The organism is Pelomonas dachongensis (genome assembly GCF_043555865.1).
In the GTDB taxonomy this organism is placed as follows: Bacteria; Pseudomonadota; Gammaproteobacteria; order Burkholderiales; family Burkholderiaceae_C; genus Pelomonas; species Pelomonas dachongensis.
Window position 1 is genome coordinate 442,254 of sequence record NZ_JBIGHY010000001.1, and the last position, 54,370, is coordinate 496,623.

General features: G+C 67.0%; 58 protein-coding genes and 1 pseudogene (2 of these 59 only partly in view). 33 read left to right on the forward strand and 26 right to left on the reverse strand.

Translation table 11 applies throughout. The annotated features are described in order from the left end of the window. A protein-coding gene (locus ACG02S_RS02155; RefSeq protein WP_394468792.1) for a nucleotide kinase domain-containing protein crosses the window boundary here: on the reverse strand, positions 1-941 show its 5' portion. It extends 139 nt beyond the left edge of the window; only the first 941 of its 1,080 coding nucleotides appear in the window; the start codon lies at positions 939-941; its stop codon lies beyond the left edge, outside the window. A 748-nt stretch (positions 942-1,689) separates the two neighbouring features. Here ACG02S_RS02155 and ACG02S_RS02160 point away from each other — a divergent pair. Genes ACG02S_RS02160 through ACG02S_RS02190 form a run of 7 tightly spaced genes read left to right on the forward strand, consistent with a single transcriptional unit; the run spans position 1,690 to position 6,591 of the window. Next, positions 1,690-2,406, forward strand: a complete 717-nt coding sequence (locus ACG02S_RS02160) for a hypothetical protein (protein ID WP_394468793.1) — start codon at positions 1,690-1,692, stop codon at positions 2,404-2,406. Between the two features lie 59 nt (positions 2,407-2,465). Then, a complete protein-coding gene (locus ACG02S_RS02165) occupies positions 2,466-2,822 on the forward strand; it encodes a hypothetical protein (RefSeq protein ID WP_394468794.1) in 357 nt (118 codons plus the stop codon). Positions 2,823-2,837: 15 nt separating this feature from the next. Then, positions 2,838-3,179, forward strand: coding sequence for a helix-turn-helix domain-containing protein (locus ACG02S_RS02170; RefSeq protein ID WP_394468795.1), 342 nt, complete (start codon positions 2,838-2,840; stop codon positions 3,177-3,179). Positions 3,180-3,201: 22 nt separating this feature from the next. Further along, the gene (locus ACG02S_RS02175; RefSeq protein ID WP_394468796.1) at positions 3,202-4,170 is read left to right on the forward strand and encodes an ImmA/IrrE family metallo-endopeptidase; all 969 of its coding nucleotides are present in this window, start codon (positions 3,202-3,204) and stop codon (positions 4,168-4,170) included. Positions 4,171-4,187: 17 nt separating this feature from the next. Beyond that, positions 4,188-4,802: a C1 family peptidase gene (locus ACG02S_RS02180; RefSeq protein ID WP_394469297.1), complete on the forward strand. Its 615-nt coding sequence runs from the start codon at positions 4,188-4,190 to the stop codon at positions 4,800-4,802. Between the two features lie 15 nt (positions 4,803-4,817). Then, positions 4,818-5,666, forward strand: coding sequence for a hypothetical protein (locus ACG02S_RS02185; protein ID WP_394468797.1), 849 nt, complete (start codon positions 4,818-4,820; stop codon positions 5,664-5,666). 46 nt (positions 5,667-5,712) lie between these two features. Further along, a complete protein-coding gene (locus ACG02S_RS02190; protein WP_394468798.1) occupies positions 5,713-6,591 on the forward strand; it encodes a hypothetical protein in 879 nt (292 codons plus the stop codon). A gap of 729 nt (positions 6,592-7,320) precedes the next feature. On the opposite strand, the gene ACG02S_RS02195 is transcribed toward ACG02S_RS02190, so the two are convergent. The 8 genes from ACG02S_RS02195 to ACG02S_RS02230 all read right to left on the reverse strand — a co-directional run bounded on the left by ACG02S_RS02195 (position 7,321) and on the right by ACG02S_RS02230 (position 14,737). Beyond that, positions 7,321-7,908 (reverse strand): relaxase/mobilization nuclease domain-containing protein, encoded by a 588-nt coding sequence (locus ACG02S_RS02195; protein ID WP_394468799.1) that lies wholly within the window; start codon positions 7,906-7,908, stop codon positions 7,321-7,323. 112 nt (positions 7,909-8,020) lie between these two features. Continuing rightward, a complete protein-coding gene (istB, locus tag ACG02S_RS02200) occupies positions 8,021-8,797 on the reverse strand; it encodes an IS21-like element helper ATPase IstB (protein ID WP_394468800.1) in 777 nt (258 codons plus the stop codon). An 85-nt stretch (positions 8,798-8,882) separates the two neighbouring features. Next, entirely contained in the window at positions 8,883-10,403 is a 1,521-nt protein-coding gene (gene istA / locus ACG02S_RS02205; protein WP_394468801.1) for an IS21 family transposase, read from the reverse strand. Positions 10,404-10,597: 194 nt separating this feature from the next. Further along, positions 10,598-11,050 (reverse strand): hypothetical protein, encoded by a 453-nt coding sequence (locus tag ACG02S_RS02210; protein WP_394468802.1) that lies wholly within the window; start codon positions 11,048-11,050, stop codon positions 10,598-10,600. Then, positions 11,047-11,574 (reverse strand): hypothetical protein, encoded by a 528-nt coding sequence (locus tag ACG02S_RS02215; protein ID WP_394468803.1) that lies wholly within the window; start codon positions 11,572-11,574, stop codon positions 11,047-11,049. Before ACG02S_RS02215 ends, ACG02S_RS02210 begins: the two co-directional genes overlap by 4 nt. A gap of 617 nt (positions 11,575-12,191) precedes the next feature. Beyond that, a complete protein-coding gene (locus ACG02S_RS02220) occupies positions 12,192-13,229 on the reverse strand; it encodes a hypothetical protein (protein ID WP_394468804.1) in 1,038 nt (345 codons plus the stop codon). Positions 13,230-13,564: 335 nt separating this feature from the next. Beyond that, complete coding sequence (locus tag ACG02S_RS26445; protein ID WP_474103945.1) at positions 13,565-14,305, reverse strand: YdeI/OmpD-associated family protein; 741 nt, start codon at positions 14,303-14,305, stop codon at positions 13,565-13,567. A gap of 6 nt (positions 14,306-14,311) precedes the next feature. Then, positions 14,312-14,737 carry a VOC family protein gene (locus ACG02S_RS02230; RefSeq protein WP_394468806.1) on the reverse strand — a complete coding sequence of 142 codons (426 nt, stop codon included), beginning with the start codon at positions 14,735-14,737 and terminating at the stop codon, positions 14,312-14,314. Between the two features lie 120 nt (positions 14,738-14,857). On the opposite strand from ACG02S_RS02230, the gene ACG02S_RS02235 reads away from it, so the two are divergent. Continuing rightward, positions 14,858-15,541, forward strand: coding sequence for a helix-turn-helix transcriptional regulator (locus ACG02S_RS02235; RefSeq protein ID WP_394468807.1), 684 nt, complete (start codon positions 14,858-14,860; stop codon positions 15,539-15,541). Between the two features lie 511 nt (positions 15,542-16,052). Here the strand turns inward: ACG02S_RS02235 and ACG02S_RS02240 are convergent. Further along, a complete protein-coding gene (locus ACG02S_RS02240) occupies positions 16,053-16,436 on the reverse strand; it encodes a helix-turn-helix domain-containing protein (RefSeq protein ID WP_394468808.1) in 384 nt (127 codons plus the stop codon). A 61-nt stretch (positions 16,437-16,497) separates the two neighbouring features. Between ACG02S_RS02240 and ACG02S_RS02245 the strand changes: the two genes are divergently transcribed. Beyond that, positions 16,498-16,818 (forward strand): hypothetical protein, encoded by a 321-nt coding sequence (locus tag ACG02S_RS02245; RefSeq protein WP_394468809.1) that lies wholly within the window; start codon positions 16,498-16,500, stop codon positions 16,816-16,818. Positions 16,819-16,869: 51 nt separating this feature from the next. On the opposite strand, the gene ACG02S_RS02250 is transcribed toward ACG02S_RS02245, so the two are convergent. After that, positions 16,870-18,048 (reverse strand): tyrosine-type recombinase/integrase, encoded by a 1,179-nt coding sequence (locus ACG02S_RS02250; RefSeq protein ID WP_394468810.1) that lies wholly within the window; start codon positions 18,046-18,048, stop codon positions 16,870-16,872. A gap of 1,289 nt (positions 18,049-19,337) precedes the next feature. Continuing rightward, positions 19,338-19,598 (reverse strand): helix-turn-helix domain-containing protein, encoded by a 261-nt coding sequence (locus tag ACG02S_RS02255; RefSeq protein WP_394469298.1) that lies wholly within the window; start codon positions 19,596-19,598, stop codon positions 19,338-19,340. 118 nt (positions 19,599-19,716) lie between these two features. Between ACG02S_RS02255 and ACG02S_RS02260 the strand changes: the two genes are divergently transcribed. Further along, complete coding sequence (locus ACG02S_RS02260; protein ID WP_394468811.1) at positions 19,717-20,004, forward strand: hypothetical protein; 288 nt, start codon at positions 19,717-19,719, stop codon at positions 20,002-20,004. A 120-nt stretch (positions 20,005-20,124) separates the two neighbouring features. On the opposite strand, the gene ACG02S_RS02265 is transcribed toward ACG02S_RS02260, so the two are convergent. After that, positions 20,125-20,871 carry a type IV toxin-antitoxin system AbiEi family antitoxin domain-containing protein gene (locus ACG02S_RS02265; protein WP_394468812.1) on the reverse strand — a complete coding sequence of 249 codons (747 nt, stop codon included), beginning with the start codon at positions 20,869-20,871 and terminating at the stop codon, positions 20,125-20,127. A 615-nt stretch (positions 20,872-21,486) separates the two neighbouring features. On the opposite strand from ACG02S_RS02265, the pseudogene ACG02S_RS02270 reads away from it, so the two are divergent. Further along, positions 21,487-21,867: pseudogene (locus tag ACG02S_RS02270) on the forward strand (ATP-binding protein); the annotation flags it as partial. Positions 21,868-22,114: 247 nt separating this feature from the next. Here the strand turns inward: ACG02S_RS02270 and ACG02S_RS02275 are convergent. After that, entirely contained in the window at positions 22,115-22,321 is a 207-nt protein-coding gene (locus ACG02S_RS02275) for a transposase domain-containing protein (protein WP_394468813.1), read from the reverse strand. Then, positions 22,249-22,470 carry an IS66 family transposase gene (locus ACG02S_RS02280; protein WP_394468814.1) on the reverse strand — a complete coding sequence of 74 codons (222 nt, stop codon included), beginning with the start codon at positions 22,468-22,470 and terminating at the stop codon, positions 22,249-22,251. Before ACG02S_RS02280 ends, ACG02S_RS02275 begins: the two co-directional genes overlap by 73 nt. 173 nt (positions 22,471-22,643) lie before the next feature. On the opposite strand from ACG02S_RS02280, the gene ACG02S_RS02285 reads away from it, so the two are divergent. Then, on the forward strand, positions 22,644-24,377 hold the full coding sequence (locus tag ACG02S_RS02285; protein WP_394468815.1) for an IlvD/Edd family dehydratase: 1,734 nt from the start codon (positions 22,644-22,646) through the stop codon (positions 24,375-24,377). A 71-nt stretch (positions 24,378-24,448) separates the two neighbouring features. Here the strand turns inward: ACG02S_RS02285 and ACG02S_RS02290 are convergent, their stop codons facing one another. Continuing rightward, a complete protein-coding gene (locus tag ACG02S_RS02290) occupies positions 24,449-25,006 on the reverse strand; it encodes a pyridoxamine 5'-phosphate oxidase family protein (RefSeq protein ID WP_394468816.1) in 558 nt (185 codons plus the stop codon). Positions 25,007-25,139: 133 nt separating this feature from the next. Here ACG02S_RS02290 and ACG02S_RS02295 point away from each other — a divergent pair, with 133 nt between their 5' ends. Together ACG02S_RS02295 and ACG02S_RS02300 are read left to right on the forward strand one after the other, a co-directional pair. Then, positions 25,140-25,883 (forward strand): proteasome-type protease, encoded by a 744-nt coding sequence (locus ACG02S_RS02295; protein WP_394468817.1) that lies wholly within the window; start codon positions 25,140-25,142, stop codon positions 25,881-25,883. A 5-nt stretch (positions 25,884-25,888) separates the two neighbouring features. Next, positions 25,889-26,755 carry an alpha/beta fold hydrolase gene (locus ACG02S_RS02300; RefSeq protein WP_394468818.1) on the forward strand — a complete coding sequence of 289 codons (867 nt, stop codon included), beginning with the start codon at positions 25,889-25,891 and terminating at the stop codon, positions 26,753-26,755. Here the strand turns inward: ACG02S_RS02300 and nadC are convergent. Both nadC and ACG02S_RS02310 read right to left on the reverse strand, forming a co-directional pair. Beyond that, the gene (gene nadC / locus ACG02S_RS02305; RefSeq protein WP_394468819.1) at positions 26,744-27,613 is read right to left on the reverse strand and encodes a carboxylating nicotinate-nucleotide diphosphorylase; all 870 of its coding nucleotides are present in this window, start codon (positions 27,611-27,613) and stop codon (positions 26,744-26,746) included. The genes ACG02S_RS02300 and nadC overlap by 12 nt on opposite strands. Further along, entirely contained in the window at positions 27,613-28,311 is a 699-nt protein-coding gene (locus tag ACG02S_RS02310) for a fumarylacetoacetate hydrolase family protein (RefSeq protein ID WP_394468820.1), read from the reverse strand. Before ACG02S_RS02310 ends, nadC begins: the two co-directional genes overlap by 1 nt. A gap of 52 nt (positions 28,312-28,363) precedes the next feature. Here ACG02S_RS02310 and ACG02S_RS02315 point away from each other — a divergent pair, with 52 nt between their 5' ends. Beyond that, complete coding sequence (locus ACG02S_RS02315; RefSeq protein WP_394468821.1) at positions 28,364-29,209, forward strand: septal ring lytic transglycosylase RlpA family protein; 846 nt, start codon at positions 28,364-28,366, stop codon at positions 29,207-29,209. A gap of 22 nt (positions 29,210-29,231) precedes the next feature. Here the strand turns inward: ACG02S_RS02315 and ACG02S_RS02320 are convergent, their stop codons facing one another. Next, entirely contained in the window at positions 29,232-29,972 is a 741-nt protein-coding gene (locus ACG02S_RS02320; protein ID WP_394468822.1) for an SDR family oxidoreductase, read from the reverse strand. 45 nt (positions 29,973-30,017) lie between these two features. Between ACG02S_RS02320 and ACG02S_RS02325 the strand changes: the two genes are divergently transcribed. The 3 genes from ACG02S_RS02325 to ACG02S_RS02335 all read left to right on the forward strand — a co-directional run bounded on the left by ACG02S_RS02325 (position 30,018) and on the right by ACG02S_RS02335 (position 33,060). Beyond that, the gene (locus tag ACG02S_RS02325) at positions 30,018-31,214 is read left to right on the forward strand and encodes a GGDEF domain-containing protein (protein WP_394468823.1); all 1,197 of its coding nucleotides are present in this window, start codon (positions 30,018-30,020) and stop codon (positions 31,212-31,214) included. Next, positions 31,211-32,380: a GGDEF domain-containing protein gene (locus ACG02S_RS02330; RefSeq protein WP_394468824.1), complete on the forward strand. Its 1,170-nt coding sequence runs from the start codon at positions 31,211-31,213 to the stop codon at positions 32,378-32,380. Before ACG02S_RS02325 ends, ACG02S_RS02330 begins: the two co-directional genes overlap by 4 nt. Positions 32,381-32,460: 80 nt before the next feature. Further along, positions 32,461-33,060 (forward strand): DUF4337 domain-containing protein, encoded by a 600-nt coding sequence (locus ACG02S_RS02335; RefSeq protein ID WP_394468825.1) that lies wholly within the window; start codon positions 32,461-32,463, stop codon positions 33,058-33,060. A 16-nt stretch (positions 33,061-33,076) separates the two neighbouring features. Here ACG02S_RS02335 and ACG02S_RS02340 read toward each other — a convergent pair whose 3' ends face one another. From ACG02S_RS02340 to ACG02S_RS02350, 3 genes are all read right to left on the reverse strand, one after another. Continuing rightward, on the reverse strand, positions 33,077-33,559 hold the full coding sequence (locus ACG02S_RS02340; protein ID WP_394468826.1) for a GreA/GreB family elongation factor: 483 nt from the start codon (positions 33,557-33,559) through the stop codon (positions 33,077-33,079). A gap of 62 nt (positions 33,560-33,621) precedes the next feature. Then, complete coding sequence (locus tag ACG02S_RS02345; RefSeq protein ID WP_394468827.1) at positions 33,622-34,113, reverse strand: ASCH domain-containing protein; 492 nt, start codon at positions 34,111-34,113, stop codon at positions 33,622-33,624. 121 nt (positions 34,114-34,234) lie between these two features. Beyond that, positions 34,235-36,289 (reverse strand): M13 family metallopeptidase, encoded by a 2,055-nt coding sequence (locus tag ACG02S_RS02350; RefSeq protein ID WP_394468828.1) that lies wholly within the window; start codon positions 36,287-36,289, stop codon positions 34,235-34,237. Between the two features lie 107 nt (positions 36,290-36,396). Here ACG02S_RS02350 and ACG02S_RS02355 point away from each other — a divergent pair, with 107 nt between their 5' ends. Beyond that, positions 36,397-37,338, forward strand: a complete 942-nt coding sequence (locus ACG02S_RS02355) for an NAD(P)-dependent oxidoreductase (protein ID WP_394468829.1) — start codon at positions 36,397-36,399, stop codon at positions 37,336-37,338. Positions 37,339-37,344: 6 nt separating this feature from the next. On the opposite strand, the gene ACG02S_RS02360 is transcribed toward ACG02S_RS02355, so the two are convergent. Together ACG02S_RS02360 and ACG02S_RS02365 are read right to left on the reverse strand one after the other, a co-directional pair. Then, positions 37,345-37,584 (reverse strand): hypothetical protein, encoded by a 240-nt coding sequence (locus tag ACG02S_RS02360; protein WP_394468830.1) that lies wholly within the window; start codon positions 37,582-37,584, stop codon positions 37,345-37,347. Between the two features lie 126 nt (positions 37,585-37,710). Further along, a complete protein-coding gene (locus ACG02S_RS02365) occupies positions 37,711-40,137 on the reverse strand; it encodes an ATP-binding cassette domain-containing protein (protein WP_394468831.1) in 2,427 nt (808 codons plus the stop codon). A 190-nt stretch (positions 40,138-40,327) separates the two neighbouring features. Here ACG02S_RS02365 and ACG02S_RS02370 point away from each other — a divergent pair, with 190 nt between their 5' ends. Beyond that, entirely contained in the window at positions 40,328-40,519 is a 192-nt protein-coding gene (locus tag ACG02S_RS02370; protein ID WP_394468832.1) for a hypothetical protein, read from the forward strand. 10 nt (positions 40,520-40,529) lie between these two features. After that, positions 40,530-40,850, forward strand: a complete 321-nt coding sequence (locus ACG02S_RS02375) for a chemotaxis protein (RefSeq protein WP_394468833.1) — start codon at positions 40,530-40,532, stop codon at positions 40,848-40,850. A 16-nt stretch (positions 40,851-40,866) separates the two neighbouring features. Here the strand turns inward: ACG02S_RS02375 and ACG02S_RS02380 are convergent, their stop codons facing one another. Beyond that, positions 40,867-41,367, reverse strand: a complete 501-nt coding sequence (locus ACG02S_RS02380; protein WP_394468834.1) for a hypothetical protein — start codon at positions 41,365-41,367, stop codon at positions 40,867-40,869. Positions 41,368-41,543: 176 nt separating this feature from the next. Here ACG02S_RS02380 and ACG02S_RS02385 point away from each other — a divergent pair, with 176 nt between their 5' ends. The 5 genes from ACG02S_RS02385 to ACG02S_RS02405 all read left to right on the forward strand — a co-directional run bounded on the left by ACG02S_RS02385 (position 41,544) and on the right by ACG02S_RS02405 (position 47,007). Beyond that, a complete protein-coding gene (locus tag ACG02S_RS02385) occupies positions 41,544-42,530 on the forward strand; it encodes a KpsF/GutQ family sugar-phosphate isomerase (RefSeq protein ID WP_394468835.1) in 987 nt (328 codons plus the stop codon). Next, on the forward strand, positions 42,530-43,105 hold the full coding sequence (locus ACG02S_RS02390; protein WP_394468836.1) for a KdsC family phosphatase: 576 nt from the start codon (positions 42,530-42,532) through the stop codon (positions 43,103-43,105). Before ACG02S_RS02385 ends, ACG02S_RS02390 begins: the two co-directional genes overlap by 1 nt. Positions 43,106-43,113: 8 nt before the next feature. Beyond that, complete coding sequence (lptC, locus tag ACG02S_RS02395) at positions 43,114-43,761, forward strand: LPS export ABC transporter periplasmic protein LptC (RefSeq protein WP_394468837.1); 648 nt, start codon at positions 43,114-43,116, stop codon at positions 43,759-43,761. Then, on the forward strand, positions 43,758-44,531 hold the full coding sequence (locus ACG02S_RS02400; protein ID WP_394468838.1) for an SDR family oxidoreductase: 774 nt from the start codon (positions 43,758-43,760) through the stop codon (positions 44,529-44,531). The genes lptC and ACG02S_RS02400 overlap by 4 nt, the downstream gene beginning before the upstream one ends. Before the next feature lie 193 nt (positions 44,532-44,724). After that, positions 44,725-47,007: a DUF5916 domain-containing protein gene (locus tag ACG02S_RS02405; RefSeq protein WP_394468839.1), complete on the forward strand. Its 2,283-nt coding sequence runs from the start codon at positions 44,725-44,727 to the stop codon at positions 47,005-47,007. Positions 47,008-47,092: 85 nt separating this feature from the next. Here ACG02S_RS02405 and ACG02S_RS02410 read toward each other — a convergent pair whose 3' ends face one another. Then, positions 47,093-47,653, reverse strand: a complete 561-nt coding sequence (locus tag ACG02S_RS02410; protein WP_394468840.1) for an RNA recognition motif domain-containing protein — start codon at positions 47,651-47,653, stop codon at positions 47,093-47,095. Positions 47,654-47,877: 224 nt separating this feature from the next. On the opposite strand from ACG02S_RS02410, the gene ACG02S_RS02415 reads away from it, so the two are divergent. The 7 genes in view from ACG02S_RS02415 to ACG02S_RS02445 are tightly spaced (at most 60 nt apart) and all read left to right on the forward strand, a layout consistent with a single transcriptional unit that may run on beyond the window. Then, complete coding sequence (locus ACG02S_RS02415; protein ID WP_394468841.1) at positions 47,878-48,777, forward strand: hypothetical protein; 900 nt, start codon at positions 47,878-47,880, stop codon at positions 48,775-48,777. A gap of 57 nt (positions 48,778-48,834) precedes the next feature. Continuing rightward, a complete protein-coding gene (locus tag ACG02S_RS02420) occupies positions 48,835-49,470 on the forward strand; it encodes a MarC family protein (protein WP_394468842.1) in 636 nt (211 codons plus the stop codon). A gap of 9 nt (positions 49,471-49,479) precedes the next feature. Beyond that, on the forward strand, positions 49,480-50,505 hold the full coding sequence (locus ACG02S_RS02425; RefSeq protein WP_394468843.1) for an NAD(P)H-dependent flavin oxidoreductase: 1,026 nt from the start codon (positions 49,480-49,482) through the stop codon (positions 50,503-50,505). Further along, on the forward strand, positions 50,502-51,179 hold the full coding sequence (gene creB / locus ACG02S_RS02430) for a two-component system response regulator CreB (protein ID WP_394468844.1): 678 nt from the start codon (positions 50,502-50,504) through the stop codon (positions 51,177-51,179). Before ACG02S_RS02425 ends, creB begins: the two co-directional genes overlap by 4 nt. Next, the gene (creC, locus tag ACG02S_RS02435; protein WP_394468845.1) at positions 51,176-52,594 is read left to right on the forward strand and encodes a two-component system sensor histidine kinase CreC; all 1,419 of its coding nucleotides are present in this window, start codon (positions 51,176-51,178) and stop codon (positions 52,592-52,594) included. Before creB ends, creC begins: the two co-directional genes overlap by 4 nt. Positions 52,595-52,654: 60 nt before the next feature. Continuing rightward, positions 52,655-54,043 (forward strand): cell envelope integrity protein CreD, encoded by a 1,389-nt coding sequence (gene creD / locus ACG02S_RS02440; RefSeq protein ID WP_394468846.1) that lies wholly within the window; start codon positions 52,655-52,657, stop codon positions 54,041-54,043. Between the two features lie 14 nt (positions 54,044-54,057). Next, positions 54,058-54,370 carry the 5' portion of a GMC family oxidoreductase gene (locus ACG02S_RS02445; RefSeq protein ID WP_394468847.1) on the forward strand. It continues 1,349 nt past the right edge of the window, so only the first 313 of its 1,662 coding nucleotides appear in the window; the start codon lies at positions 54,058-54,060; its stop codon lies off the right edge, out of view.

Here is a 54,370-nt window from a genome sequence, read left to right on the forward strand (position 1 = left end):
TTGTCCACCTCGCAAAAGAGGTTTTGACAGTCGATGAGGTGCAGCTTTCGCCCCCACAGGCCGTTGAAACTGAGCCCACGCTCAGCGAACTCCGCGGCCTGCCGGTCAGCTACCCATCGGATGGCATCCGCCGGGGAATATTCGCCCAAATCGGAGAAGCACTTCTTAATTCCATTGAGCGCTCCCGGACCAGGCTGAACAAAATCATCCTCGCTAAAACAGAAATTCGTAGAATAATTCAAGTCTATCGCATACTGATAGGCCAAAAACGGGCCAACACTCGGGATGCCAAGGAGTAATTCATAACACTCCCGCATGGATTTTGAGTCCAAAATTTTATCCCCGATCCCACTCAAAAAAATCCACTTCAGCAAATCGAGATGGGTGCGATGCTTATAACTTCCTTCCAGCAGACGCGGAGCATTTGGCATTATGTACGCAGCAGAATAAATGCGCGCGCCGCTAGAGATTGCTCGAGAGAGGACGGCATCAAACTTAGGAACATCGAAACTGGCAAGCTTGAGTTCACCAAATTGAGATGACAGAAGCTCCCACGTCTCAATCTTGTTGAAGAGCTTAAACAGGATTGTTCGGAACAAGACATCCTTCGGAGACCAAGCTCCGTTGTAGATGATCTGGGAGATGAGGTACTGACTCACCCTATCAGCTGCCCGATAGGCATTCGTGAACTTGTAGACACGAAGGATAGGGTCCTCGGTCCAAGGCCCCAGTCCCCCGCTAAACCGCTTGAGATAGAGCGCCTGGCGGGCTGCAGCAAACTTCCAGTAGGTAGCGTAAGCCTTTGAAGGCGTAGGCGGCGTGCGCCTCACAAACACCGTCAACCTACCGGTCGACGGCGTCTCAGAGAGGGGCGAAAGCGACTCAGACAGAACGGCCAAAAATGGTCTCCGCAGCACAACGGTCCAGTCGAATTTTCGCACGCGGGCCGAGGTGGGACGCCCCCGCAATCCCGCTCTGGTTAATCGATCCAGTGACAGCTACCGTCCTGCCATCATGACCAGCTGTTGACACAGCGCAGCTTCACGCGACGCCAGGGATGTTCCACTGCCTAAAGCATCCCAGCAACCCCTGCTCCATCAACGTTCCTAAGAGGTATAGAGCCTTGGAGACCGCAGCAGTCCTTGAACGTCAGCCGCCTTCGGCGTCGAAAGCATCACTGACTGCGCCGGCCGTCCCTCCGACACTTCACGTCTCAGTGGCCTGGGGGCGCCTCGGTAGCGTCGACGAGCTCAATGCAGCGCTGGTTCTAGTGCCAAGCCCCCAACTGGGCGACTTCGCGCTGCTGCTCAGCAGCTCGAGCAAGACGCTAGTCGTCTACCTGGATCTGACAGCACCAGACGTCTGGGCAACGGTTCAACGCTGGAAGGAATCCGGCTCCATCGAACTTTGTGTCCACGATGGATCTGAGCAATCCCGCGGGGGAGTCCGGCTCCACGTCGACCGTGCTGCCGACATTGGACTCGAACGCTGGCACCGCCGCCCAACGCACACTCCTCGACCATGGCCTGAGCGCGCGCAGGAACTGGCGGAAACACTCTCCAACACAGCTTCGTTGGACTGGTGCAGGCTTACCGTGGCGAAGCACTGACGACCTCCACTTCATAGCTGATGGCCCCACCTCGGAATCAACTGCTAGCGTCGCAACACTGAAGCCTCCGTGTTTGTGCCATGTTGAACCTCCAGGTCAGTCAAAAGCCCATCCTCGAACACACCGACTCGGACGGCAGCGTCATCCTTGACTTGGCCCCGGGCTTCCTTGCTGTTGCACTAGTCCGGCGTGGCCAAGGCGTCCGGGTCGCGTCGGCTGCTGAAAACCAACTCCTGGGCAAATCCACCGAGCGCCAGCGCGACGGCTTCTTGGCAGGACGCCATGCAGCACACCTAGCATGCCTACGTCTAGGCATTGCCTGCGAGCTCATCGGCCGCGGCCGCCATGGTGAACCCCTCTTTCCCGCTGCGCTGCGCGGCAGCATCAGCCACTCCCGCACGGTTGCCGTGGCGGCGGTTGCCCAAGCGACGGCTACGCAAGCTGTGGGCGTGGATGTCGATGACGAGCGAAACCTCCCAGCCATTGCGATGGCCGACATCAGCTGGAAAAGCGAAGTCTCACGGCTGCAGACCTTCCTGAGCCTCTCGGACCTGCACGCGGCTGAACGATTTGCCTTCTCAGCCAAGGAAGCCGTTTTCAAGTGCCAGTTCCCGCTGACCCAGAACCGACGCCTTGGCTTCAAGCAAGTCAGCCTCTGGCCGCTGAAGTCCGGCGAAGGCTTGCAAGTTCGTCCTCACAGCACCGCTAAAGCGACAGCAGAGGTTCTCCGACGGATTTCGGTCGTCACGTTGAGCTGCCAGGGGCATCGGGTGGTCATTGCAACGGCAAACCAATGATGTTTGATTTTCCAACAAAAGATGCTAAATTTCGTTGGAAATCCGAACAGGAGAATATCTTGTCCAAGAAGATGAACCCCCAGGAGTTCGAACAACTGCGCCCGACGCTTCGGGCTCGCTTGAGCCAGGCGCTTGAGGAGGAGCAGTCGGATGACTTGGCCGTTCCCGACCTCAAAGACAATCCCATGTGGGAGACCCCAGAGGTGGACTCGAAGTCGGTCGCAAAGCTCTCTCCGCTCGTCAAGGAAATCACGGGAAGCTCGCTGCGTCCTGAGTGGATTCAGAAGGGCGGCTACGCCAGCATTTTCGAAGCGGTGACCGACATCATTGCCAAGATTCACCAGCATCGGGTTGGCATCGCGGATGCCCCAGCCTCTTCGCCAAGCGAAGTAAATGAGGAGGTCGCGGCCCACTGATTAGGAGCGCCCAACATGAACGAACAAGACGCAATCGCTGCGCGGCTGAAAGAAGCTCGCGAGTACCTGGGACTGTCTCAGCAAGATGTTTCAGACCAGACAGGAATCCCTCGCTCCGCTGTCTCGCTCATCGAGAGCGGCAAGCGCCGAGTGGCCTCGCAAGAGCTGGCAGCGCTGGCAAAACTGTACTCCCGTCCTGTGGGCCACTTCACCGGCGAGCAGGTTCAGGATTTCCCGGAAGACGTGAACATGCTGGCGCGCCAAGCCTCAACGCTTTCTGAGAAGGACCGTTCCGAGTTGATGCGCTTTACCGAGTTCCTCATCCAACGGTCTCAGCAAGGCGATGGCGACAAGTAAGCGCAACGCCATCCTTTCCGGAATGGCCAAAGCGGCCGAGCTGCACAAGCAGTTCGACTTGAAAGCCAGGCTTCGGGACGGAAGTGGCCCCATCGATGTGCTCTCGACCATTCGGGACGTCGGGATCATGGTGCTCTTCCGGCCGCTCGAGGGGCTACTTGGCGCCTACGTCCCAACTCCGTCCGCAGCAGGGATGCTGGTGACGACCCAGCGAGACCACCACGTGCAGCGATTCACTGCAGCACATGAGCTCGGCCACCACGTCTGCGGCCACTCAGCTCCCAGCCTTGATGTCAGTGTCGGCTTCGTCGCCCGCGGCGAGAAGGATGGCTATGACGCCCAGGAAGTCGAGGCTGATGCGTTCGCCGCAGAGTTCCTACTGCCCAAGTGGCTCATCACAGCACATGCTAGACGCCAGCATTGGAGTCTTCCTGACCTGTCTCGGCCGGATGTGGTTTACCAGCTGTCGTTGCGACTTGCTGCGAGCTATTCGGCGACATGCTGGGCACTCCTGGCAGCTGACTACGTGCCGCTGAAGGTGGCTCAGCAATTGGCCAAGTTACCTCCAAGGCTCTCGAAGCAGAGGGCTATGCCCGACTTCCAGCCAGACAACTGGTACGGGGATGTCTGGCTCATGTCTGAGCGCGATGCTGGGGTTCAAATCGTTGGTAGCCCCGATGACTACCTCGTTTTCAACCTGGAAGAGCATGCCGCCGGAGGGTATGAGTGGGGGTTTGACGCGCTTAATGAAGCGCCTCTTGAAGTCCGTCACGACCAGCGCAAACATGATGTCCCACTGGTCTACGGCGCTCCCGTCACCCGACGCGTAGTGCTCCAGGGCAACGCTATCTCGCAGACCGTTGTGCGCCTCGACGAGAGGCGTCCGTGGGAAGCGGACGAGAACGCCTTAAAGTCTCTTGAGCTCAGGCTAGCGCTCCTCGGCAAAGAGCCGGTCGGCATGGTGCGTCCGGAAAGATTTATCTCTGCATGAGCGAGGTAGGCGGCATCATGGTCGAGCACGACCTCCGTGGGGCGTGGGAAGGTATTAGGGACCAAGGCCCTCGCCCGACATGCCTCGCCTGTACTACGTCGGACGCGCACGCACATGCTCATGGCCTCTCGCACGCGCTGTCGGCGGAGTACCTGTTTGCACACGCTGTGCAGCTGATGAGTTCCAGCAACGGAGGCCTATCTTTCGACGCGGTGGACAAGGCTTTGCAACTGCATGGACAGCCGCACGAATCTCACTGGCCGTATGGAGTTCCGGCCGCTGCACTGTGTAGCCCCATCGGTCAAATCTGGTGCGGAAGCTGCCTCGATCCGATGTCAGTCGAATCCGAGTTGGTCAGCGGTGTGCCGGTCGTCTTGGGTTTGATGCTCTGCGCCGGCTTCTACCGAGTACAGGCGCCTCCGCACCTAGTTGCGGACGGTCCATCCAACCACTCCGGCCATGCGGTCGTCGCAGTCGGGCTGGGAAGGTCTTCGGCCTCAGCTTCGTACGACTTAGTGCTCATTCGGAACAGCTGGGGAGCACGCTGGGGAGACAAGGGCCACGCATGGCTCCCTTACTCATACATGAAGACCAAGTTGATGGAATTCCGGACGGTGAAACCGTGCCCGTAAGGAGGGGGGACGAGCATGCATCCTATTTCGAGGCAATCGCGCGCTGAAGCTTGGCTTGAGGCAGCCGCCTTGCTGCAGGGCGAGCCCGATGAAAAGGCATACAACCTAATCCTCGAGGTGAAAGACCCGTGCAGGGAAGCAACGCACGACAAAGCCATCGAGAAGTCGGTCGACCAGTTCCTGCGAGCGCACCAAGCTCAGCCCGTCATTACAGTAGCGGAAACCATCTTCCCCGCAGCAGAGTACAAGACCCACGGCTTCGACGGTGTCCTCAAGTATCCGGACTCCATCTACCCGCACATCCAACCTTTGCGGGCGAACAACTGGGGAACGTATGCCCTGCGCATGACGCGCCGCCTCGCCGTGGAGGGCCCACCGCTCAACCCGCTGGAGCTGCTGGTGAAAAAGCTCAAGCGTGAGTTGTCGAACCCTGCTCCCAAACGCGCCGTCTATGAGCTTGACCTCTCGCTGGAGCCGATGGAGCTCAGCCTCTACGACCCCGAACGGGACCACAAGATTCCGCGTGGCGGTCAATGCTTGAGCCACATCAGCATCAAGCTCGGCCCGAACCGGGAGCTGTACCTGACGGCGATGTACCGCTACCAGTTCTTCGTACAGAAGGCTCTCGGCAATCTTCTTGGCCTAGCAAGGCTTCAGTCTGCCATCGCTCGAGAGGTTGGGATTTCGGTAGGCCCGCTGGTGTGCCATGCAACGATGGCAACTCTTGAACAGGGCAAGGGAGAAGGCGGCACATTGGCCTGGGTCAAGAAAGACAACGCCAAGCTGTTGAATGAGTGCAAAGCCATCGTGGCCGCCGCGGCGGCTTCGCCGGCGACCACGAACTGCGACGCTCTCGCGGCCTAACCCTAGCCTGTTCTTGGCGACCACTGTTACCCGACCAACGAAGCGAATGTCGAATCTCTACCTTGAGTCCCAGTTCCAAAAAATCACTTGCGCCTATAGCCATATCTTCTCCAACCTCACGCCAGGCTTCGAAGGTTATCTGGACTTCGGACGCAGCCGTCCTTGGTCCTTTCTGACCACGGACTTTCGCCGCGTGAGTTACGCGCGCAGCTTGGAGCTCCACAAACGATCTGAGGCCATCCATTCCTCACGCGACAGCGCTGAAGCGAAAGCTTCCGCCTTGTCGAATGCATCACGTGAGCTCGAGACCGGTTTTAGCGTCGGCATCTGTCCTTGGACAGACAGCCTCCTGCTCGAAACGTTTGACTCAAAGAAAGATGAGTTGACGATAGTGGTTGGACATGACTGGTATCCCGTCGGCGCTGGCGTGCTGGCCGAGTCGGGTCTGCACGTGCAAGGGCTGCACTACACGCCCAAGTACCAGCACTGGTGCCCCGCCGGCTTCTTCGACCCAAAACACCCGTCCGTCACGCTGTTCCTGAATCTCTATCCTGACTACCGCGGCCCCTTGGCCGCCAAGACCGGAAAAATTCCTAAGGGAGGCGGCCTCACTTACGCCCAGTGCGTCGCGGGGTTCCAAGAGCTCCTAAGAAGCTTAAACAAGCAGTACAAACGCGTGCAGATTGTGTCGTGGGGTGCTTACGTGTGGAATGAGTTCGCGCCATATGTTGCAGACCTCGGCAGCATGAAAAATCTGAAGGCGCAGATGGCGGCGAGCATGGGTAGACCTTTGAAACTCTTTGAGCGTGACTACCTTCCGATGGCTCATCCGTCATTCGCGTCGAATCACAACCGGGCACATCTCTCTGAAGGCTTCCGGGCGCTCGGGCTGGGCACGCCCGGGTTCGCTGGCCGACGGCGCTAACGCTCGCGAGCACGGTTCACCCTTTGTATGCCGCCCTCCAAATGCTGGCGCCCAGCCTATCCTGCACTAGGGCAGATTCTTCCGCTGAAGACGTCCCACTGAGACCCGCCTAAACGCTCAGTTAGTCATCAGTGGAACAGGAGTGGGTCGCAAGCGGGTCAAAAGCGAATCGAAAGTGGGTCCTAACCGGGTCAAGACCGGGTCGAACCCGTACCGGACCGGATCAAAGCCGAACGAGTTCCGCTCGAGAAGCGACGCTTAGCCGCCTGGAGGCGCGCGAAATCCGCCGCAAAGTCGTCGCAAAGCCGTTGCCCTGACGCGCTATCAAGCCGTCTCTCCCAAAGCCTCCCCGACTGAGAAATTCGCGAGAAATTCGCGGGAAGAATGTGAGAAGAACGCGAGAATTTTCCGAGAAGGTTTCGAGAAAATCGCCCAAACACGAAATGCCCTTTGGGGGAAGTGGGATGAGAGTGCCTCAGCGCCGACGCTGGCGCAGCATCAGCACCAGAACAAAAGTTCGCTGGCAAGACGGTCGAGCTGACAGGCACGCAACTCAGACGCGGCCCGGCATCGGGCGTGGCGGGTGACTGGGTGGCGATCTGGCCGGGTCAGCGCGCAGCGCGGTCGATCAGGACCGGCTTGTTCGCCAAGCAGGCTCTTTCATGCGCAGCGTGAAGGAGGAAGCCAGCGGTCCCAGGCAGGGGAAGGGCCGCGGACTGTGAGAAGCCTCTATCGCGTTCGATCAGGGCCTGACGAGCGTTCAAGCCCCGGCAGCGACTGCTGCCGGCCAGGCTCGGCATTCGTTCTGACACGCCCCGCGAGCTCACGGACGAAAGGCGTTCCACGCACGAAATCGGCGACCCGTTCAGCGAGCGCTCGGTCGCTGGCCAGTTCAGAGCGTCCCAGCGCTTTCATGATGTGCGCCCAGTTGGCCATGGCCTCGGCGCGCGTTCTCACAGCGGGTCCCCCGATCTTGGTTGGGGCCCTGGCGACCTGCAAGCGCCCCTCCTGTCTGGCCTTCAAGCGCCACAGCGGTTCATAGTTGCGACTCACACCGCGCGACGGCTGACGACTGGCTTCTGCTTCGATGTCCCAGCCCCTCAGCTTCTCGGCGAACGTCTCGCGCCAACGGTGCAGATCGGTCTTGCGAGGGTTCAAGCGTGTGCCAGAGTCGGACTCGGCTCGCACGCTCAGATGCACGTGCGGGTTGGCCTGGTGATCGTGCAGGACCATCACGTAGCGATGCCCGGCCAGCTCGACCTGTGCGAACTCGCGGACGGCATTCTGCAGGAGGTTGGCGTCCGTGCCGGCCGGCATGTGTCATTGATCGGCGTAATCCGGCCACTTGCGATCGGCATTTACCGGCCACTTGGGCCTGTGCCGAGGGGCGTCTCGAACGACCCCGTTGGGGCCTTCATTCTGCTGCGTTTTAGGCGCTCTTCGGGCCTGCCTTTTTCGACGCCGGCGGCACCTTCGGATCACGGTAGCTGCGCCCGTCCAGCTCCAGGCAATAGGCGTTGTGGCGTAGTCGGTCGAGCGTGGCCGAGGCGAGCAGCCGGTTCGTGGCGAAGGCCTGGTCCCACTCGGTGAAGTCCAGGTTGCTCGTCACGATGGTGGCGGCCTGCTCGTAGCGCTCGGCGATGAGGTCGTGCAGGTCTTCGTCGGCTGGCGCCCGAAGCGGTTTGAGCCCGAAGTCGTCAATGATGAGCAGCGGCACCCGTGCCAGCGTGGCGAGCCGACGTTCGTAGGCACCGGTGGCCCGCGCCGCGTTCAGGCTCTGCGTGAGCGCCGTGCAGGTGGTGAAGACCACGTCCACGCCCTGGCGCACCGCGCAGTGCCCGAGCGCCTGTGCCAGATGCGACTTGCCGATGCCCGAAGGACCGACGATGAGGACGGGCGACTTCTCGCTGAGGTAACGCCCGGCGGCCAAGTCCGCCACGAGCGCGCGGTTCAGTCGCGGCAGACGCTCGAAGTCGAACTGCTCCAGCGTCTTGCTCGTGCGGAACTGCGCCCGGCGCAGCCGCATCGAGAGCTTCTTGTTCTCGCGCCGCGCGACCTCGTCGCCGATGAGCATGGCGAGGAACTCGGTGTAGGCGAGCTTGCCCTCGATGGCCTGGCGGTTTCGGGCTTCCAGAGAGTCGAGGATGCCCGACAGGCGCAGCATCTTCAGCTGCGGGGTGAGTTCGGGGATGGGGTTTTGGTTCATGAGGAGTCCTTGGTAGGGCCGTGGCATCGAACTGGCCTCGCGCGCGCGTCCACGGCCCCGCCGGCCGCGTCGTGCGAGGCGAGGTTCAGTGCAGCGCGCCTTCGCCGTCGAAGAGCTCGGCGGCGGCGCGCGTGAAGCGGGCATAGCCATAGGCCGCCGGCGTGTCGGGCGCAGCAGTGGGTTGCAGGTCGGCATCTGTAGCCAGGATGGTCTTGACGGTGCGGTAGTGCGCGCTGTCATGCGCCAGCGCCCGCTCGCAGGCCACCTCCAGCCGCTGGACTCCGTAGCGGGACCCCAGCGCCAGCACGCCCTGGGCCGCTCGCAGGCGTTCGCTGACGCGATCGGCCAGCAGGCGCTCGATGAGCTCCGTGCAGCGCGGCCCGACGTCGGCGGCGCGGGCGAGGCACCAGGCCTTGTCGCGGGCGAAGAAGGCGCGTGCCTGCGGTGGCAGGTGGTCGCGCTGGGTCATGCGCTGACCCGGGCGACGGGCGCGCAGGTGCGACGCCAGATGCCGGTAGTCCTCGTAGAGCACCACCACGTTGTCGGTGGCGCGCAGCCACAGCTCCTGGCCCACGTGGGTGAACGGCGCGGAGTAGAAGCAGCGATCGAACTGCACATGGCAGTCGCGGTGCACGCTCACGCGCTGCCAGGTGCCCAGGTCGGGCGCAATGGCGGGCAGTCGGCGCATGAGCGGGCGCTCCAGCGCGAACAGCACCAGCGGCTGCTGCAACGTCGTCCCGTGCCGGCGCTGCCCCGCTTCCTCCAGGACCCAGGTGCGGACCTGCGCGTTGAGGTCGGCCAGATCTCGGAACCGCCGCGTGGGCAGGAAGTTGCCTTTGACGTACTTCACGCCGGACTCGACGATGCCCTTCTTCTGCGGGTCGTGAGGCGGACAGGCCTCGATCCGGAAGCCATACCCCTCGGCGCACTCGGCATAGGCGCGCTGCACGAGCGGGTCGTGCCGGCAGGCCTTGACGATGGCGCACTTGGCGTTGTCGACGATGACGCGCCCGGGCACGCCGTCGAACCATTCGAAGGCGCGGCGGTGACAGCCCAGCCAGGTCGCCACCGTCTGGTCCCAGACGAACTCGACGTACTGATGACGGCTGTGGGCCAGCGTCATCACGAAGGCCCAGGTGCGCCGGGGCTTGCCATCCGGGCGGGTCAGAACCGGGCCGGCGCCGAAGTCGACCTGCGCGGCCTCGCCCGGGGCGAACGACAGCCGCACGGTCGCCTCGGGCGGCCGCGCGGCCTGCATGCCTTGCAGCATCCGCCGCACCGCCGAGTAGCTGCCGGTGAAGCCGTGCTCGCGCTTGAGCGCGGCGTGGATCGCGCTGCCCTGCACGCCGGCGTCGAACCAGCGCTGCACGACCTCGCGCAGCGGCTCCAGGCTGGAGACGGTGGAGGCGGCGCGCTTGGGCGGAGTCAGTGCCGTGACGATGGTCGCGTCGTCAGGCAACTCAGCGGCAGCATCGAGCCAGGCGCGGGCTTGAGCCACCTTCACCAGCGCGGTGATCTTGTCGCGGCCCAGCAGGCCGCTGCGCGCGATCTCGCGCGCCGTGTCGCCCGCGCGCAGCCGCACGAGCACTTGTCGGTACTGGAACATCTCGATCCTTCTGCGACCCACCTGCCAGCCCTCCAAGCAATGAAAGCTGGGACGGTAGCGGTGGGGTGATTGAAGACTCGAGACGCCCTTCAAGACTGGCAACTGGCCGGTAAACGCCGATCACGCAGTGGCCGGTATATGCCGATCCTGCACTGGCCGGTATATGCCGATCCTGCTCACCGTTGTCTACCGACTTACCTGGCCGGTATATGCCGATCCTCGGGTGGCCGGTTTATGCCGATCGCTGACAGCATGGACAGCATGATGTTGAACGCTTCGCGGCGGTAGCTGACGTCCTCGATGAGCGAGCCGCCGTAGCGCCACTGGTCCACGAGATCGCGCAGTGCGTCCTTGCCGTCTCGCGTCACACCGCGGTCGTCCTCGATCGGGATGCGGCCGTTCTTGCTGATGTAGCGGAAGTGGGCCGCGATGGCCGCCATGCCTCGACCGCCACCGGTGACCTTGACCATCACCTGAGGTGCGCGTCGCACCACGGCCTCGATGCGCTGCCGGATCACGCCAGCCTTGCGGCGATTCAGGACGCCGAGCCGTGGGGTTGGCTGCGTTTTGACCATACGGTTGCCCGGATAGAACAGGCGCTCGCCCCACTGCACGAGCACCCCATCGATGCTGCTGCCGGTCGTCATCGCCGCCCTCTTCGCGACGCCTTGAGTTCGGCGATCAACCTGGCTGCAGCTGCAAGATGCTCTCGAACGACCTTCGCCAGCGAACCCACGCCAGCGCGATACGGTTCGAGCTGGCCGGCGGGGACACGGCCCAACAAGCGCATGAACGCGTTGAGGTCCGCGGACGTCGCTGCAAGTTGATTTGTCGATGCCACCAGTGCCTCCACCGCCCTCGCGTGATCGGCGGGCAACGGAGCGGGCGCAATGCCGTCCATCAGCGCGGACACGTAGGCGCCCTGAGCCATGTCGGCCGCTCGCGCGCCCACCGCCAGTGAAGCGGCATGGGCGGCAGACAGTCTCAAGGTGACCTTGACGCAAGCGCCTGTACCGGTGGCCGTGCGCGCGACGTCGCTGGGCACACCCAAGTCGCGCCGGCCTTCAAACATCAGGCGAAGAGCCTTTCGGGTCAGCGTCGCCGTGGTTGTGCCCTGCTTGGCCGCCAGCGTGCGTAGCTGCGGCCCCAGGCCTCGTAGATCGATGGACACGCGGTCTCGCGCTGCAGTTCGTCCTTCTCGCTCGTCAGTGTGGGCAACGACATCTAAAGCCTGCGACGGCATGGCGACATCGAGCAAATCGAGCTGCCCTGCCAAGGAAGCGTTGCACGTCCGGCGCATGCACAACATGGTGCCTCGGCATGCATCGCGGCGATATAGATCACATCGCTGCGCTGCTTCTGTCTCCTGCTGGCTCGGAACGTCCTAGGAAGCGCCGAGATGTCCCAGGGCGCTCGATCCAGGTCACCATCCGTATCAACTGCATTGAGGATGGACGGCAGCTTCAGGCTGAACTGAGTCATTCGCGGCAAACGGCCTGAGAGGCCGCTTCCATCAGCACCGGCCATTCAACGGGCGGCGCCGCGTATGGCCGCTGCACACATGAGACCGGACATTCAACTGTTCGCGCCTTCGATCCGATCTTGAGCGACAGGTACTTCGCTGGTCGACTGGGTGAAGTCGACCCCAAGCTGCCGGTCACTTCGCTGGCTAGATCGCCGGCAAGCAGACACTCAACGTCAACCCGCTCGTCGAGTAGCCATTGCAGACGCCCCACGCCATTGGGCTGACGCCTGCGCAATACCCGTCAGTCCCCCCAATAGGCGCTTTCACGACCAGAACTTCCACCAGGGCCGCTCGACCACTCGGTGCCCATTCGGCATGAGCTGGTGCACTTGCTGCGTCTTCGCAGCCGCCGCTGATGCATGAAGCCCCAAATGCTCCATCCATTCCTTGCACTGCTCAGGCGGCAGCTGTCCTTCGAGCACTACTTGCGATGGCATTTGTTGGAGGTGCGGCGTGAAAAAACCGGCATCCCAACTTCGGCCGTGAAGGATAGGGGGCCACAGCAATATCACTTGCTCGCCGCGCGCGCTCGGGATTTCTGCAGCGAGCGCCTCACCCCAAATCGACGTTCCCAGCTCGGGTGTAGCGCCAAACGCGTGGCCGTAGTGCCACCAAGACTGATCGTGCAGCCCTTCGGCAGGGCCAAGGCCGGTCGCTGCAGCGGTCAAAGCCGCGTTGGGGTTGCGTCCACCAGGAACACGATCACCCAACGCGCATTGCAGCAGAGTAAAGAGGTGAAAGCAGTCCGCCACGTTTTCGTAGCGGAGGCGCCAGCCGTTAGCGCTCGTGGGGTGCAGAGCGACTAGCGACCCGCTGCTCATTCGCAGTGCTTGAAACACCCAACAAACCCCTGCGATCTCGTCAGCAAGGTCACCAAGCAACCCCATGACTGTCGAGTCTGCACGCAAGGCGCTACGGCGATCAGGCAATTGAGCCAGATGCGAAACCAATGCCGGCCCGACGCCCGTCAAAGCCTCTACCAACATCGGCCGTCGGGATTCATCCACAGGTTCCGATGCATTGCATTCGCTACACCAAGCAAAAAACAGCGCCCATAGCTGATCGAAACTGCGTTCAGCGCCTCGATGCACCTCCGCAACGTTGCCCAGCAAAGTAGCCACGAAACTTGCACCGACTGGCGAAAGATGCTGGAGCGCATTGGCGGTGTCCGGCACAAGCACAGCCTCAGTCTGAGCTGCATTGAGCCAAGACCTGGCGGCGTCAATCAGCTTTTCTGATGGTTGGCCGCCTTCGTAATCGTCACTGGTCCGCAGCAAGGTTTCGAGGACGGCAAGGCTCATGATGGTGCTGTGCTTGGCTTGCAGCCATTGTGGCGTAGCTGTCCCGAATGCTGACACTCGCGACCGACCGCTCCTGGCCGGGTGGAGACCCAGCGCATCAGTCTGGATAGCGGTCATCAATATTGACGATGAAACCGCCAAGGGCGCACAGCCATGTTGATCCCCTGCTGTGGAAGGGCCAGGCGAACAGACATTCACGGCCAGGTCCAGTCATGCGGGCGATCGGCAAATCACGGCGCCGATGACTGGTTTCAAGGTACAGCCGCCATGGCCTGTGGCCGTTCGACCGCTGTCGTTCTCCAACGCAGTCGCTCACGGCTTGTTGGCCATGATCATTACTGGAACGGGTTCGGCGTCGACACGGTGGACGACGGCGTCATCCTGGGTGCGGCCTTGTCAAACCGTGTGCACTCAGCGCTGTTGAACGACGACCGACACGCCGAGATGGCACTGTCGGCATCGCCCAGTCTGGAAGTAGCACGCGCTCCTCTCATCGAAGACGCACGCCGTCCGTGCAAGCAAGTACCAGTCTGGCAAACCTGGATGCTCTCGTTTCGTCCTTCTTGGCACTGGTGACCCAATGCAGAACGAGCTTCCTGTAGCCAGGCGGGTGTGGCCTCGAAGAACTGCCAGGCCCCCCAATTGCGCTTGAGGGTTTCAAGCTCGCCGCGCGACAGATCAGCCGGCGACGGCTGTTCGTGGGCATAGATGGCTGATCGCGCCGACGTTCGCAGCGCAAACGCCTTCTCTCCTGCGTGTGTCAATCGGCCGGCAGCGTGCAGCTGATGAACTTTCGCGATGTTGACGGCGCTCCAGTTCGAAGATGCCCGCCGAGGCGTGAATCGAATCGAGTAGGTGTGCTCGTCGACGCGCTTGCGCACGCCGTCGATCCAACCAAAGCACAGTGCCTCGTCCACCGACTCGGAGTACGTCATGCACGGCCGGCCCACGCCCACCTTGCGAAAGTGCATCAGCAGTTCGGAACAATGAGCAGCGTTCGATTGCAGCCACTGCCTGAACGCTGGCGCGTTGTCGAAACAAAGCAAGATCGGCGGACTTTTCATCAGCGCCGCCACGACCGCTCAGCCCGCGTCGTACGCAACTGCAACGTCCAAGACCCAGATCACGCCGAAGCGGTCCTTCAGCATGCCGTACAGCGGGCTCCACAGCGCCTTCTCCAGCGGGCTCAGGATGGTCGCGCCGTCGGCCAGCTTCTTCCACAGCAACGCGACCTCTTCGGCTGCATCGCCCCGCACAGAAACGAAATAGGCGTTCTCGCCGGGTGCCCAAGGCGTGGCTGCTGGCACGTCGTACGCCATGACACGAAAGCCGTTGGGCGCATCGACCTGCCCCCACATGACGTGATCGGCATCGGACGGGTCCTGGACGTTGCCGGCGTCCGTGTACGTGACGATGGCGATCTGGCCGCCGAATACGGACTGGTAGAAGGCAAGCGCCTGGCGTGCGGTGCCGCGCAGGTTGATGTGGGTAACGGCAGTGACGGACATGGGAACTCCTTGAAACGGGTTGGACTGCTTTCGTTCTCCACAGCGCCCATCGCGGTGGTCTTCGCTCAGCAGCTGGTGCTAATCTAGCCAGCCATACTGTCAATTTCCGTCAGTTGCCCGATGGCCCGGTCCGATCGCCTCTTCCGACTGCTTCAAGCCCTTCGAACGCTGCCTGCGCCAGTGACTGCCGAGCGCCTGGCGCAGGAGACAGGGGTGTCGGTACGGTCGATCTACCGCGACGTGGAAAGCTTGCGCGAAGCCGGGGCGGAGATCGGTGGGGAGCGTGGCTTCGGCTACTGCCTCATCGAGGACGGCAGGCTCCGGCCGCAGGCGTTCAGCCGGATCGAAATCGAGGCGCTGGTGCTGGGCCTGGCAGAGGTGCGCCAGATGGGCGATCCCGCACTGGCCGAGGCCGCCGCAGCGGTGCTCGGCAAAGTCGCAGCGACCTTGCCGTCTGCAAGGCAGCAGCAACTGCTTCACGCCGTTTCGCAGGTTCATCGCTTCGAGGATCGGTATGCGGCTTTACCCGACATGGGGCTCATCCGAGAAGGGTGCTGGCGCGAGGAAGCACTGGCGATCAGCTACACCGACAAGGCTGGCGAAGCTACCGAGCGGACCATCTGGCCGCTGGCGATCGTCTACTTCGACCACATGCTCGTGGTACTGGCCTGGTGTTGCCTGCGCGAGGGGTTCCGCATCTTTCGCGCGGAAAGGATCACCGCAGTCGAAAGCACCGGCGCCAGTTTCCGGCCCAAGCGCGTCGCGTTGCTTCGGACGTACCTTGCAGAGTTGAGAAAGCGATGAGCGCAGACCGAGGGGGCATCACGCCGCCTTCGTTGGCAAGCCATTGTCGAAGCGGGCTGTGATGGTGCATTTGATGCCGCGCTGAGCGCTGCTGCAGCGCACCTGAACGCCGTCCGAAAGGCTACCTGCGAACGCCCACTGTCGTTGTCACTCAAAAGCTCAGCAGCGCGAGCGAAGGTCAGGTTCCGCGGTAGACCTGTCACTCGCCAAGAAAACTGCCATCGGCGGCATTGGGTCGGTAGCGCCATTCCAACGCTTCAGGCAACAGACGTTCGACGACGACAGCCGCGGATAGCCAGGCTGGACGACCGCAGCACCCTCAACATCCGTCGTTGAACCCGTCAGCCGGCCAGGTGCGCCGGCGTCTGCTTCATGCCAGAGAGCGTGAACTCGGCGGCAGATCGCCGATGACGACAACCGCTGCCAAGCTGACTTCCGAGCCGTTCGCACATCCCGTCAACCGCCGGTGCTCATGACCTCTGCTCGACTGCGATGCGGTCCACTGTGGCTCTCAGCCTTCGGCGTAATGCTGTTCGAACTCTTGCATCAGTTCCGACAAGCTGCAGCTCAAGGCGGCGGCAATCCTGACGACTCCGACGAAATTAGGGGTCGTCCGGCCGGTCTCAATCATCGAAATGTTGGAGCGTCCGACGTTGGCCGCCAGGGCCAGCGCCTCCTGCGACATCCCGGCGGCGACCCTCAGCGACGCGATGGCCTTCCCAAGAGCCGCGGCGACTTTTGGATCGGTCGACTGCGAGCCTGATGGTCGGCCTCGCCGAACTACCTTTTTGCTAACTGCCATGCCGGTAGCGTCGGTCGATGATATTTTTAAAACAACATTTAAATAAATACAAAAGTCGCTACGATCGACTTGTGAAGCCCGGCGTTCCCTCATCCTGCCGCCGATGCGGTGGGTGCGTATGCCGACGGACCTCATCGGCCCGCAGGAGCAAGACATGGCAGACATTTTTTCTACGTCGCGACCCGACGCGCCCGCCCCAACCTCTGGCTTGGCCGATGAGGGCGATCACGAGGTCGCGGCTGCCCATCCACACGACGCTTGGGTGTTGTTGGACGAGGCCTCACAAGATTTGGTGCGCGCTGGAGCCATCGTCGATCTTCTCGGGCTGGAGATGCAGGCGTCTCAGCATCAGCTCTACGCGGCTGACATTGCCGGGGAGTTTCTACGCGCGGCAAGTGCGCGGGTGTCGGACGCTCGCGATCTGATCCGCGACATCGACTTGGCGAGCAGGAGTCAGCAAACGCCCAACACGTGAAGCGGCTGCAGGCGCTTCGCGCGGATTCTGGGCGGGTGATGCTCGCGCAGCCTAAAGAACGAGCTTGGCAAGCGCCTCCGCCGCATGGTCCTCTCGGAGATGCCCATAGTGCTTCTCGATCATCTCGACGCTCGTCCCACTCAGCAGGGCAACGGTTAGCAGGTCGAGTCCATCGATGACCAGATCGGTGATCGTTGAATGCCGCAAGGTGTAGAGGACGGTCCCCGGTGGTAGACCCGCAGCAACAGCCGCTGCCTTCATCGGCTTCTTCCAGGCGTCCTTGTTCCAGGGCTTGCCGCTGCCCTGCGCAAAGAGTGGTGCAGCCGGCAGCTTGTCGGTCGTCAGCTTCGCGAGGATGCCCGAGGTGAACTTGGGGAGCTTGATACGACGATCTTGCCCGGCCTTGTCCTTGCCGATGCTCAAGACACCGTGCCTCTTGTCGAACTGCCCAACCGTCAGCGCAGCAAGTGCACCAGGCCGCAATGGCAGATGGGTCATGCCTTTGACGAACTCGACGAAATCCGCATCGACGCAGCTGACTAGCTTTCGCCGTTGCTCGCGATCGAGGTACACGGTCCGACGGCCGTCGGCTCCCTTCGTCGGGCGCAGCGCAACGCGCCAAGCCATGTCCGTCGTCACGTCACCCACATCGTGCGCGTAGTTGAGCGCCGCACGAAGCGCCGCACAGTCACGGTTGACCGATGACGCGGCTCGCAGGCGAGTCCGAGGGCTCTTGGCGTGCGGATCGATCACGACCGGCGTCGCCGCCAGACCGGCCCGCCAGGCATCGACCTGGCGCCTGGTGAGTTTGGCAATCGCGACGCGGCCGATGGGCGTGTCATCGACCCATCGAGCGAACCGCGCTTGCAGATCGTCCGCGGTGTCATCTCCCTTGGTCGTCCGCACGTGCTTGACGTAGTTCTCGCACGCAATCCGAACCGTCGCGGACACGACCGCACCGCCCCGCCCCAGGTGCGTGAACCATTGCTCCGCCTCCTTCTTCGCGGCGTCGTAGCGCTGGGCCGGTGGCAACTTCGAAAAGTCGCCCAAGCTGGTCTTGGACCGATGACCATTTTCCGGGTCCCTGTACCTCGCGTACCAGGACCCGATGGATGCCGCCGTCAATTTGCGGTAGCCGAGCATGCAGCCGCCGGCCAACTTCACCCAGTAGGGCTCCGACCGGGGCTTGGCCCTTGTCCGCGAATCCACCGTGTCGATCTTTGCACCCATGTCTTCCTCCACGTTCGAGGAGATTCCATTGTGGGCCAAAGTGGGCCAAAAGTGGGCCAAACGTCTATGGATTTCCTGGGACGTCTAGGGACCTTTTCATAGGAGAAATGGCAAATCAGAAAAGCTCAGTTCTCCCCAGTACCCTGCCCTCCGAAGGCAGGGGTTGTTGGTTCGATCCCAACCGGGCGCACCAGATGCAGGTCATGCAAGTCTTTGACGTGCATGGCCTTTTCTCTTTCGGGGGGCCTGCGCGGATATTGGCAGGGCATGCAAAGTCGGCCCCAACCGATTTCAAGAACTGCCCAGCTGCAGGCGGCATCCGACGCCATCCCGGCGAGCGCTTTCACGGGCTCACCCGGCCCGTAGGCAGGAATGACCGACTCGGAGCGGCAGCTAGGCCCGCCTCGACGACCCTTGTGCCGTGAAGGGGGTCTAGCGGAGCACCTCGTGCTCGGACTGGCGCCACCACCGCCGAAGCAGCAAGCCAGATGATTCACGACCACCTGGGGTTGTTCTGGCCGCGCCTGACGCGCAGCACCCGCCACTAAGACCGCGGTTTCATGCCTCGCCGGACATTGATCAACGTCGTGGACAACCCAGTAATTGCGCGCTGCGTACTGCGTCGCGATTCACTCGATCCACCTCGTCCAAGATCGGCGCACTGTCGACAGCTCCCGCTGCAAGGCAGATGCTGGGCGCGACGGGTGCGGGCAAATCCGTGGCCGACGAGGGCGTTTGGAACCAAGAACTCGAGCAAGTTTGAGCTGAAGACACCGCAGCGTTCGCGTGAGCACTACCTACCTGTGCACACGCCGGCGGCTGCGGCTGTCTCTGGACGACCTGCTGGCCGTGGTGCGCGAGTCGCGTTTGATCTGGTGAAAACCTGCTCAGGTGCTAACGGTGAGACGGACCATGATGCGGACATGGGCGGACGATCTTGATCGTTTTGCGGCAGATCCGTTTAGCGTCGAGGCACGCGGCGTGGGCGCAACGACGATGCGGGGGACCGCCGCTATCCTCGCTTGCTAGACGCAAGCGCAAAGCGGGATAGGCGCGCCGAAAAATTGCTCTGGGAGGCGGCAAAGCAGAAATTGCCGTCTTAGTCGCTGTCCGCAAACACTTATTCCTTCACGCAAGCAGGCGGTCTCAACAATGCAGGCGAGAAGTCTCCGTCGTGGCCTGCGCTGGAGCTTCTGCCGATGGCGCGGCGTTGATCAGTCTCAAGGGCCGGCTGGAAGTCGACGGTGAGCTGCCTGTTTACGTGGTGCCTGGCTAGCCAGATGAAGCGTTTACTGCAATGAGCTGAAGTTCTGGTGGAAACGCTCAATGCGCCCTGCGAACTCTGACGGCGTAAGGTCAAGCGCTACGGCCAAGCGCCAAAGGACACTGATCGTTGGCTGCTTGCGTGCAGACTCAATCAAAGTAACGTAAGGGCGGTCAATCCCGGCAGCTCCGGCGACATCCTCTTGAGTCAGCCCGAGCTCGTTCCGGCGCTCCTTTAAAGCTGCGCCAAGCGCTTTCAAAAGAACCGGGTTAGTGCTGCGGCGCATCCTCGCCACTGTCTGAAAAAAGTTAACAAAAGACACGTGTCTTCAGATAACATTATTTGGCCGTGAATTTGTGTCCCGGTACCTGTGGACACGCGATGGCGGCGCAGAAAGGTGGACCATGCCCAAAGACATTCGCAGCAAGGCGCAACGCCTGGAGATCCTTCGCGAGCTGCTCACTGAAATTGCATCGGGCATCAGAGACGCGCAGCAAGGACTCCTGGAAACCGCAGCGACCGGCAACAGTGGCAGCTTGATCGCCAACTCCCTTGCGCGACTGGGGTGGATGGCAGATCAAGGCTGCGTTGTCGCTGGCGACGACTCGCCTCCAGTCGTGGGCGATGCATTTGCTTGGCTCATGTGTCCCCAGCTAGCAGCGACTACTGGAAAGCACGGGACTGAAATATGAGTGGCGCACGATGGCGTGAATATTCGTGCGCCAAGTTCACTTGGAAGTCCGCTTCCAATGCGTTAGCCGCCCCTCCTCCCTGGCCTTCAACCGCCAAAGCGGCTCAAAGTTAGGAGTCATTCATGTCGGCCGCTTCAGGTTGAGCCGCTCGCCGGACTTGGTGGTGGACACCCAACGACTGCCGCCACCAAGGCGCTCACTGTGTTTGCGCGCGAGGCCAGCCCAGGACAGTCCCAGCTCCTCAGCCAGCGCGTGAGCCAGCCTTGCGACCTTGATCCGCTTGAGATGGGCAAGAAGTTCTTCCAGCACGGGCTGGCGCAGCGATCGTGCGCTCTCGATCAGATGGCGAGCCTCCTCAAGTTCCTGGCCCTTGCCCACGTCACTCAGCAGTTCGAGCAGCGCTCGTTCCGGGGTGGAGACGAGCACGTCAGACCGCCCCCCTGGCAATGGGGCCAAGCCAACATCTGCCCGCAGTCCTGGATCGAAGAGATGGGTCGCCTGATAGTCCGCCGGGAATACCGCTGTGAACCAGGTCGGCAGCGATGCCGACTTGTCACCCCAGAGGTTCAGTCGATCTCTGACGGCGAGGTTGTGCCGCACACCTCGCCAGGCAAGCGCAGTCTTCCCACCCACATGCAGGCCCGGTATCAACTCCGCCAATCGGGCCAAGCTGGCATCGCGGCCCAACTGGTCCCCCGGGAGGATGTAGACACCATGTCCGAGGCGCTCAAGCCAGCCATCCTGCGCAAGCCTTGATACCTGCTTGGCGGTCAAGCCACGCGCCTGCAGCCAGGTGGTCAACATGGGCGAACCTCGCGGCACCTCCGGCAGCAGTCCGCGGAATAGAAAGGATGGAGAAATTCCCATTCTTCGGGGATTTTATGGATTTTTCTATTCCCATGTCGCCCCAGATCGGTCGGCAAACCGGATCTTGAATTCGCGTCAACGCCGGACCGGACGCTCACGCGGCGCCTGTAAGCCGTCGAACCTGCTCTCGACGACAGACAGACGGCCTTGGAGTTTCGACTTCAGGAGTTCGTGGCAGTTGCCTGGCGGCCGGGAAAGACGGGGGGCGGATCCCAACCATCGCAGTTGCCGTGCGCCCCCTATGGACACACGTATTGGCTCCGGGGCCGGTCGAGGAGACCTTTTGTGTTCTGCCGGCGCCATGTCCAGGCTGCCGGTGGGGGAAGCTGTCTTTTCTGGCGCACGACAGCGGTTCTTGCCCCGTTCGCCGTGGCCGTAGCGCGACGGTCGAGCGATCTTCAGTGCAGCGTTCTCGCCCTGCCGGCTGCGGCCGGCCACTTTTAACCATCTGGTTAAAACCGGATCAAGTCCGGAAATCGCCGGATTCCGCCGTAAGCCGTTGATTTAGCACGTGCGAAAAAAAGGGAGGCCAGCTAAACCGTCGCAAGAATCAAAACCGGATCAAGAAATCCGGAACGGGAGATACGCAGGGGAAAAATCTCAAGCCCAGTGGGGACGGCCCAGCAGGCCGCACGCCAGGGCTTGACCGTGCTCTACACCCGCTCGACCCGGCTGCTGCAGGAGTTGCAGGTGGCGCACGGCGATGGCAGCTTCGGTCGTCGCCTTGCCGCATTGGCCCGACTTGACCTCCTCGTCCTGGACGATCTGGCGATTGCTCCCATCACCGGGCAGGAACGCCAGCATCTGCTCGAGCTGCTGGACGACCGGGTGGGCAGCCGCAGCACGCTCATCACGAGCCAGATGCCCAGCAGCGCCTGGCATCAATGGCTGGGTGCGCCCACCATCGCCGACGCCATCATGGATCGGCTGATGTACGGCTCACACACGATTGCGCTCAAGGGTGAATCGCTGCGCCGGGGCTCGCCCCAGGCCTGACCTGCAGGGCCGTTCCACGCTGATCGCGGACACCATTCCAAATTGATGGCGGACAGTCGACCTACCATCCGGCCCGTCACTCAGGCACCCCACTCAGGTTGTCCGCGATCGCATGGAACACTGTCAGAGATCAGTGGAATACGCACCTTCGGGTGCGTCACTCACTTGGATCGTGCGATGACCTCTGCGTGGAGTCCAACTTTCTGGGTGAGCGTCTGGCCGTTCCACCTTGACGGCGATTGGCAGCTCAGGCCTGAGCGGGCTTCCAGCGATGCGGCAGCAGATCGAGTTGGGAGTTGCGCAGCGTCGGCAGACGCTGCAGCACGTCACGCAGATAGGCCCAGGGCTCATGCCCGTTCAGACGTGCCGACTGCACAAGGCTCATGATGATGGCGGCGCGCTGGCCAGCGAGCTCGCTACCCATGAACTGCCAGCGCGGCGTCCCATGGCCCACGGCTTGATCTGGCGTTCCAGGTGGTTGTTGTCCAGCGCCACGGCGCCGTCCTCGAGGTGATGAGTGAGCGCGCCCCAGTGGCTCAGCGTGTGATGGTCTTGGCGGTCGCGCTGCCGTCTGCAACCATGCGTCGCTCGAGGTCGAACCACTGGCGCAGCTCATCCCATCACAGCTTGGCCAGGCGGTGCCGCTGAGCTCGACGCTCGTCGTCGCTGAAGTCTTTGAGCTCTCCCTCGACTTGGTAGATGCGAGCAAACCTGCGCTCGATGTTGAGTGGCATGGATAGCGCTACCATTTCACTCCTGACGAGGAGACGACAGTGGTGGACGATGCCAATGACGGCAAGAAGAAGTTGCGCAGCCAGGGCTGGTTCGGCGGGCGCGACAAGATGGGTTTCGTGCACCGCGCCTGGCTGCGCAACCAGGGCTACCCGGACGACTACTTTGGCGGCCGCGCGGTCATCGGCATCTGCAACACCTGGAGCGAATTGACGCCCTGCAACGGCCACCTGCGCGAGCTGGCCGAGAACGTGAAGCGCGGCATCCTGGAGGCCGGTGGCGTGCCGATGGAGTTCCCGGTCATGTCGCTTGGTGAAACCATCATGAAGCCCACCACCATGCTGTTCCGCAACCTGGCGAGCATGGACGTGGAGGAGTCGCTGCGCGCCAACCCGCTGGATGGCGTCGTGCTGATGACCGGCTGCGACAAGACCACGCCGTCGCTGCTGATGGGCGCCTGCAGCGTGGGCCTGCCGGCGCTGGTCGTGTCGGGCGGGCCAATGCTGAACGGCAAGTTCCGAGGCGGTGAGATCGGCTCGGGCACCTTCAACTGGCAGGTCAAGGCCAGAATCGACAGCGGCGAGCTCAGTGCGGCCGACCTCACCGAGGCCGAGGTCTGCGGCGCTCGCAGCGCGGGTCACTGCAACACGATGGGTACGGCGTCGACCATGGCCGTCATGGCCGAGGCGCTGGGCATGACGCTGCCCGGCATGGCCTCCATCCCGGCCGCCGACTCGCGCAAGAAGCTGATGGCGCAGCTGAGCGGCCGGCGCATCGTCGAGATGGTCCATGAAGACCTGACCCCGGCGAAGGTGCTGACGCGCGCCGCCTTCGAGAACGCCATCGTCGTCAACGCCGCTGTGGGCGGCTCTACCAACCTCATCCTGCACCTGCTGGCCATCGCGGGCCGCATCGGTGTGCCGCTTTCGCTGGAGGACTTCGACCGCCACGGCAGCCAGGTGCCGCTGCTGGTCAACCTGAAGCCTTCGGGCGAGCGGCTGATGGAGGACTTCTTCTACGCCGGCGGCCTGGGTGTGGTGATGAAGGAGCTCGGCGGCCTGCTGCACCGCGAGGTGCTGACGGTGAACGGCCGCACGCTGGACGACAACTACCGCACCGCGGTTTGCTACGACACCGCCGTCATCCGGCCGCTGTCGGAGCCGCTGCAGCCCGCCGCCGGCATCGCCGTGCTGCACGGCAATCTGTGCGAGCAGGGCGCCGTCATCAAACCCTCGGCGGCCACGCCGGCACTGCTGCGCCACCGCGGGCCGGCCGTTGTGTTCAGCAGCATGGAGGACTACCACGCCCGCATCGACGAACCGGCCCTGGCCATCACCGCAGACAGCGTGATCGTGCTGCAGGGCGTCGGCCCGCGGGGCTACCCCGGCATGCCCGAGGTGGGCAACGTCGACCTGCCGCGCAAGCTCGTCGAGCAGGGCGTGCAAGACATGGTGCGCATCTCCGACGGCCGCATGAGCGGCACGGCCTACGGCACCGTGGTGCTGCACGTGGCGCCGGAATCGGCTGCAGGCGGTACGCTGGCGCTGGTGCGGGACGGCGACCTCATCGAGCTGGACGTGCCCGCGCGCCGGCTGCAGCTGCTGGTGGACGACGCCGAGCTGGCGCTCCGCCGCGCCGCCTGGGCGCCGCCAGCGCCACTGGCCACGCGCGGCTACGTGAAGCTGTACGTGGACCATGTGCAGCAGGCCCACCTGGGGGCGGACCTGGACCTGCTGGTGGGCAGTTCCGGCTCGGTGGTGGAGCGTGATTCACATTGAAGCGCCCGGGCGCAGTCGCGCCCCCCTGAATGCGGGCCGGCTCGGGAGCGGCCCGACGCTCGAACCCGGTGTCAGAGCTTGAGTTGCCCGTGCACGCCTTCGTCCACGCGCTGGCCGACGACGGCGCCGAACAGCATCTTGATGCCGGCGATCAACGTGCCGTGGCGGTTGTCCCAATACTCGCCGCTGACCGGGTCCACCCGCAGCAGGCAGATGCGCGGGTCGCTCTCGCCTTCGGTGAACCAGGCGCGCAGCTTGGGGCTCCACAAGCGGTGGATGGTGGCCGGGTCGGTGACCTGGGTGGCCTCGCCGTCCAGCTTCAGGTGGCCGGCGTTGTCGCCCTCCTTGAAGAACAGCGTGACGCGGGGATCGCGGTCCAGCTCCACGTTCTTCATGCTGTCGATCTCGGTGAAGAACCACAGTGCGCCGCTGCCTTCCTCGACCTCGGTGACGGTCATCGGCCGCGCGTGCAGCTGGGAGTTCAGCCCCAGCGTGCAGAAGAAGCAGCTGTTGCCGGCGTTCACCATGTCGGCGATCTTCTGGGCGGCGGCGGGGCCGCTGAGGTTCTCTTCGGTGCCAACGGTGCCAACGGTGTCGTCGGTGCGAGCGTTGCTGCGGTAGTCGTCCATGAGGGGCTCCTGTGTTCAGACCTCGCCAGCCTAGGCAGCATGGGGCGGCGCAGGTGTCGGCCCGCAGGACGGACGGCTGTCGGACTCGGCCCGCCGTAACATGGCACCCAGCCCATTCGCCTGAGTCCTGCCCATGACCTACTGTGTCGCGATGCGCCTGCGCGCCGGCCTGCTGTTCGCCTCCGACACCCGCACCAACGCCGGCGTCGATCACATTGCCAGCTTCCGCAAGATGTATCAGTTCCAGATCCCGCACCAGCGCGAGATCGTCATCCTGGCCGCCGGCAACCTGGCGACGACGCAGTCGGTCATCTCGCTGCTGAACCAGCGCCTCAAGGGCGATGGCGAGCACCTGCTCAACGTGCCCAGCCTGTACGACGCGGCCGTGCTGCTGGGGCGCATGCTGAAGGAGGTGGTGTCGCGCGACAGCGATGACGGCCAGCACAGCCAGGGCGTGGACTTCGGCGCCAACTTCCTGCTCGGCGGCCAAATCAAGGGCGAGGGCCCCCGGCTGTTCCACGTCTACCCGCAAGGCAACTTCATCGAGGCCACAGAAGACACGCCCTATTTCCAGATCGGCGAGAGCAAGTACGGCAAGCCCATCATCGACCGCGTCATCCGCTATGACAGCACGGGCCTGGACGAGGCCGCCAAGTGCACGCTGGTCAGCTTCGACTCCACCATCCAGTCCAACCTGTCCGTGGGCCTGCCCATCGACATGCTGATGCTGCGCGCCAACCAGTTCGAGCTGGCCATGCAGCCGCCGCACCGCATTGAGCGCGATGACCCGTACTTCCTGGCCCTGCGCACCGGCTGGAGCGCGGGTCTGCGCAAGGTGTTCGACGACCTGCCCAACGAGCCCTGGTTCGACGCTTGAATTCGATGGTGCTGGAACCCTGGGCGCATGCGTCACCCGTGACGGGCACGACGCTGCGCGGGTGGTGCTCGCCGCCCACGGGCCGGCCGCTGCTGCACGTGCTGCACGGCAATGGCTTCTGCGGCCGCGTGTATGAACCCATGCTGCAGGCCCTGGCCGCCGATTTCGACCTGTGGCTGTGCGACTTGCCTGGCCATGGCGACAGCGAGGCGATGCCGCGCTTCCCCGGCTGGAACCTGTTCGCGCAGGCCGCGCTGGAATGCGCGCGCACGGCCACCGCGCGCTACGGGGCTGTGCCCCGCCTGGCGCTGGGCCACAGCCTGGGCGGCGTGCTGTCGATGCTGATGTTGGCCGAGCCGGAGCAGCCCTTTCGCCGTGCGGTGCTGCTGGACCCGGTGCTGTTCCCGCCGTTCATGCTGCTGGCGATGCGGCTGGGCCTGGCGCGCTTCAACCCGCTGGCGCGGGCGTCGGCGCGGCGCCGCCGGCAGTGGCCCGACCGGCCCGCGGCAGCGAAGGCGCTGCACGGCCGCGGCACCTACAAGGGCTGGGCAGACGAGGCGCTGCAGGCCTTCGTCACGCACGCGCTGCGCGACGAGGCGGATGGCAGCGTCACGCTGAAATGCACGCCCGAACTGGAGGCCGCCATCTTCGCGTCGAGCCCGCAGGGGCTGTGGCCGGCCGTCCAGCGTGTGGTCGTGCCCACGCTGATCCTCCACGGCCGCGACACCATGCCCTTCGTGCAACGCGGCGCGCGCCACGCGCAGGCACTGAACCCGGCCATCACCGAACGCACCGTGGACGGCGGCCATTGCTTCATGCAGCAGCACCCGGCCGACGCCGCAGCCCGGGCGTCGCAACACCTACGCGGCTAGCGGCCCCAGCACGCGCATGGAGTAGTCCACCGCGCGCACGTCCTTGGTGAGCCGGCCGATGGAGATGCGGTCCACGCCGGTGGCCGCGATCCAGCGCAGCTGGTCCAGCGCCACGCCGCCCGATACCTCCAGCAACGCCCGGCCCGCGTTGACGGCCACCGCTTCACGCATCTGCGTCTCGGTGAAGTTGTCCAGCAGCACGCTGACGGCGCCGGCGTCCAGCGCCTCGTGTAGCTGGGCGAGGGTCTCGACCTCGATCTGGATGTCCACGCCTGCGTTCAGCGTCTGCGCTGCGCGCAGCGCCGCCTCCACGCCGCCGGCTGCGGCGATGTGGTTTTCCTTGATGAGGATGCCGGCATACAGCGCCAGCCGCTGGTTCTGGCCGCCGCCCACGCGCACCGCGTACTTCTGCGCCAGGCGCAGGCCGGGAATCGTCTTGCGCGTATCCAGGATGGCGCAGCCGGTCGAGTTGGGGCTCGCACCGGCCACCGCGTCCACGTGGGCCCGCGTGATCGTCGCCGTGCCGGACAGCAGTTGCAGGAAGTTCAGTGCCGGCCGCTCGGCCGACAGCAGCAGGCGGCCGTCTGCCTCGATGCGGCAGGCCAGCGTGTCGGCCGTCATCACGGCGCCTTCGTCGTACAGCCATTCGATGCGGGCCGTCGGGTCCAGTGCGGCGAACACGCCGTCGAACCAGTCGCGGCCACAGAGCACGGCCGCCTCGCGCACGCGCACCTGTGCGGCCACGCGCCGGCCGGCGGGCACCAGTTGGGCCGTCCAGTCGCAGCGGCCGATGTCCTCGGCCAGCGCCTCGCGGATGTTGCGCGCGCGGGCCTGCTCCAGCGTCTCTTCGGTGAACATCACTCAGGCTGGCCCACGGTCAGCTGAATGTCGCCCAGTCCCTCGATGTGGCCGGTGATGACGTCGCCCGCCACCACGGCGCCCACGCCGGCGGGCGTGCCGGTGTAGATCAGGTCGCCGGGGTGCAGGTGGTACAGGTGCGACAGGTTGGACACGATCTCGGCCTGGCTCCAGATCATGTCGGCCAGGTCGCCGCGCTGCTTCTCGGCGCCGTTGACGGCCAGCGTGATCGCGCCCTTCTCCAGCAGGCCGACCTCGCTCACGCGAACGATGTCGCCCAGGACGGCGGACTGGTCGAAGCCCTTGGCCGTGTCCCAGGGCTTGCCGCCGGCCTTGGCCACGGCCTGCAGGTCGCGGCGCGTCATGTCCAGGCCGGTGGCGTAGCCCCAGATCGCGGCCCGCGCAGCCTCGGGCGTGACCTTGAACACCGGCGCGCCGATGGCGATGACCAACTCCATCTCGTAGTGGTAGTTCTTCGTCGCGGGCGGGTAGGGCACGGTCGAACCCGACGGCGTCAGCGCGCTGGCGGGCTTCGTGAAGTAGAACGGCGGCTCGCGCGTCGGGTCGGCGCCCATCTCGCGGGCATGATCGGCATAGTTGCGGCCCACGCAGAAGATGCGGGCGACCGCGTAACGCGCGTCCGTGCCACGCACGGCAGCGCTGGGAATATCGGCCGGAGGAAAGACGAAGTTGCTCATGGCATGTCGACGACGAAGGAATGCGAGCGCGCAGCATACTGGGACCGCCCTGGTGGCGCTGGTGCTGGCGCTGTTGACCGGCTGCGCCACGCAGGGCGGCGGGGGCCGTGACGGCCCCGAGGCCAACCCGCCGCGCAACCTGGGCCAGGTGCCCGACGCGGTGCCGCGCCTGGAGGCCATCCGCATCGGCGGCCCCAACAAGCCCTACGAGATCCTGGGCGAGCGCTATCGGCCCATGACGGCCGACGACGCCTATGCCGAGCGCGGTCTGGCGTCCTGGTACGGCAAGAAGTTCCACGGCCGGCCCACGGCCAGCGGCGAGATCTACAACATGTACGCGATGACGGCAGCCCATCCCACGCTGCCCATCCCCAGCTATGCACGCGTGCGCAACCCGGCCAACGGCCGCGAGATCATCGTGCGCGTGAACGACCGCGGCCCCTTCCACAAGGGCCGCGTCATCGACCTGAGCTACACCGCCGCGCTGAAGCTGGACGTGCTGCGCGGTGTGGCACCGGTGGAGGTGCGGCGCATCACCTATGCCGAGATTCGCGCCGGCAACTGGCAGCCTGCCGCGGAGCCGCCGCCGCTGTTCGCGCCCGACACGCCGCCCGGCGCGCCGCAGCGCGACACCACGGCCACGGCGTCCAGCGTCGCAAGTGCCGCCAGTGGCGTGTGGCTGCAGTTCGGCGCCTTCGCCCGGCTGGATGCCGCCGAGACGCTGCGCCAGCGCGTGGCCGAGGCCGACCTCAGCCTGCTGCCGCTGCTGACCGTGGTGCGCGAGGCCGGCCTGCACCGGCTGCGCGCCGGGCCGTTCCCCAACGTCGACGAGGCGCGTTCCGCTGCCGAGCGCCTGCGCGGCGAAGGGGTGGAATCCAGCCTGGTCGAGAAGCGCTGAGACTGACCTGCGCGCCGCGCGTTCAGCGTCCGCCTGCCACGTCCAGCATCGCACCCACCGTGTAGCTGGCTGCGTCGCTGAGCAGCCAGGCGATGGCCTCGGCGATCTCCTCAGGCCGCCCCAGGCGCTGGATGGGGAGGGTCGTGGCGGCGCTGTGCGGATCCAGGCCGCTGTCGGCATGGATGTCGGTCTCGATCACGCCGGGCCGCACGCCGTTGACGCGGATGCCCTCGGCGATCAGCTCGCGGCCCAGGCCGCGGGTCAGCGTGTCGATGGCGCCCTTGGTGGCGGCGTAGTCCACGTAGATGCCGGCCGAGCCGTACTCGGCCGCGCGGGAGCTGACATTGACGATGGCGCCGCCTGCGCCGCCGCGCGCCGTGCTCATCCGCCGCGCAGCCTGCTGGCAGCAGAGCAGCGTGCCGACCACGTTGACGTTCAACAGTCGCCGCCAGCGGTCGGGGGTCATGTCTTGCAGCCGCATGGCCGGCGCGACGATGCCGGCGTTGTTGACCAGCCCGGCCAGCCGGCCGCCCGCGGCGTCCAGCCGCTCGAACATCGCGGCCACCTGCGCCTCGTCGGCGACATCGGCCTGCAGCGTCTGCGCGCGCCGGCCCATGCCGTGCAAACTGGCCGCCAGCGCCTCGGCCGCGACGCTATCCTGCGTGTAGTTGATGGCGATGTCCCAGCCTGCTGCGGCGCAGCGCCGTGCCGTCGCGGCACCGATGCCACGAGATCCCCCGGTGATCAAAACCCAAGCCGACATGCGCGGTATTGTGATTTCTGTTGGCGACCCGCTCGCCGCCGCTGAATGGACTTCTTAGACATCCCGACAGTCCTGAAGGCCAGCGCCCTCTTCAACGGGATGGCGGCGCTGGCCTGGCTGACGCTGGCGCAACTGCTGCGCATCGCGCCGCGCGCGGGCCGCCTGATGGCCGCCGCCCACCTGGCGCGCGTCGTGTCGCAGGGTTGCGGCGACTGCATGGCCGGCTGGCCGCTGCCGCTGCGCCAGGCCCTCTCGGAGTTCGCGCTGCTGGCCTGCGTACTGCTGTTGTTGCTGGCGGTGCGCCGCATGCTGCGCAGCCGCCAGCGCCCGCGCGACATCGCATGGATAGGCGGCGTCGGCGGCGTGGCCCTCGGGGCCGGGCTGATCAGCGGCGTCGCGCTGGCGCCGCCGCTCGTCAGCGCGGCGGCCGTGGCGGCGCTGGGCTCGATGGCCGTGCGCGAGATGTGGCGCGGCATCGGCGACCGGCTGTCGCGCCCGGTGGCCATCGGCATCACGCTGCCGTTCGCGGCGCTGGCGCTGATGGCGCTGGTGCACGGCGCCGAGCTGCTGCTGGTGCCGGGCTGGGAGGCGCGCATCCGCGAGGACCAGCTGCCGTCGGCCGCCCGCGCGGTGCTGTGGTTCGTCGTGACCGCCGCCATCACGCTGAGCCTCATCGCGCTGATGATCTGGCGGCTCATCATGCGCATCCAGCATCTGATGCACCGCGATCCGCTGACCCTCGCGCTGAACCGCCGCGCCTTCGCGCAGGCACTGGCCGACGCCCAGGCCCAGCTGCAGCGGGGCCGCGGCTTCGCGCTGGTGATGATGGACATCGACCATTTCAAGCAGGTCAACGACCAGCACGGCCACCCGGCCGGCGACGCGGCGCTGCAGCACTGCGTGCGGGTCTGGCAGGCCGGCCTGCGCGACGTGGACCGGCTCGGTCGCCTGGGTGGCGAGGAGTTCTGCGCGCTGCTGCCGCTGGCCGTTCCCGACGACCTGGCCGCCCCAGCTGCGGTGGCCGAGCGGCTGCGCGCGTCGCTGGCGGCGCAGCCGCTGGACTGGCAGGGCACCGCGCTGCGACTGACCGCCAGCTTCGGCGTGGCACTGCCGGCGGTGGGCGACGGGCAAGGCGAAGTCGGCATGGCGCGTGCCGATGCCGAGCTGTACCGTGCCAAAGCCGATGGCCGAAACCGCGTCTGCGTGGCCACGCACCTCGATGGTCGGACGGCGCCTCCATGACCACCGCCGCACACACGATGACGCTGCTCGCGTCGCTCATCCTGTTTGCGGGCCTTGGGGCCTTCGTGTGGCTGGCGCTGGCGTGGGTGGCGCGCCTGGCGCCGCGCGCGTCGCTGACGATGGCGGGCGCCAACGCCGCCCTGGTCGCGTCGGTGGCGCTGCACATGTCGCGCGGCGTGCTGCCCGATGCGCTGACCTTCTGGCCCGGCGATGTGCTGGCGGTGGCCTCGTTCGCGCTGCTGGGTGCCGCCGTGTCGGCGATCACCGCGCGCCACCTGGCCTGGAAGCCCGGCGCTCTCGTCGTGGCGGTGGCAGCGGTGCTGCTGGCGGCGGTGCCCTACGGCGACGATCTGCGCTGGCAGGCGCGCGTCGTCAGCCTTGCCAGCGCGGGCCTGACACTGGGTGCAGGCGTCGGGGCGTGGCGCGCGCTCGGCAGCTCCGGTAGCTGGGGCAGCGGCCGGCGCACGCCTGCGCCGCTGGCGCTGCCGCTGTTCCTGATCGGCACGCTGCTGCTCGTGCGTGCGGCCGAGACCGTGCTGCCCTCCGGCGGTACGCCCGACCTGCGCGTGCCCGGCGAGTTCAACCGGCTGTTCCTGTGGACCGCGCTGGTGCTGACGCTGCTGCAGAACGCGACGCTGGCCTTCCTGCTGCTGATGCGGCTGATCCTGCGGATCGAGCGGCTGCTGGAACGCGACCCGCTGACCGACACGCTGAACCGCCGCGCCTTCGACCAGGCGCTGGCGCACGCCCATGCATGGCTGGCGCGGGGCCGACGCTATGCACTGGTGATGATCGACATGGACCACTTCAAGCAGCTCAACGACACGCTGGGCCATGCGGCGGGCGACGCCGCGCTGCGCCAACTGGTGGCGGTGCTGCAGCCGTGCATGCGCGAGGTGGACCGCTTCGGAAGGCTGGGCGGAGAGGAGTTCTGCCTGCTGCTGCCCGACACCGACATCGCCGGCGCCGCGCTGGTGGCCGAGCGCATGCGCGCCTTGGTCGAGCACACACCGCTGCGCTGGCTGGAGCAGGACTGGCCGGTCAGCGCCAGCTTCGGGCTCGCCGAGGCCGAGCACGGCGATGCCGACGCCAGCGCCGTGCTGGCCCGTGCCGACGCCGCGCTGTACCGCGCCAAGCGCCAGGGCCGCAACGTCGTGCAGCCCTGAACCGGTCGCCGCGGGAACTCGCAGCGCCGGTTTGTCACAGACAGCATCGCCGCGGCTGTCGCGGCCTGCCCGATACCGCCATGCTCGAACCCACCGACGTCATCGACCGTGCCACCGAGGCCGCCGAGGATGCCAGCGCCAAGCGCCTGAATGCCGCCGTCGCCATCACCGTGGCCGCGCTGGCCACCTTCCTGGGCATCTGCAAGGTCAAGGACGACAACATCGTCCAGGCCATGCAGCAGGCCCAGGTCGACAAGCTCGACTACTGGGCCTACTACCAGGCACGCACCATCCGCGCCGACGTGGCCGAGCAGGCCGCCACCTCGCTGGAGCTGGCCAAGGCCGGCGCCCCGGCGGCCCAGGTGGCCGCGTACGACCAGGCCATCGCAAGCTACCGCGCCAAGCAGGCAGACCAGCTCAAGAAGCGCGACGAGCTGCGCGAACTGGCCGAGAAGGCTCAGGCCGACTACAACGCGTACGGCAAGCGCGACGACCAGTTCGACTTGTCCGACGCGCTGCTGGCCATCGCCATCGCCTTGCTGGCGGTGACCGCGCTGACGCACATGTGGTCGCTGTTCATCGTGGCCCTGGTGCCGACGGTGTTCGGCGTGCTGATGGGGCTGGCTGGGCTGATGAACCTGGGCATCCACCCAAACCTGCTGTTCAAGCTGCTGTCATAGCGGGGCCGCTTGCGGCTCAACGAACCCACAGCACCTCGAACGGCCGCCGGGTGGGTGCGACCGGCATCGGCACCTCGTCGCCCTCGAACTTGCCCAGCAGGGCCCGGGCCAGCGGGGCTTCGGTGCTGATGACCTGGACCTCCTCGGCGCCGCTGCCCAGCTTCATGCTGCCCCCAGGCGGGCCGAGGAAGACCTGCTGTTGCCTGTCGTCGGCATCGACCAGGCAGACCAGCGCGCCGAGTTGTATGCCCTGGCTGGCGTCGTAGGGACGCGGGCGGAACTGGCGCCAGCTGGCCATCGCCTGGCGGATGGCCTCGGCGCGACGCGCCTGGCCGGTGGCCAGGTAGGCGGCTTCGAGTCCGAGGGTGTCGTACTTGTTCTCGGCGACGTTCTCTTCGTGGGTCGCCGTTTCGTGAGCCGTTCGCGCGGCCTGCTCGGCCTGCCGCAGGTCTTCGGCGAGCCGTGCCAGCACCTGCTGCTGCAGCAAGGATTTGTCCATGATTGAAGGTGGGCGTGTCGATGCCGCCGAGGGGCCGATCTTGATGCCCTGCTGGCTGCGTGTCAGTTCTCTGGGGCCGCACGCGGCGGGGATGGATAGACGACGGCGAACCGCTCACAAGCAAGGAGCATGTGCTCGTGGAACTGCCTGCCCGCCTTGGCACATTCTCGTTGGAAGTACTGCCGGTGCGCCTCGCGCCAGAAGGCCAGGGAGCCGTCGCCTTCACCCTCGGCAGCGGCGAACTCGGCGGTGACTTCGTCGTAGGGCACCGTGGCTACCGATCGGGTCTCAATGACGCACAGCGGGTGGCCGGACCCGTCGGTGACGATGCTGAGGTCTCCCGGCTTCGGCACGCGCATGCCCTGGTCTTCGTAGGACCACAGAGAGCCCGCCGTCGCTCGCTTCACGCCGCGAAGCACCAACAGTGCCAGTTCGTCCGCAAGCGCTTCGCTGTCGCCGAAAACACAGATGTCGTAGTAGCGGCTCTCGTCTGTTTCGCCGCAGGCCTGCGCAAACTCGTTCCAGAACGACTTCAGATGTGGGGGGACGGGCATGACGTTTGGTGTGGCATAACTTCTAAAACGAGCTGCGTCAGAAGGCGGGTGAAGTTTGCTGGGTGTCGCCTGCCCGCCGGGCTGCAGAGTGCCCCTTTGCGAGGGGCCCTTCTCCTGCCCCTCACCACACCTTGCAATGCTTCCCCGCCGGCTTCACCAGCTTGGCACCTGGCTTGCAAGCAAAGGCCTTCTCGAACTCCGGCATATTGACGACCACGCCGTTGATGCGCCACCTGGCCGGCGAATGCGGGTCTACCTTGGCCTGCACGCGCAGGGCCTCGGGACGGGCATCGGCGCAGTCCCATTGGGCGAAGCCGACGAAGAAGCGTTGCTCGGGCGTCAGGCCGTCGCGGCTTTCGGCCGGCTGGCCCTGCATGTGCGCCTTCCACGCCTCCCAGGCCAGCACCAGGCCGCCCAGGTCGGCCAGGTCTTCGCCCAGCGTCAGCTGCGAGTTGATCTTGATGTCGTCGACGACCGGGTACTGCGCGTACTGGTCGGCCACGCACGCGGCGCGCTTTTCGAATTCACGGCCGTCTTTCTTGGTCCACCAGTTTTTCAGGTTGCCCTGCGCGTCGAACTGCCGGCCTTCGTCGTCGAAGCCGTGCGTCAGCTCGTGGCCGATGGTGCCGCCGGTGTTGCCCCAGTTGGGCGCCTCGTCCATCTTCGGGTCGTACAGCGGCGGCTGCAGCACGCCGGCGGGGAAGTTGATGTCGTTCATCTGCGCGTCGTAGTACGCGTTGACGGTCTGCGGTGTCATGCTCCATTCGCCGCGGTCCACCGGCTGGCCGATCTTGGCCAGGCGCCGCTTCGCCTCGAATGCATTGCCGCGCGCGACGTTGCCGAGAAAGTCGCCGCGCTGCACTGCCAGCGCCGTGTAGTCGCGCCAGCGGTCCGGGTAGCCCACCTTGTTGACGATGGCCTTCAGCTTCTCGTGCGCGCGGGTCTTGGTCGTGGCGCTCATCCACGTCAGGCTGTCGATGCTGCGCGCCATGGCCTGCTCGATGTCGTGCGTCATCTGCACTGTGGCGGCCTTCAGTTCGGGCGTGAAGTTGCGCGCCACGTACTCCTGTCCCAGCGCTTCGCCCAGCTGCACGTCCACCAGCTGCACACACTGCTTCCAGCGCGCCTTCAGCTGCGGCGTGCCGTGCAGCGTCTGGCCGTAGAAGTCAAAGTTGGCCTGCACGAAACTGCGGTCCAGCGCAGGTGCCAGGCTGCTGGCCAGCTGCCAGCGCAGGTAGGTCTTCAGGTCGGCCAGCGTCATGGTCTTCAGCCGCGTGTCAAAGGCCTTGAAGAAGGCCGGCTCGGTGACGTTGTAGCGCGCATGCCGCGGCGCGGTGCCCAGCGCGGCCTGGTAGACGACCCAGTCGAAGCCGGGCGTCAGCGCCTGCAGCGCCTTGGCGTTGACGACGTGGAAGGTCTTGTACGGGTCGCGCTTGTCGACCTTGGACAGCGACGCGCGCGCCAGCGCGGTTTCGGTGGACAGCACGCTGCGCGCGCCGGCCCGGGCGGCCTCGGGCGAGTCGCCAAGCAGCTCGAACAGGCGGGCCACGTGGGCCTCGTAGGCCTGGCGGATCTTCAGCGTCTTGTCGTCGCGCTTCAGGTAGTAGTCGCGGTCGGGCAGGCCCAGGCCGCCGGCCGAGGCGAAGGCGATCTGGCGCGTGGCGTCGGCGAAGTCCTGGCCGGCACCGAAGCCGAAGAACAGCCGGTCGTTTCCGGCGGCCAGCTGCAGCTCGGCCAGCAGCGCGGGCAACGATGACTTGTCCTTCAGCGCGGCAATGCGATCCAGCCACGGCTGCAGCGGCGCCAGGCCGGCGGCCTGCACGGCGGCTTCGTCCATGCAAGCGGAGAAGTAGTCGCCCAGCTTGGCCTGGTTGGCGCTGCGACGCTCGCCGGGCGCGGCCAGCTTGTCCAGCACCCCCCACAGATAGCGCTGGTTCTCGTTGGCCGCTTTGGCGTACACCGACCAGCGCGACTGGTCCGACGGGATGGGATTGGCCTGGCTCCAGGCGCCGCAGGCAAAGCGATACAGGTCGTCGCAGGGGTCGGCGCTGCGGTCCATCGCGGTCACGTCCAGACTGGGCGTGTAGGGCAGGGCGTCCAGCGGCGTTTCGGGTGCGGCGTGGGCCAGCGCAGTCGCAAGCAGCGCGATCAGCGCGGTTGGCAGCAGAAGTTTCATGGCGAGCGGCTTGAGTGGTCTGCGTGGATTGTGGTGCGCGCCGGGCGGCCGGCCATTCGTCAGCGTGGCTCGGTCATGATGCGGCCCTTGCGTTCCCTGCTTTCGCCATGCTCACGCTGCTGCTGCTGATCCCCATCGCCGCCGAACACAAGGCCTTGCTGCTGGAGCGCTACCGCATCATCGAGGCGCCGGATGCCGCATCTCGCGCCGCAGCCCTCGCCGCGCAGGCCGCCGCAATCGACCTGGTGCTCACCAACGGCGCCGTGGGCTTCAGCGCCGCCGAGATCGCCGCCTGCCCGCGGCTGAAGCTGCTGGCGGCGATCGGCGCCGGCTACGAGAACCTGGCGCTGGACGCGGCCCGCGAGCGCGGTGTGGTGGTGTGCAACGGCGCCGGCACCAACGACGACTGCGTGGCCGACCACGCACTGGCGCTGCTTCTGGCCAGCGTGCGTGCGCTGCCGCAGCTGGGCGCCGCACTGCGCCAGGGCGTGTGGCGTGACGACCTGCCGCTGTTCCCCAGCTTCGCCGGTCGGCGCCTGGGCGTGCTGGGCTTCGGCGCCATCGGCCGCAAAATCGCGCACCGCGCGGCGGCGTTCGGCATGGTCATCGGCTATCACAGCCGTCGCCCGCGCGCCGATGCTGCCGATTCCGGTGACACGCGCTACTTCGACAGCGCCGTGGCGCTGGCCGCGTGGGCCGACGACCTGGTCGTCGCCACGCCGGGCGGTGCGGCGACGAAGCACATCGTCGACTCCGGCGTTCTGGCGGCTCTGGGGCCGGGCGGGCACCTGGTCAACATCGCGCGGGGCAGCTGCGTGGACACGGCCGCGCTGGCCGCGGCGCTGCAGGCGGGGCAGATTGCCGGGGCGGCGCTGGATGTCTACGAGAGCGAACCCCAGCCGCCGCAGGCGCTGGTGAAGCTGCCCAACGTCATCCTGACGCCGCATGTGGCGGGCTGGTCGCCGCAGTCCATCCGCGGCTCGGTGACGAACTTCATCGCCAACGTGGACGCCTGGCAGCGGGGCGAGCCGCTGCCGACGCCGCTGTGAACGCCATCAGCGGCGGCGTCGGGTCTCGATGACCGCGGCCTCCTGCATCGGCTCGTAGACACGGCGGCTGCCTTCCTCCAGCGCCTGCTCGATGGCGCGGCGCACCAGCCGAGGCGGCGCAGGCGCGTCGTCCAGCCCGGAGGGCAGGCTGTCCAGCGACAGCACAGGTTCGATCAAGTGGGCCGGCATGCCGGGTTGGGGCATCAGCGCGTTCCACAGGCGGCGGGGTGTGGGCATGTGGCTCATGGTGGTTGGAAGGAGTCGCGTGCATTCAAGTAGACGCCTTTCGCGCGGCCATGGCGACACGCCGGCACCACTGCGAATTGGGGGTTGCCAGCGTGATTCGTGCCATCTTGCGCAGCTGCAGCCGGCTCAGCGGCCGGCCGCGCGCACGTAGTCGGCCAGGTGCCGGCCCGTCAGCGTCGAGGGCTGCTTCACCAGCGCGGCGGGCGTGCCTTCGAAGACCACCCGGCCGCCCTCGTGGCCCGCGCCCGGGCCGAGGTCGATGATCCAGTCTGCGTGCGCCATGACCGCCTGGTGGTGCTCGATGACGATGACGGCCTTGCCGGCATCCACCAGCCGGTCCAGCAGCGCCAGCAGCTGCTGCACGTCCGCCAGGTGCAGGCCGGTGGTGGGCTCGTCCAGCACGTAGATGCCGCCCTTCTCGGCCAGGTGGGTGGCCAGCTTCAGGCGCTGGCGCTCGCCACCGGACAGAGTCGTCAGCGGCTGGCCCAGGCTCAGGTAGCCCAGGCCCACGTCGGCCAGCCGCTCCAGGATGGCGTGGGCGGCCGGCGTCTTCGCGGCGCCCTGGCCGAAGAACTCTCGCGCCGCCGTGACCGGCATGGCCAGCACCTCGCTGATGTCGCGACCGCCCAGCTGGTACTCCAGCACCGCGGCCTGGAAGCGCTTGCCGCCGCAGTCCTCGCAGACGGTCGACACGGTGGCCATGGGCCCGAGGTCCGTGAAGATGAGGCCGGCGCCGTTGCAAGTCGGACAGGCGCCCTCGGAGTTGGCGCTGAACAGCGCGGGCTTGACGCCGTTGGCCTTGGCGAAGGCGTTGCGGATGGGGTCGAGCAGGCCCGTGTAGGTGGCGGGGTTGCTGCGCCGCGAGCCGCGGATGGTGGCCTGGTCGACGGTGACGACACCGTGCTGCGCGGCCACCGAGCCGTGGATCAGCGAGCTTTTGCCCGAGCCGGCCACGCCCGTGACGACGCACAGCACGCCCAGCGGGATGTCCACGCTGACCTGCTGCAGGTTATGCGTGCTGGCGCCGCGCACCTTCAGCGCACCCGTGGGCTGGCGCACACGGGCTTTCAGCGCTGCACGGTCGTCCAGGTGGCGGCCGGTCAGCGTGCCGCTGGTGCGCAGGCCGGTCACGTCGCCCTGGTACACCACCTCGCCGCCCGCGCTGCCGGCGCGTGGGCCCAGATCCACGACGTGGTCGGCGATGGCGATGACCTCGGGCTTGTGTTCCACCACCAGCACCGTGTTGCCCTTGTCGCGCAGGCGCAGCAGCAGCTCGTTCATGCGCTGGATGTCGTGCGGGTGCAGGCCCACAGTAGGTTCGTCGAACACGTAGGTCACGTCGGTCAGCGCGGAGCCCAGGTGGCGGATCATCTTCACGCGCTGCGCCTCGCCGCCCGACAGCGTGCCCGACGGCCGCTCCAGCGACAGGTAGCCCAGGCCGATCTCGGTGAACGCGTCCAGCGCCTGCTGCAAGCTCTGCAGCAGCGGCGCGACGCCCGGCGCCTCCTTCGCGGTTTTCAGGCTGCGCACCCAGTCGGCGAGGTCGCTGATCTGCATGGCGCAGGCCTCGGCGATGCCGAGCTTGCCGATGCGCACCGAGCGCGCGGCTTCGGACAGCCGCGTGCCGTGGCAATCTGGGCAGGTCTGGAAGGTGATGGCGCGCTCCACGAAGGCGCGGATGTGCGGCTGCATGGCATCCACGTCCTTGCCCAGGAACGACTTCTGGATGCCCGGGATCAGCCCCAGGTAGGTCAGGTTGATGCCCGCGACCTTGATCTTGGTGGCCTCCTTGTGCAGCAGGTCGTGCAGCTCGCGCTTGGTGAACTTCGCAATGGGCTTGTCTGGGTCGAAGAAGCCGCAGCCGCGGAAGATGCGGCCGGACCAGCCCTCCATGCTGTAGCCGGGGATGGTGATAGCGCCTTCATTGAGCGACTTGCTGGCATCAAACAGCTGCGTGAGGTCGAAGTCGCTGACCGAGCCCATGCCCTCGCAGCGCGGGCACATGCCGCCGGTGCGCGAGAACGTCTGCTTGACGGCTTGGCTGGCGCCGCCCTTGTCCACCGTGATCACGCCGGTGGCCTGCACCGACGGCACGTTGAACGCGAACGCGCTGGGCGGGCCGATGTGCGGCTTGCCGACGCGGCTGAACAGGATGCGCAGCAGCGCGTTGACATCTGTCACCGTGCCCACCGTGGAGCGCGCGTTAGCGCCCATGCGCTCCTGGTCCACGATGATGGCCGTCGTGATGCCCTCCAGCACGTCCACCTCGGGCCTCGCCAGCGTCGGCATGAAGCCTTGCACGAAGGCGCTGTAGGTCTCGTTGATGAGGCGCTGCGATTCGGCCGCGAGGGTGTCGAACACCAGCGAGCTCTTGCCCGAGCCCGACACGCCGGTGAACACGGTCAGGCGCCGCTTGGGCAGGTCGACGCTGACGTCCTTCAGGTTGTTCTCGCGCGCGCCCTGCACGCGAATCAGGTCATGGCTGTCGGCGCGGTGCGGCGCGGTGGCCGTCGCCTGGCGCGGCGTCTTGCTGGGCGTCTTCTTTGTGGACATCGCGTGACTCGGGTGGAGGAAAGGGTCGCATGTTGCGTGGCCGCGCCGCGGCTTCGCAATCCCCGCAGCCCGCGCGCGTGCCGCCGGATGTCAGCAGTGATGTCCTACGGCCGGCGCGCCCACGTCCTACGCCCGTGGCCGCTAGAGCGGCGCAGACTGGCTCCTCGCAGTCATGAACCAAGGAAGCGACATGCCCACCCCCAACACCCGCATGAACAACCGCAAGCCCATCGACACCGTGGGCCACCCGCGTGACGACGGGCACAAGCTCGACAAGATGCCCCACGACGTCCCGCGGTCCGCCAAGGACAAGGCCGAGGCCATCGAGGCGGCCGAGCATGGCAAGGACGACGCGCACCCGCCCGCCGGTCGAGAGCACTGAGGAGATCACCATGGGACACAGCAGCCTGCTGGGCATCGACAAGGCACCCCAGCGCCCCCAGGGCACGGATGAAGAAGCGCTCGGCCCGTCCGACAGCACCGACAGCGGCAGCGACACGCTGGGCGCCGACCGCCTGCCGGCCGCCGACCCCGGCGAGCCGGTGGACGTCACGCTGAGTCGCGACCAGGCCCTGGCGCCCATCGAGGGCACGGGCGAGGACTCGGACGAGACCGAGGCGTCGGACATCGGCGTCGACCGCATCATCGAAGCGCCCGACAACGACGAGCCGCTCGTCGACGCCGAGTTCGGCACCCAGACGGCGCGGCGCTAGCCGCGCAGCGGGTGCGTCAGCCCGCCTTGGACGGCGCGGCCACGCAGGTCTTGGCAACGGCAAGCCCGCGCAGGAAGCCGCGCCTGACGCCGCCGGCCGTGATGGCCGCGCTGACCTGTTTGGCATAGCGCTCGGCGCCGCTGAGCTTGCGCACCCAGCCGCGGAACGGCATGACGCCTTCCGCGGTGCGCTGCAGCGCGTTCGCGGCGGCGTCCTCGCCGCGCTCCAGCAGGCCGGTGTTGCCGTTGCTGGCCGGGGCATCCAGGTCGGGGCCCAGCACTTCATCCAGGTCGCGAATGGCCGTCGCGATGCCGGCACAGCTCGCATCGGCCGGCATGGCATACGGCGCGGTGGCCGCGGCCTTCAGCGCTGGCGGGATGTCCGCGCGCACGACGTTCAGGTCGGACAACGGCGTGGTGGCCGCCTTGGTGGCTGCGTTGGCGGCCTTGTCCTGGCTGGAGGACGCGCAGGCCGTCAGGGCTGCAGCGAGGAGGAGGGTGAGGTGGTGTGGGCGCATGGCCTGCGCATCATCTCAGCGATGCATCAATCTTCAGCAGCGCGCGGCGCCCGGGCCGAGGTCTTTTTCACCCCGCGCGTTCTGGCGTCTTGCTGGAGCTGCCCATTGCCGGACAGCCGGGCCCACGCCCCGGCCCCGTCTCGGTGGCAACCGTGGAGCCTGTCTACACTGGCCGCATGAGTTCCCCCGTTTTCGATGCCCCGCGTGCCATCCGCATGGGGCAGCAGGCCCTCGCGGTCGAGGCCCGCGCGCTGACCGAGCTGGGTCCGCGGCTGGGCGACGCCTTCGCCCGCGCCGTGCAGGCCGTGCTGGCCTGCCGGGGTCGCGTCGCCGTCATGGGCATGGGCAAGAGCGGCCACGTGGGCCGCAAGATCGCCGCGACCCTGGCCTCCACCGGCACGCCTGCGCTGTTCGTCCATCCTGCCGAGGCGGCGCATGGCGACCTGGGTATGGTCACGCCCGGCGACATCGTGCTGGCGCTGTCCAACTCCGGCGAGAGCGACGAGCTGAACGCCATCCTGCCGGTGCTCAAGCGCCTGGGCATCCCGGTCATCGCGATGACCGGCCGTGGCGAGTCCAGCCTTGCCGCGCATGCCGACGTGGTGCTGGACAGCGCCGTGCCCGAGGAGGCTTGCCCGCTGCAACTGGCGCCCACGGCTAGCACCACGGCGCAGATGGCGCTGGGCGACGCGCTGGCCGTGGCGCTGCTGGACGCGCGCGGCTTCAAGGCCGAGGACTTCGCGCGCTCGCACCCCGGCGGTGCGCTGGGACGCAAGCTGCTGACGCATGTGCGCGACCTGATGCGCAGCGGCGATGCGCTGCCGCGCGTGGCCGGCACGACCAGCTTCACCGACCTGATGCGCGAGATGAGCGCCAAGGCATTGGGCATGGCGGTCGTCGTCGATGCCGATGACCGCGTGCAAGGCATCTTCACGGACGGCGACCTGCGCCGCCTCATTGAGCAAGGCCGCGACCTGCGCGCGCTGACGGCCGCCGAGGTGGCCCACGCGAAGCCGCGCACGGTGGGCGCCGACGCACTGGCCGTGGACGCGGCCGACCTGATGGAAGCAGCGCGCATCACGGTGGTCCTCGTCGTCGATGCCGAGAAGCGCCTGCTGGGGGCGATCAGCATCAACGACCTGATGCGCGCGAAGGTGATTTGATGGCGGCGCTGAGCTTTCCTCCCGAGCTCCTGGTCAAGGCGCAGGGCACGGGCCTGGGCGTCAAGCTGGCGCTCTTCGATGTCGACGGCGTGCTGACCGATGGCCGTATCTACATCGGCGCCAACGGAGAAGACCAGAAGGCCTTCTCCACGCTGGACGGCCATGGCCTGAAGCTGCTGCAGCAGGCCGGCATCACGCCCGTCATCATCACCGGCCGCGACAGCCCCGGCGTGCGCCGGCGTGTGGCCGACCTGGGCCTGACGCACGCCATGCACGGCGTGAAGGACAAGCTGGCCGCCGCCACGCCGCTGCTGGCCCAGTTCGGCGCCACGTGGGGCGAGGTCGCTGCCATCGGCGACGACTGGCCCGACCTGCCGCTGCTGGCCCGCGCGGGTTTCGCCGCCGCGCCGCCCGGCGCGCATGCCGAGGCCAGGGGTGTGGCGCACTACATCACCCAGGCCGCCGCGGGCTACGGCGCCGCGCGCGAATTCTGCGATCTGCTGCTGATGGCGGCCGGCCACTACGAGCGGCTGCTGCGCGCGCATCACGACACGCTGGATGGGGGCAAGTCTTGACTGCTGCGTTGCCCGCCCCGCTGCCCAGCCGCCGCCAGCGCGCCCAACCCTGGTTGTGGCGGCTGCAGAGCGTGGTGTCCAACTACCTGCCGCTGCTGCTGATGGCGGTGCTCGCCAGCGGCACCTGGTGGCTGGTGAAGAACACGCCGGTGCTGGGTGATCCGGGCGAGCGCGCGCCGCTGCGCCACGTGCCCGACTACCGCATGGCCAACTTCGAGATCCAGCGCATTGGTGCGGACGGGCGCCTGAACGTGCAGATCGCCGGTGCGGAGCTGCGCCACTACCCCGACACCGACACGATAGAGATTGACAACGTGCGCCTGCGCGCGGTGGCGCCTGATGGCACGCTGGCGCTGGCCGAGGCCAAGCGCGCGTTGAGCAATGGCGACGGCAGCGACCTGCAATTGCTGGGCGACGTGCGGCTGCGCCGCCTGCCGGCCGGCTCGGGCGAAAGCGGTCCGGCACTGATGGAAGTGCGCGGCGAGTTCCTGCAGGCCTTGTCCAACAGCGAGATCCTGCGCTCGCACCTGCCGGTCACGATCCGCCAGGGCGGCACGACGCTGAACACCAGCAACTTCGAGTACCGCCACCTGACCGGCCGGCTGACCTTCACCGGCAAGGCGCAGGGGCAGATCGTTTCCCGGACGCCGCGATGAGCGAGCTGGTGTTCATCACCGGTGCCTCCAGCGGCATCGGCCAGGCGTTGGCGCTGCGCTACTACCGCGACGGCGCCCGCCTTGCGCTGGTCGCGCGCCGCACCGCCGAGGTCGAACGCTGGGCCGCGGAGCAGCAGCTCGACGGCGCACGCTTCAAAGTCTACGGCGCCGACGTGGCCGACAGCGAATCCATCGCCCATGCGGGGCGCGACTGCATCGACGCGCAAGGCCTGCCGGACGTCGTCATCGCCAACGCCGGCATCAGTATCGGCATGGACACCACCCAGTTCGCCGACCTCGACGTGATGCGCCGCGTGTTCGCGACCAACAACGTCGGCCTGGCCGCGACCTTCCACCCGTTCGTCGCGGCGATGAATGCGCGCGGCTCGGGCACGCTGGTGGGCATCGCCAGCGTGGCCGCCATCCGCGGCCTGCCGGGGCACGGCGCGTACAGCGCCAGCAAGTCCGCCGTCGTCGCCTACTGCGAGAGTCTGCGTGGCGAATGCCGGCCGTTCGGCGTCAAGGTGGTCACGCTGCTGCCGGGCTACATCGACACGCCGCTGACGCGCGGCAATCGCTACAGCATGCCTTTCCTGATGCCGGTGGACGACTTCGCCGACCAGGCCGTGCGAAGCATCCGCGCGCAGGTCAGCTACCGCGTCATCCCGTGGCAGATGGGTGTGCTGGCCAAGATCCTGCGGCTGCTGCCCAACCGGCTGTACGACCACGCGCTGGCAGGCCGCGCCCGCAAGAAGCGCGCGGGCGAGTAGCTACACTGCGGGCCTCGCACCGATTGCCGCACGACCACAGCGGCCGAGGAGGGCACCATGCTGAAGGTTCTTCACCCCTGCTGACGACCGCGCGCTGACGTTCATTCCAGCGCGCGCTGCCGCTGCCCGCCACCGGGCCTCCTAGCATTTCGCCGCACCCGACCCGGGCTGCGGCCCTCGGTTCGTTCACATCATGACATTCCGCCTCCTTGGCCTGGGACTGCTCGCCCTGGCCCTGCCGGCCTGGGCCCACAACCACCCCACGGCCTTGCGCCTCGCCACCACTGACGCGCCGCCGCAGATCGACGGTCGTCTCGACGACTCCGCCTGGCTGCGTGCGCCCGCGCACGACCGCTTCGTGCAATACCTGCCAGCCGACAGGCAGCCTGCGCGCTGGCGCACCAGCGTGCAGGTGCTCGTCACCGCCGATGCGCTGGTGTTCGGGATCCGCGCCTGGGACCCGCAGCCCGAGCGCATCCGCGCGCCGCTGGCCCGGCGTGACCAGGTCAAAGCCGACCAGGACTTCGTGTCCGTCTTCATCGACGCCGTGGGGCACCGCCGCACTGCGCAGTACGTGCGCGTCAGCGCAGCCGGTGCGGTGGAAGACGGGCTGTACGCCGCCGAGGAAGCCAGCGAGGACGCGGCGCCCGACTTCGATGTGCAGGCCGCCGTGCAGCGCCTGCCCGACGGCTACAGCGTGGAGCTGCGCTGGCCGCTGGCGGCGCTGCGCTATCCGCATGCGGACGGCGCGCCCTGGCGCGTCATGGTCGCGCGCAGCATCCCGCGCGAGGAGCGCACGCTGAACCTCAGTGCGCCGCTGACCAAAGACGCGCTGCACTTCATCGCCGAGCTGCAGCCGCTGGAGGGCCTGGACGATCTGGTCGAGCAGGTGCGCGAGCGCGGCTTCTTTGCGTTGCGCCCTGAGCTGACGCTGCGCAGCACGCGCGACACCGATGCGGACGGCACGACGCGGCGCGCGCGCAAGGCCTCGCTGGGCGCCGAGTTCAAGTGGCGGCCGCGCGCCGACTGGGTCATCGACGCGACGCTGAACCCCGACTTCTCGCAGGTGGAGCTGGACGCGCCGCAACTGGCCGGCAACACGCGCTTCGCGCTCAGCGTGCCGGAGAAGCGGCCGTTCTTCCTGGAAAGCGCCGACGTGGTGGGCCCGACGCAGCCCGACGAGTCCGGCGAGAACCGCAGCCTCGCGGCCTTTTACACGCGCGCCATCACCGACCCCGACTGGGGCCTGCGTGCCACCTGGCGCGGCGCCGGCGCCGAGGCCACTGCGCTGCACCTGCGCGACGCCGGCGGCGGCCCGGTGCTGCGTGCCGGTGCGTTCGCCACCCGCGTGGGCACGCAGCCGCGTGACTCCGAGGCCAGCTTCGCGCGGGGCCGGCGGCAGTTCGGCCCCATTGGGCTGGCCGGTCTGCTGTCGCGTCGCGACTTCGGCCATGGCCTGGGCACGCAGGTGGTCGGCAGCGACGGCGTCTGGCGGGCCGGCGACAGCGATCAGTGGCGCGGCCACCTGCTGCTGTCCAGCACCACGCTGGGCGTGGACGACGCGGGCGACGTGCAGCGGGTCGACCGACAGCGCGGCCACCGCGCCTGGCTGGGCTGGCGCCATCTCGACGCGGACTGGTTCGCCAACGTCAACGTGGAGGAGATCAGCCCGCGCTTCGCCAACGACAACGGCTTCGTCAACCAGAGCGGCGTGCGCCGCGCGTCGGCGTTCGGCTATCTGCGCCTGGGCGAACGCGAGCTGGCGGGCCTGGCCATGCACGAGAGCGAACTGCAGCTGACGGTGCAGCAGACCCAGACCGTTGCCGACCCCTTGCTGCGCGTGGCGGGCGGGCAGGTCGTCGACCGGCTGTTCCGCCCCGGCTTCTGGTTCGCCGCAGCGCGCAACACCGGCGTCTGGGGCCATGTGGGGCTGGACAGCCTGCGCGCGAAAAGCGGCGGCCGCCTGCACGACACGCGCACGCTGATGCTGGGCTTCGAGTCCAACCCGGGCGAGCTGTTGAGCTTCCTGATGGCCGAGGTCGAATGGGGCCGCCGGCTGGACGTGGACGCCGACCGTGTCGGCACCGGCCTGCAGGCGCAGTTCGAGGCCAAGCTGCGCACGCCGCTGCCCGCGGGCTGGTGGCTGGAGTTCGAGCAGCGCCTGGGCCTGGGCTGGGTGGACGGGCCCTCGGGTCAGCGCGCCTTCACGGACCGCAGCGCGCAGACCCTTGTCGTGCTGCACCTCAGCGCGCGTGACTCGCTGCGCGTCATCCACCAGCAGACCCGCTTCACGCGGCGCGCGGATGTCAGTGCGGAGCTGGCCGCGGAGGACGGGACCGATCGCCAACTGGCCCTGATGTTCCAGCATCGCATCGGCCTGTCGCGCATCTTCAGCCTGGGCCTGAACCGCGCCAGCGAACGCCCGGGACTCGCCCGTCACAGTGAACTGTTCGCCAAGCTGACGCTGGGCTACTGAACGAAAAAGGCCCCACGCGGGGCCCCAGAAAGACACAAGGCGCCCGAAGGCGCCTTGCTTGTTGCTAGCCGGTCAGGGCTGGCGATCAGTAGCCACCGCCACCGTAGCCGCCGCCACCGCCGGAGCGGCCGCCGCCACCGTAGCCGCCGCCACCGGAACGGCCGCCGCCGCCACCGTAGCCGCCGCCACCACCACCACCGCCGTAGCCGCCGCCACCGCCGGAGCGGCCACCGCCACCACCGCCGTAGCCGCCGCCACCACCGTAGCCGCCACCGCTGCTACCGCCACCGCCGTAGCCGCCGCCACCCGAACGGCCACCGCCGCCGAAGCCGCCGCCGCCCGAACGGCCACCGCCGCCGAAGCCACCACCGCCGCCGCCGAAGCCGCCCGGACGCTCTTCACGGGGACGAGCCTCGTTCACAACGATGGCGCGGCCTTCGAGGGCCTGGCCGTTCATGCCATTGATGGCGGCTTGCGCCTCGGCATCGGAACCCATTTCGACGAAGCCGAAACCTTTGGAGCGGCCCGTCTCACGATCCATCATGACCTTTGCGGAGGTCACGGTGCCGAACTGACCGAATGCCTCTTGCAGCGATTCGTCACGCACGCTGTAGGCCAGATTGCCTACATAAAGCTTGTTTCCCATGGGGAAGCCCTTCTCTAACTCAAAAATCAAAAAACCATGTGGAGCTTCAACCCATCGTGAACCATTCAAGCGAAGGTGCGGCGTCCAGACACAGGCAAATCATTATGGTGGTGGGGTCCGCGCTTTCGAATAGCGGCCTTTTACAAGTGTTGTTTTTCCGAGCTAGCACAAACCCTGGCGACGCCGCTGTCACATCGTCGCGTCATGGATACGATCACTGCCAGATGACCCAATCCCTGCTTCCCTCGCTGGCCCGCGTGCTTGCCAGCATCGATGCCACGCGCAACCTGCGTGCGCTCTATGCCCTGTTGATGGGGTTCTGCGTGGCGGGGCTGCTGCTGGCGATGGCGCGCTCCGCGCTGGGCCGGGAGCAGGACCTGTTGGGGGCGCTGTGGCTGGGCCTGGCTCTGGCTGTCGCCTTTTTCAGCGTCAATGCCACGGGCCTGATGCTGATGGACCAGGCGCGCGGCCGGACGGTGCGCGATCCGCAGGACGCGCTGTCGCAGGCGTTGCGGGGCAGCCACCGCGTGTTGCTGGCGCTGCTGGTCTGCGTGATGGTGTCCGCGGTGGGCGTGGCGGCGCTGGCTGCGCTGCTGTGGGCCACGCGCCTGCCCTGGCTGGGGGCGCCGTTGCTGGGCGTGGTGCTGCCCTTGGGCGTGCTGCTGCTGGGCGGCATGGCGTTCGTCCTGGTCATTCTGGTCGGTCCGCTGGCCGGGCCGGCGGTGTGGGCGGGGCGGCACAGCCGCGAGGTGCTGGTGTTCCTGCGCGGCCGCCTGCGCCATGGCCTGCCCGAGACAGCGCTGCTGATGGCGGCCGTCTATCTGATGGTCGCGCTGGCGACCGCGGCGGTCAGCTTCGTCGTCGTCACTGGCAGCCAGCTGCTGGCGGGGCTGGCCATCCTGGGCGTCGGCGTCGATCTACCGGCGCGCCAGCTGCTGGCGGGTGTCATGGGCCTGGGTCCGCGGGGCCTGAATGCCAGCGGCGTGGCGCTGCAGGGCGGCAGCCTGGGGCTGGCGGCGCTGATCGGCGGCGGCGTGGTGTTCGCGCTGGCGCTGGTGCTGCCCACGCTGGTGTGGCTGCGCGGCTGCTGCGCGGTGTACCTGGCGGTGACCGAAGCCGACTGACCGCGGCGCCCGATTCCGCAGGTCGCAGACAGCGGGCAGCCCGCACAATCGCCGCCCATGGACATCGTCAAGCCCCTCGTCGCGCTGCTGGCCATCGTCAACCCGGTCGGCGTGGTGCCTTTCTTCATCCACTTCACCAGCAGCTTCTCGCGCGAGCAGCGGCGCAGGACCATCCTCGTCAGCGCCTGCACGGCGGGCATCGTCATCGCGTTGTCGGCGTTGTTCGGGCTCAAGATCATCGAGTTTTTCGGCATCTCGCTGGCCAGCTTCCAGGTCGGCGGCGGCTGCCTGCTGCTGATCAGTTCGCTGCAGATGCTGAACGCCAAGCCCGCCGAGGTGGGACCGCAAGACGTCAGCGACGGCGACAGCAAGGTGGACGCCGGCGCCAGCATCGCAGTGGTGCCGCTGGCCATTCCGCTGCTGACCGGGCCGGCCACCATCTCCACCATGGTCATCTACGCCGATAAGACCCGGCACTGGTGGGAGCTGGCCGTGCTATGCGGCTACGGCGTGGTCGTGGCGGTGGTGACGTTCGTGACCTTCTCGGCCTCCGGCCGCATCGCCCGCGTGCTGGGCCAGACCGGCATCAACATCATGACGCGGCTGATGGGCCTCATCCTCGCTGCGCTGGCGGTGGAGTTGCTGGCTGACGGGTTGATGAAGCTGTTCCCGGTGCTGGCCGGCGGCCGCTAGCAGGTCGACATGAGCCTGTTCCACCTGCCGCCCATCTGGATGGCACCGATGGCGGGCGAGGCCGCCAGTGCCGCGCTGGTGGCCGCGGTGTCGGCCGGCGGCGGGTTCGGTCAACTCGGCGCGGCCTACCTGGCGCCGGCGCGCATCGGCGAGATCGCCGCCGACATCAGAGCACGTACGAGCCAACCCTTCGGCATCAATCTGTTCTGCCCGCAACCCTGGCAGCGTGATGACGCCGCGCTGGACGCCTACCTTGCGCGGCTGGCCGTCTGGCATGCCGAGCTGGGTCTGGCGGCGCCCGCGCGGCCCGCGCAGTTCGAGGAGGACTTCGAGGCCCAGCTCGCCGCCACCATCGCTGCCCAGCCGGCCGCCATCAGCTTCGTCATGGGTGACCCCGGCGCGGCGCGTGTGGCGGCGCTCAAGGCCCAAGGCTTCACCGTGCTTGGCACAGCCACCCAGGTGTCCGAAGGGCTGGCGCTGCAGGCCAGCGGCGTCGATGCGGTCATTGCCCAGGGCTTTGAGGCCGGCGGCCACCGAGGCGGCTTCCTCGGCAGCGCGGAAGGCGCGCTGATCGGCACGATGGCGCTGGTGCCGCAGCTGGTCGACGCGCTGGACATCCCGGTCATCGCGGCCGGTGGCATTGCCGATGCACGCGGCGTGGCGGCGGCGCAGGCGCTGGGCGCCAGCGCGGCGACGGTGGGCACGGCTTTCCTGATGGTGGACGAATGCCCGCTGTCGTCGGCCTACCGCACCGCGCTACTGGCCGCGCGCGACGCCGACTCAACGCTGACCCGCGCTTTCTCTGGCCGGCTGGCCCGCGGCGTGGCCAACCGCCTCACGCGCGAACTCGACGGCGTGGCGTTGCCGGACTTCCCGCAGCCCAATGCCGCCAGCCGCCCGCTGCGCCAGGCCGCCGCCAAGGCGGGCCAGGCCGACTTCATCAGCCTGTGGGCCGGCCAGGCGCTGCCGCTCAGCCGTGCGACCGGCACGGCCGCCGAGCTGGTGTCGGCGCTGGCCAAAGGCTGGCGCGCGTGAGCGCCCGTGTGCTGCTGCTGGAAGACGACCCCGCCATCGCGGACACGGTCGCGTTCGCGCTGCGCCGCGAGGGTTTTGCCGTCGAGCACCGCGGCTGGCTCGCCGAGGCGCGCGAGCGGCTGCGCGGCAGCCCGGCGCCGGACCTGCTGATCCTGGACATCGGCCTGCCCGACGGCCACGGCCTGGACCTGTGCCGTGAGCTGCGCGCCGGCCGGCTGCGCCACCTTCCCGTCATCGTGCTCAGCGCGCGCAGCGACGAAATGGACCGCGTGCTGGGCCTGGAGCTGGGCGCCGACGACTACCTCGCCAAGCCCTTCAGCCCGCGCGAGCTGGTGGCGCGCGTGCGGGCGCTGCTGCGGCGCGCCCAGGCCGCGCCCGCCGAGCCGGGCGCGAGCGCCGGCTTCGACGTGGACGGCGCGCGCGTGCGGCTGGATGGTCAGCTGCTGAACCTCACCAAGCTGGAGCTGGGCCTGCTGCTGAAGCTGCTGGCCGCGCCGCAGCGCATCCACTCGCGTGACGCGCTGCTGGATGCCGTCTGGGGCAGCAGCGCCGACAGCGGCGATCGCACGGTGGACACGCATATCAAGACCTTGCGCGCCAAGCTGCGCGAGGCCGCGCCGACGCGCGACCCGATCAAGACGCACCGAGGCCTGGGCTATTCGCTAGAGCCATGAGACTCGGCCTGCGCGTCTTCTTCGGCTTCTTCCTGATCGCCGGCCTCAGCGCCTTGCTGCTGCTGAAGGTCTTCCTCGCCGAGGTGAAGCCCAGCGTGCGCGAGGTCATGGAAGACCTGATGGTGGACACGGCCCACCTGCTGGCCGAGGTGGCGGCGGATGAGATGGCGGCCGGCCCGCCGGCGCCGGACGGGCGCCTGGCCGCGCAGCTGCAGCGTTACGTCAACCGCGACGTGGACGTGATGATCTGGGGGCTGCGCAAGCAGAGCCTGGACCTGCGCATCTACGTGACCGACGCGCAGGGGGGCGTCGTGCTGGACTCGGGCACGCCGTCCGCCGTGGGTCAGGACTATTCGCAGTGGAACGACGTGGCGCGGACGCTGCGCGGCAGCTACGGTGCACGCGCCAGCCCCTACGGCCGGGGCGACAGCACCTTGCTGGTCGTCGCCGCGCCGGTGCTGAAGGACGGTCGCACACTCGGCGTCGTCAGCGTCGCTAAGCCGGTGGCCAGCGTGCAGCGCTTCATCGACCGCGCGGAGCGCCGCGTGTTCTGGGCGGGCGCCGCGCTGCTGGCGGCCAGCCTGGTCGTGGGCGTGGCCGTCACGCTGTGGCTGGTGGCCAGCGTGCGGCGGCTGCGCCGCTATGCGCAGCAGGTGCAGGCCGGCCAGAGCCTGGCGCCGCCCGACGTGCCCGGCGAGCTGGGCGACCTGGCCCACGCGATGGACGCCATGCGCCGCCGGCTGGAAGGCCGCGAGCAGCTGGAGCACGATGTGCGCGCGCTGACGCATGAGCTGAAGAGCCCGCTGGCCGCGCTGCGCGCCAGCGGCGAGCTGCTGCAGGACGAGCTGCCCGCCGCCGACCGCCAGCGCTTTGCCGCCCAGGTGCTGGACCAGACTGCGCGGCTGCAGACGCTGGTGGAGCGCGTGCTGGCGCTGTCGCAGCTGGAGGCGCAGGTCGAACCCGGTCAGCGCCAGCAGCTGGCACTGGCCGCGTGGGCCGATGCGCAGCTGGCGCGCCAGGAGCCGCGCTTGAAGCAGCAGCGCGTGCAGGTGGTCTGGGGCCAGCGCGACGACGTGACCGTGGCGGCCGATCCGGCACTGCTGGAGCTGGCCTTCGGCAATGTGCTGGTCAATGCGTTGGACTTCGCTCCCGCCGGATCAGTGCTGGCGCTGGCCGTCAGCGCCACGCCAGCCAGTGTGCGGCTGACGTTGCGCGACCACGGCCCGGGCGTGCCGGTGGCCGGGTTTGTACAGCTGGGCCAGCGCTTCTTCTCGACGGCGCGGCCCGGCAGCCTCGTGAAGGGTTCTGGCCTGGGCCTGGCCATCGCGCGGCGCGTGATGGAACTGCACGGCGGGCGGCTGGTGTTCGAGGCGGCGGAGCCGGGGTTGAAGGTCACGCTGGTGCTGCCGCACTGACTTCACGGCCACTTCACACAGCCCTTCCTGCCCTCACATCGCGTCGCGATGCTGAATGGCATGAACAAACCTCTCATCCTCAAGCTGGCCATCCTGCTGGTCATCACCGTCTTCATCTGCATCGTGCTGGCCCAGATCGGCGGCCTCGTGAGCGAGCGTCAGGCGCGCCAGCGCGAAGCGGCGCAGAGCGTGGAGCAGTCGCTGGCCGGCCCGCAAGCGCTCGCCGGGCCGCTGATTGCGCGCAGCTGCAAGGAGACCTGGACGACGCTGACAGACGACGGCAAGAAGGAGGTCGTGCAGTCCCGCAACTTCTGGCTGGTGGCGGCGCCTTCCAAGCTGAATATCAGCGGCGGCATCAGCCCCGAAGTGCGGCACCGCGGCCTCTTCAAGGTGAACACCTATGCCAGCCAGCTCGATGTGCAGGCGCGCTGGGACCGGCTGGACATGCCCGCACCCAAGGCCGAGCACGCAGGCGGCCGACTTGCCTGCGGTGAGCTGGCCATCGTCGTCACGCTGAGCGACCCGCGTGGCATACGCACCGCCGATCTCAAGCTCAATGGCCGCGCCATGGCCTTGCAGCCTGGCACCCCGCATACTGCCTTTCGCGGTGTGCATGCACTGCTCCCCGAGGTGAAGCCGGAGGAAGCGCTGACCGTGTCGCTCAAGCTCGCGCTCGTCGGCAGCCAGCGTCTGGGCATCGTGCCGGCGGCGGGCGACACGCGGGTCTCGTTGCAGTCGAGCTGGAAGCACCCCAGCTTCAACGGCCAGTTCCTGCCCATCGAGCGCCAGGTTGGCGTCAGCGGCTTCACAGCTCAGTGGGCCGTGTCCTCGCTTGCCAGCACGGCGGTGGCGGACCTGGAGGCCGGCAAGCCACTGCCCGAGCTGCCGCGCGGCGGGCTGGTGTCGTACCAAGGTGACGACTCAACGCCCGTCCATGCCAATGCGGGTCGCCTGGACGTGCTGGCCGTCGAACTCATCGACCCCGTGAACCCCTACGTGATGAGCGACCGCGCCATCAAGTACGGCCTGATGTTCATCGCGCTGACCTTCATCACCGTGGGCCTGACCGAGCTGTTGACCGGCCGCCGCGTGCACCCGGTGCAATACCTGCTGGTGGGCCTGGCGCTGAGCCTGTTCTTCCTGCTGCTGCTGAGCCTGTCGGAGCACCTGCCGTTCGTCGTGTCCTACCTGATTGCTGCGGGCGCTGCGGCCGTGGTGCTGACGCAATACGCCGCGGCCATGCTGAGCGGCTGGCTGCGGGGGCTGTCCTTCGGCGGCGGCATCGTGCTGCTGTACGGCGCGCTGTACGTGCTGCTGAGCCGCGAGCAGACCGCGCTGGTCATCGGCGCCGTGATGCTGTTCGGCGTGCTGGCCGCCGTGATGACGCTGACGCGCAAGCTGGACTGGTACCGCCTGGGCGGCGGGGAAAGGGTGGGCTCAGCCGAGTGAATTACGCTCGGCCCATGTCCCAACAAGGTTTCGACTACATCATCGTGGGCGCCGGCACGGCCGGCTGCCTGCTGGCCAACCGGCTCAGCGCCGACCGCAACAAGCGCGTGCTGCTCATCGAGGCCGGCGGCAAGGACGACTACCACTGGATCCACATCCCCGTCGGCTACCTGCACTGCATCGGCAACCCGCGCACCGACTGGTGCTTCAGCACCGAGCCCGAGGCGGGCCTCAACGGCCGCAGCCTGCGCTACCCACGCGGCAAGGTGCTGGGCGGCAGCTCCAGCATCAACGGCATGATCTACATGCGCGGCCAGAGCCGCGACT

Excerpts from the sequence above, each read along its gene's own strand:
- ACG02S_RS02160 (WP_394468793.1), top strand. The coding sequence starts at position 1,690 with ATGTTGAACCTCCAGGTCAGTCAAAAGCCCATCCTCGAACACACCGAC.
- ACG02S_RS02170 (WP_394468795.1), top strand. The coding sequence starts at position 2,838 with ATGAACGAACAAGACGCAATCGCTGCGCGGCTGAAAGAAGCTCGCGAG.
- ACG02S_RS02175 (WP_394468796.1), top strand. The coding sequence starts at position 3,202 with ATGGCCAAAGCGGCCGAGCTGCACAAGCAGTTCGACTTGAAAGCCAGG.
- ACG02S_RS02180 (WP_394469297.1), top strand. The coding sequence starts at position 4,188 with ATGGTCGAGCACGACCTCCGTGGGGCGTGGGAAGGTATTAGGGACCAA.
- ACG02S_RS02185 (WP_394468797.1), top strand. The coding sequence starts at position 4,818 with ATGCATCCTATTTCGAGGCAATCGCGCGCTGAAGCTTGGCTTGAGGCA.
- ACG02S_RS02190 (WP_394468798.1), top strand. The coding sequence starts at position 5,713 with ATGTCGAATCTCTACCTTGAGTCCCAGTTCCAAAAAATCACTTGCGCC.
- ACG02S_RS02195 (WP_394468799.1), bottom strand. The coding sequence starts at position 7,908 with ATGCCGGCCGGCACGGACGCCAACCTCCTGCAGAATGCCGTCCGCGAG.
- istB (WP_394468800.1), bottom strand. The coding sequence starts at position 8,797 with ATGAACCAAAACCCCATCCCCGAACTCACCCCGCAGCTGAAGATGCTG.
- istA (WP_394468801.1), bottom strand. The coding sequence starts at position 10,403 with ATGTTCCAGTACCGACAAGTGCTCGTGCGGCTGCGCGCGGGCGACACG.
- ACG02S_RS02210 (WP_394468802.1), bottom strand. The coding sequence starts at position 11,050 with ATGACGACCGGCAGCAGCATCGATGGGGTGCTCGTGCAGTGGGGCGAG.
- ACG02S_RS02220 (WP_394468804.1), bottom strand. The coding sequence starts at position 13,229 with ATGAGCCTTGCCGTCCTCGAAACCTTGCTGCGGACCAGTGACGATTAC.
- ACG02S_RS02230 (WP_394468806.1), bottom strand. The coding sequence starts at position 14,737 with ATGTCCGTCACTGCCGTTACCCACATCAACCTGCGCGGCACCGCACGC.
- ACG02S_RS02235 (WP_394468807.1), top strand. The coding sequence starts at position 14,858 with ATGGCCCGGTCCGATCGCCTCTTCCGACTGCTTCAAGCCCTTCGAACG.
- ACG02S_RS02240 (WP_394468808.1), bottom strand. The coding sequence starts at position 16,436 with ATGAGGGAACGCCGGGCTTCACAAGTCGATCGTAGCGACTTTTGTATT.
- ACG02S_RS02245 (WP_394468809.1), top strand. The coding sequence starts at position 16,498 with ATGGCAGACATTTTTTCTACGTCGCGACCCGACGCGCCCGCCCCAACC.
- ACG02S_RS02250 (WP_394468810.1), bottom strand. The coding sequence starts at position 18,048 with ATGGGTGCAAAGATCGACACGGTGGATTCGCGGACAAGGGCCAAGCCC.
- ACG02S_RS02255 (WP_394469298.1), bottom strand. The coding sequence starts at position 19,598 with ATGCGCCGCAGCACTAACCCGGTTCTTTTGAAAGCGCTTGGCGCAGCT.
- ACG02S_RS02260 (WP_394468811.1), top strand. The coding sequence starts at position 19,717 with ATGCCCAAAGACATTCGCAGCAAGGCGCAACGCCTGGAGATCCTTCGC.
- ACG02S_RS02265 (WP_394468812.1), bottom strand. The coding sequence starts at position 20,871 with ATGGGAATTTCTCCATCCTTTCTATTCCGCGGACTGCTGCCGGAGGTG.
- ACG02S_RS02290 (WP_394468816.1), bottom strand. The coding sequence starts at position 25,006 with ATGGACGACTACCGCAGCAACGCTCGCACCGACGACACCGTTGGCACC.
- ACG02S_RS02295 (WP_394468817.1), top strand. The coding sequence starts at position 25,140 with ATGACCTACTGTGTCGCGATGCGCCTGCGCGCCGGCCTGCTGTTCGCC.
- ACG02S_RS02300 (WP_394468818.1), top strand. The coding sequence starts at position 25,889 with ATGGTGCTGGAACCCTGGGCGCATGCGTCACCCGTGACGGGCACGACG.
- nadC (WP_394468819.1), bottom strand. The coding sequence starts at position 27,613 with ATGTTCACCGAAGAGACGCTGGAGCAGGCCCGCGCGCGCAACATCCGC.
- ACG02S_RS02310 (WP_394468820.1), bottom strand. The coding sequence starts at position 28,311 with ATGAGCAACTTCGTCTTTCCTCCGGCCGATATTCCCAGCGCTGCCGTG.
- ACG02S_RS02320 (WP_394468822.1), bottom strand. The coding sequence starts at position 29,972 with ATGTCGGCTTGGGTTTTGATCACCGGGGGATCTCGTGGCATCGGTGCC.
- ACG02S_RS02325 (WP_394468823.1), top strand. The coding sequence starts at position 30,018 with ATGGACTTCTTAGACATCCCGACAGTCCTGAAGGCCAGCGCCCTCTTC.
- ACG02S_RS02330 (WP_394468824.1), top strand. The coding sequence starts at position 31,211 with ATGACCACCGCCGCACACACGATGACGCTGCTCGCGTCGCTCATCCTG.
- ACG02S_RS02335 (WP_394468825.1), top strand. The coding sequence starts at position 32,461 with ATGCTCGAACCCACCGACGTCATCGACCGTGCCACCGAGGCCGCCGAG.
- ACG02S_RS02340 (WP_394468826.1), bottom strand. The coding sequence starts at position 33,559 with ATGGACAAATCCTTGCTGCAGCAGCAGGTGCTGGCACGGCTCGCCGAA.
- ACG02S_RS02345 (WP_394468827.1), bottom strand. The coding sequence starts at position 34,113 with ATGCCCGTCCCCCCACATCTGAAGTCGTTCTGGAACGAGTTTGCGCAG.
- ACG02S_RS02350 (WP_394468828.1), bottom strand. The coding sequence starts at position 36,289 with ATGAAACTTCTGCTGCCAACCGCGCTGATCGCGCTGCTTGCGACTGCG.
- ACG02S_RS02355 (WP_394468829.1), top strand. The coding sequence starts at position 36,397 with ATGCTCACGCTGCTGCTGCTGATCCCCATCGCCGCCGAACACAAGGCC.
- ACG02S_RS02360 (WP_394468830.1), bottom strand. The coding sequence starts at position 37,584 with ATGAGCCACATGCCCACACCCCGCCGCCTGTGGAACGCGCTGATGCCC.
- ACG02S_RS02365 (WP_394468831.1), bottom strand. The coding sequence starts at position 40,137 with ATGTCCACAAAGAAGACGCCCAGCAAGACGCCGCGCCAGGCGACGGCC.
- ACG02S_RS02370 (WP_394468832.1), top strand. The coding sequence starts at position 40,328 with ATGCCCACCCCCAACACCCGCATGAACAACCGCAAGCCCATCGACACC.
- ACG02S_RS02375 (WP_394468833.1), top strand. The coding sequence starts at position 40,530 with ATGGGACACAGCAGCCTGCTGGGCATCGACAAGGCACCCCAGCGCCCC.
- ACG02S_RS02380 (WP_394468834.1), bottom strand. The coding sequence starts at position 41,367 with ATGCGCCCACACCACCTCACCCTCCTCCTCGCTGCAGCCCTGACGGCC.
- ACG02S_RS02385 (WP_394468835.1), top strand. The coding sequence starts at position 41,544 with ATGAGTTCCCCCGTTTTCGATGCCCCGCGTGCCATCCGCATGGGGCAG.
- ACG02S_RS02390 (WP_394468836.1), top strand. The coding sequence starts at position 42,530 with ATGGCGGCGCTGAGCTTTCCTCCCGAGCTCCTGGTCAAGGCGCAGGGC.
- ACG02S_RS02400 (WP_394468838.1), top strand. The coding sequence starts at position 43,758 with ATGAGCGAGCTGGTGTTCATCACCGGTGCCTCCAGCGGCATCGGCCAG.
- ACG02S_RS02405 (WP_394468839.1), top strand. The coding sequence starts at position 44,725 with ATGACATTCCGCCTCCTTGGCCTGGGACTGCTCGCCCTGGCCCTGCCG.
- ACG02S_RS02410 (WP_394468840.1), bottom strand. The coding sequence starts at position 47,653 with ATGGGAAACAAGCTTTATGTAGGCAATCTGGCCTACAGCGTGCGTGAC.
- ACG02S_RS02415 (WP_394468841.1), top strand. The coding sequence starts at position 47,878 with ATGACCCAATCCCTGCTTCCCTCGCTGGCCCGCGTGCTTGCCAGCATC.
- ACG02S_RS02420 (WP_394468842.1), top strand. The coding sequence starts at position 48,835 with ATGGACATCGTCAAGCCCCTCGTCGCGCTGCTGGCCATCGTCAACCCG.
- ACG02S_RS02425 (WP_394468843.1), top strand. The coding sequence starts at position 49,480 with ATGAGCCTGTTCCACCTGCCGCCCATCTGGATGGCACCGATGGCGGGC.
- creC (WP_394468845.1), top strand. The coding sequence starts at position 51,176 with ATGAGACTCGGCCTGCGCGTCTTCTTCGGCTTCTTCCTGATCGCCGGC.
- creD (WP_394468846.1), top strand. The coding sequence starts at position 52,655 with ATGAACAAACCTCTCATCCTCAAGCTGGCCATCCTGCTGGTCATCACC.